Annotated in this window: 58 protein-coding genes and 1 tRNA gene (1 of these 59 only partly in view); 29 read left to right on the top strand and 30 right to left on the bottom strand. The window is 59.1% G+C overall.

Features of this window, described 5'->3' with window-relative positions; genetic code table 11:
• From O8B93_RS01370 to O8B93_RS01325, 10 genes are all read left to right on the top strand, one after another.
• Window positions 1–1855: the 3' portion of a chemotaxis protein CheA gene (locus O8B93_RS01370; protein WP_269708043.1), read on the top strand. It extends 419 nt beyond the left edge of the window; 1855 of the gene's 2274 nt are visible here — the last part of the coding sequence; its start codon lies off the left edge, out of view; it ends in the stop codon at window positions 1853–1855.
• 13 nt (window positions 1856–1868) lie between these two features.
• A complete protein-coding gene (gene cheR, locus O8B93_RS01365) occupies window positions 1869–2777 on the top strand; it encodes a protein-glutamate O-methyltransferase CheR (RefSeq protein WP_269708042.1) in 909 nt (302 codons plus the stop codon).
• On the top strand, window positions 2774–3829 hold the full coding sequence (gene cheB, locus O8B93_RS01360) for a protein-glutamate O-methylesterase CheB (protein ID WP_269708041.1): 1056 nt from the start codon (window positions 2774–2776) through the stop codon (window positions 3827–3829). The genes cheR and cheB overlap by 4 nt, the downstream gene beginning before the upstream one ends.
• Window positions 3829–4218, top strand: coding sequence for a chemotaxis response regulator CheY2 (gene cheY2, locus O8B93_RS01355; protein ID WP_006312924.1), 390 nt, complete (start codon window positions 3829–3831; stop codon window positions 4216–4218). Before cheB ends, cheY2 begins: the two co-directional genes overlap by 1 nt.
• Entirely contained in the window at window positions 4215–4760 is a 546-nt protein-coding gene (gene cheD, locus O8B93_RS01350) for a chemoreceptor glutamine deamidase CheD (protein WP_006312925.1), read from the top strand. Before cheY2 ends, cheD begins: the two co-directional genes overlap by 4 nt.
• Before the next feature lie 14 nt (window positions 4761–4774).
• Window positions 4775–5158, top strand: a complete 384-nt coding sequence (gene cheT, locus O8B93_RS01345) for a chemotaxis protein CheT (RefSeq protein ID WP_080826300.1) — start codon at window positions 4775–4777, stop codon at window positions 5156–5158.
• Between the two features lie 126 nt (window positions 5159–5284).
• Entirely contained in the window at window positions 5285–6967 is a 1683-nt protein-coding gene (gene fliF, locus O8B93_RS01340) for a flagellar basal-body MS-ring/collar protein FliF (RefSeq protein WP_269708040.1), read from the top strand.
• Between the two features lie 370 nt (window positions 6968–7337).
• Window positions 7338–8069: a transcriptional regulator VisN gene (gene visN, locus O8B93_RS01335; RefSeq protein ID WP_269708039.1), complete on the top strand. Its 732-nt coding sequence runs from the start codon at window positions 7338–7340 to the stop codon at window positions 8067–8069.
• Between the two features lie 53 nt (window positions 8070–8122).
• Complete coding sequence (visR, locus tag O8B93_RS01330; RefSeq protein WP_046033492.1) at window positions 8123–8824, top strand: transcriptional regulator VisR; 702 nt, start codon at window positions 8123–8125, stop codon at window positions 8822–8824.
• 146 nt (window positions 8825–8970) lie between these two features.
• Entirely contained in the window at window positions 8971–10818 is a 1848-nt protein-coding gene (locus tag O8B93_RS01325) for a methyl-accepting chemotaxis protein (RefSeq protein WP_269708038.1), read from the top strand.
• Between the two features lie 54 nt (window positions 10819–10872).
• Here O8B93_RS01325 and O8B93_RS01320 read toward each other — a convergent pair whose 3' ends face one another.
• Window positions 10873–14382: a PAS domain-containing hybrid sensor histidine kinase/response regulator gene (locus O8B93_RS01320; RefSeq protein WP_269708037.1), complete on the bottom strand. Its 3510-nt coding sequence runs from the start codon at window positions 14380–14382 to the stop codon at window positions 10873–10875.
• Between the two features lie 594 nt (window positions 14383–14976).
• Between O8B93_RS01320 and mscL the strand changes: the two genes are divergently transcribed.
• From mscL to galE, 3 genes are all read left to right on the top strand, one after another.
• Window positions 14977–15405 (top strand): large conductance mechanosensitive channel protein MscL, encoded by a 429-nt coding sequence (mscL, locus tag O8B93_RS01315; protein ID WP_269708036.1) that lies wholly within the window; start codon window positions 14977–14979, stop codon window positions 15403–15405.
• A 132-nt stretch (window positions 15406–15537) separates the two neighbouring features.
• Window positions 15538–16704, top strand: coding sequence for a pyridoxal phosphate-dependent aminotransferase (locus O8B93_RS01310; RefSeq protein ID WP_269708035.1), 1167 nt, complete (start codon window positions 15538–15540; stop codon window positions 16702–16704).
• A 330-nt stretch (window positions 16705–17034) separates the two neighbouring features.
• Window positions 17035–18066: a UDP-glucose 4-epimerase GalE gene (gene galE / locus O8B93_RS01305; RefSeq protein ID WP_269708034.1), complete on the top strand. Its 1032-nt coding sequence runs from the start codon at window positions 17035–17037 to the stop codon at window positions 18064–18066.
• 12 nt (window positions 18067–18078) lie between these two features.
• Here the strand turns inward: galE and O8B93_RS01300 are convergent, their stop codons facing one another.
• The 12 genes from O8B93_RS01300 to O8B93_RS01245 form a co-directional block, all read right to left on the bottom strand.
• A complete protein-coding gene (locus O8B93_RS01300; RefSeq protein ID WP_269708033.1) occupies window positions 18079–18915 on the bottom strand; it encodes a DUF6030 family protein in 837 nt (278 codons plus the stop codon).
• A gap of 147 nt (window positions 18916–19062) precedes the next feature.
• Window positions 19063–19287, bottom strand: a complete 225-nt coding sequence (yacG, locus tag O8B93_RS01295) for a DNA gyrase inhibitor YacG (RefSeq protein ID WP_269708032.1) — start codon at window positions 19285–19287, stop codon at window positions 19063–19065.
• Between the two features lie 5 nt (window positions 19288–19292).
• Window positions 19293–19916 carry a Maf-like protein gene (locus tag O8B93_RS01290; RefSeq protein WP_269708031.1) on the bottom strand — a complete coding sequence of 208 codons (624 nt, stop codon included), beginning with the start codon at window positions 19914–19916 and terminating at the stop codon, window positions 19293–19295.
• Between the two features lie 33 nt (window positions 19917–19949).
• Window positions 19950–20168 carry a translation initiation factor IF-1 gene (gene infA / locus O8B93_RS01285; RefSeq protein WP_004432473.1) on the bottom strand — a complete coding sequence of 73 codons (219 nt, stop codon included), beginning with the start codon at window positions 20166–20168 and terminating at the stop codon, window positions 19950–19952.
• 144 nt (window positions 20169–20312) lie between these two features.
• Entirely contained in the window at window positions 20313–20801 is a 489-nt protein-coding gene (locus tag O8B93_RS01280; RefSeq protein WP_269708030.1) for an arsenate-mycothiol transferase ArsC, read from the bottom strand.
• 2 nt (window positions 20802–20803) lie between these two features.
• A complete protein-coding gene (locus O8B93_RS01275; RefSeq protein WP_149744032.1) occupies window positions 20804–21277 on the bottom strand; it encodes a UPF0262 family protein in 474 nt (157 codons plus the stop codon).
• A gap of 3 nt (window positions 21278–21280) precedes the next feature.
• Window positions 21281–22579: a histidinol dehydrogenase gene (gene hisD, locus O8B93_RS01270; protein WP_269708029.1), complete on the bottom strand. Its 1299-nt coding sequence runs from the start codon at window positions 22577–22579 to the stop codon at window positions 21281–21283.
• Window positions 22580–22712: 133 nt separating this feature from the next.
• Window positions 22713–23153, bottom strand: a complete 441-nt coding sequence (locus O8B93_RS01265) for a DUF2948 family protein (protein ID WP_269708028.1) — start codon at window positions 23151–23153, stop codon at window positions 22713–22715.
• Between the two features lie 172 nt (window positions 23154–23325).
• Entirely contained in the window at window positions 23326–23880 is a 555-nt protein-coding gene (locus O8B93_RS01260) for a YbhB/YbcL family Raf kinase inhibitor-like protein (RefSeq protein WP_269708026.1), read from the bottom strand.
• A gap of 94 nt (window positions 23881–23974) precedes the next feature.
• Window positions 23975–24787 (bottom strand): helix-turn-helix transcriptional regulator, encoded by an 813-nt coding sequence (locus tag O8B93_RS01255; protein WP_269708025.1) that lies wholly within the window; start codon window positions 24785–24787, stop codon window positions 23975–23977.
• A gap of 103 nt (window positions 24788–24890) precedes the next feature.
• Window positions 24891–26183 (bottom strand): UDP-N-acetylglucosamine 1-carboxyvinyltransferase, encoded by a 1293-nt coding sequence (murA, locus tag O8B93_RS01250; protein ID WP_269708024.1) that lies wholly within the window; start codon window positions 26181–26183, stop codon window positions 24891–24893.
• Window positions 26184–26284: 101 nt separating this feature from the next.
• On the bottom strand, window positions 26285–26551 hold the full coding sequence (locus O8B93_RS01245) for a hypothetical protein (RefSeq protein ID WP_269708022.1): 267 nt from the start codon (window positions 26549–26551) through the stop codon (window positions 26285–26287).
• Window positions 26552–26706: 155 nt separating this feature from the next.
• Here O8B93_RS01245 and O8B93_RS01240 point away from each other — a divergent pair.
• A tRNA-Thr gene (locus O8B93_RS01240) sits at window positions 26707–26781 on the top strand.
• Window positions 26782–26968: 187 nt separating this feature from the next.
• Here the strand turns inward: O8B93_RS01240 and O8B93_RS01235 are convergent.
• From O8B93_RS01235 to flgB, 13 genes are all read right to left on the bottom strand, one after another.
• Window positions 26969–27910 (bottom strand): flagellin N-terminal helical domain-containing protein, encoded by a 942-nt coding sequence (locus O8B93_RS01235; protein ID WP_269708021.1) that lies wholly within the window; start codon window positions 27908–27910, stop codon window positions 26969–26971.
• Window positions 27911–28151: 241 nt separating this feature from the next.
• On the bottom strand, window positions 28152–29117 hold the full coding sequence (locus O8B93_RS01230; protein WP_269708020.1) for a flagellin N-terminal helical domain-containing protein: 966 nt from the start codon (window positions 29115–29117) through the stop codon (window positions 28152–28154).
• Window positions 29118–29523: 406 nt separating this feature from the next.
• Complete coding sequence (locus O8B93_RS01225) at window positions 29524–30444, bottom strand: flagellin N-terminal helical domain-containing protein (RefSeq protein ID WP_269708019.1); 921 nt, start codon at window positions 30442–30444, stop codon at window positions 29524–29526.
• 372 nt (window positions 30445–30816) lie between these two features.
• On the bottom strand, window positions 30817–31554 hold the full coding sequence (gene fliP, locus O8B93_RS01220) for a flagellar type III secretion system pore protein FliP (RefSeq protein ID WP_004439940.1): 738 nt from the start codon (window positions 31552–31554) through the stop codon (window positions 30817–30819).
• The gene (locus tag O8B93_RS01215) at window positions 31551–32051 is read right to left on the bottom strand and encodes a flagellar basal body-associated FliL family protein (protein ID WP_269708018.1); all 501 of its coding nucleotides are present in this window, start codon (window positions 32049–32051) and stop codon (window positions 31551–31553) included. The genes fliP and O8B93_RS01215 overlap by 4 nt, the downstream gene beginning before the upstream one ends.
• Before the next feature lie 23 nt (window positions 32052–32074).
• A complete protein-coding gene (gene flgH / locus O8B93_RS01210) occupies window positions 32075–32794 on the bottom strand; it encodes a flagellar basal body L-ring protein FlgH (RefSeq protein WP_080826151.1) in 720 nt (239 codons plus the stop codon).
• The gene (locus O8B93_RS01205; RefSeq protein WP_269708017.1) at window positions 32791–33327 is read right to left on the bottom strand and encodes a MotE family protein; all 537 of its coding nucleotides are present in this window, start codon (window positions 33325–33327) and stop codon (window positions 32791–32793) included. The genes flgH and O8B93_RS01205 overlap by 4 nt, the downstream gene beginning before the upstream one ends.
• Entirely contained in the window at window positions 33324–34445 is a 1122-nt protein-coding gene (locus tag O8B93_RS01200) for a flagellar basal body P-ring protein FlgI (protein ID WP_269708015.1), read from the bottom strand. Before O8B93_RS01200 ends, O8B93_RS01205 begins: the two co-directional genes overlap by 4 nt.
• Window positions 34442–34930, bottom strand: a complete 489-nt coding sequence (flgA, locus tag O8B93_RS01195) for a flagellar basal body P-ring formation chaperone FlgA (protein ID WP_269708014.1) — start codon at window positions 34928–34930, stop codon at window positions 34442–34444. The genes O8B93_RS01200 and flgA overlap by 4 nt, the downstream gene beginning before the upstream one ends.
• A gap of 20 nt (window positions 34931–34950) precedes the next feature.
• Window positions 34951–35739, bottom strand: coding sequence for a flagellar basal-body rod protein FlgG (gene flgG / locus O8B93_RS01190; protein ID WP_269708013.1), 789 nt, complete (start codon window positions 35737–35739; stop codon window positions 34951–34953).
• Window positions 35740–35757: 18 nt separating this feature from the next.
• Window positions 35758–36096 carry a flagellar hook-basal body complex protein FliE gene (fliE, locus tag O8B93_RS01185; protein WP_269708012.1) on the bottom strand — a complete coding sequence of 113 codons (339 nt, stop codon included), beginning with the start codon at window positions 36094–36096 and terminating at the stop codon, window positions 35758–35760.
• Window positions 36093–36512: a flagellar basal body rod protein FlgC gene (flgC, locus tag O8B93_RS01180; RefSeq protein ID WP_269708011.1), complete on the bottom strand. Its 420-nt coding sequence runs from the start codon at window positions 36510–36512 to the stop codon at window positions 36093–36095. Before flgC ends, fliE begins: the two co-directional genes overlap by 4 nt.
• A gap of 3 nt (window positions 36513–36515) precedes the next feature.
• On the bottom strand, window positions 36516–36908 hold the full coding sequence (flgB, locus tag O8B93_RS01175; RefSeq protein WP_269708010.1) for a flagellar basal body rod protein FlgB: 393 nt from the start codon (window positions 36906–36908) through the stop codon (window positions 36516–36518).
• Between the two features lie 306 nt (window positions 36909–37214).
• On the opposite strand from flgB, the gene O8B93_RS01170 reads away from it, so the two are divergent.
• On the top strand, window positions 37215–37865 hold the full coding sequence (locus tag O8B93_RS01170; protein ID WP_269708009.1) for a LysE family translocator: 651 nt from the start codon (window positions 37215–37217) through the stop codon (window positions 37863–37865).
• A 176-nt stretch (window positions 37866–38041) separates the two neighbouring features.
• Here the strand turns inward: O8B93_RS01170 and O8B93_RS01165 are convergent, their stop codons facing one another.
• The 4 genes from O8B93_RS01165 to O8B93_RS01150 are packed head-to-tail and all read right to left on the bottom strand — an operon-like array spanning window position 38042 to window position 41543.
• Window positions 38042–38566, bottom strand: a complete 525-nt coding sequence (locus O8B93_RS01165; protein WP_269708621.1) for a hypothetical protein — start codon at window positions 38564–38566, stop codon at window positions 38042–38044.
• 43 nt (window positions 38567–38609) lie between these two features.
• A complete protein-coding gene (gene fliI / locus O8B93_RS01160) occupies window positions 38610–40016 on the bottom strand; it encodes a flagellar protein export ATPase FliI (protein ID WP_269708008.1) in 1407 nt (468 codons plus the stop codon).
• An 11-nt stretch (window positions 40017–40027) separates the two neighbouring features.
• Window positions 40028–40762, bottom strand: a complete 735-nt coding sequence (flgF, locus tag O8B93_RS01155) for a flagellar basal-body rod protein FlgF (RefSeq protein WP_269708006.1) — start codon at window positions 40760–40762, stop codon at window positions 40028–40030.
• A gap of 1 nt (window position 40763) precedes the next feature.
• Window positions 40764–41543, bottom strand: coding sequence for a DUF1217 domain-containing protein (locus tag O8B93_RS01150; protein ID WP_269708005.1), 780 nt, complete (start codon window positions 41541–41543; stop codon window positions 40764–40766).
• A 186-nt stretch (window positions 41544–41729) separates the two neighbouring features.
• Here O8B93_RS01150 and motA point away from each other — a divergent pair, with 186 nt between their 5' ends.
• From motA to O8B93_RS01080, 14 genes are all read left to right on the top strand, one after another.
• The gene (motA, locus tag O8B93_RS01145; RefSeq protein ID WP_006313025.1) at window positions 41730–42602 is read left to right on the top strand and encodes a flagellar motor stator protein MotA; all 873 of its coding nucleotides are present in this window, start codon (window positions 41730–41732) and stop codon (window positions 42600–42602) included.
• Window positions 42599–43564, top strand: coding sequence for a FliM/FliN family flagellar motor switch protein (locus O8B93_RS01140; RefSeq protein ID WP_269708004.1), 966 nt, complete (start codon window positions 42599–42601; stop codon window positions 43562–43564). The genes motA and O8B93_RS01140 overlap by 4 nt, the downstream gene beginning before the upstream one ends.
• 63 nt (window positions 43565–43627) lie before the next feature.
• Window positions 43628–44167: a flagellar motor switch protein FliN gene (gene fliN, locus O8B93_RS01135; RefSeq protein WP_269708003.1), complete on the top strand. Its 540-nt coding sequence runs from the start codon at window positions 43628–43630 to the stop codon at window positions 44165–44167.
• A gap of 27 nt (window positions 44168–44194) precedes the next feature.
• A complete protein-coding gene (fliG, locus tag O8B93_RS01130; protein ID WP_269708002.1) occupies window positions 44195–45238 on the top strand; it encodes a flagellar motor switch protein FliG in 1044 nt (347 codons plus the stop codon).
• A 127-nt stretch (window positions 45239–45365) separates the two neighbouring features.
• Window positions 45366–46448, top strand: coding sequence for a flagellar biosynthesis protein FlhB (flhB, locus tag O8B93_RS01125; RefSeq protein WP_269708001.1), 1083 nt, complete (start codon window positions 45366–45368; stop codon window positions 46446–46448).
• Window positions 46449–46453: 5 nt separating this feature from the next.
• A complete protein-coding gene (locus O8B93_RS01120) occupies window positions 46454–46891 on the top strand; it encodes a hypothetical protein (protein ID WP_269708000.1) in 438 nt (145 codons plus the stop codon).
• 308 nt (window positions 46892–47199) lie between these two features.
• A complete protein-coding gene (locus O8B93_RS01115) occupies window positions 47200–48492 on the top strand; it encodes a flagellin N-terminal helical domain-containing protein (protein WP_269707999.1) in 1293 nt (430 codons plus the stop codon).
• A gap of 278 nt (window positions 48493–48770) precedes the next feature.
• Window positions 48771–49427 (top strand): hypothetical protein, encoded by a 657-nt coding sequence (locus O8B93_RS01110; RefSeq protein WP_269707998.1) that lies wholly within the window; start codon window positions 48771–48773, stop codon window positions 49425–49427.
• Entirely contained in the window at window positions 49424–50725 is a 1302-nt protein-coding gene (locus O8B93_RS01105; RefSeq protein ID WP_269707997.1) for a MotB family protein, read from the top strand. Before O8B93_RS01110 ends, O8B93_RS01105 begins: the two co-directional genes overlap by 4 nt.
• The gene (gene motC, locus O8B93_RS01100) at window positions 50722–52002 is read left to right on the top strand and encodes a chemotaxis protein MotC (RefSeq protein WP_269707996.1); all 1281 of its coding nucleotides are present in this window, start codon (window positions 50722–50724) and stop codon (window positions 52000–52002) included. Before O8B93_RS01105 ends, motC begins: the two co-directional genes overlap by 4 nt.
• Window positions 51999–53354 (top strand): flagellar hook-length control protein FliK, encoded by a 1356-nt coding sequence (gene fliK, locus O8B93_RS01095; protein WP_269707995.1) that lies wholly within the window; start codon window positions 51999–52001, stop codon window positions 53352–53354. The genes motC and fliK overlap by 4 nt, the downstream gene beginning before the upstream one ends.
• Window positions 53302–53868 carry a lytic transglycosylase domain-containing protein gene (locus O8B93_RS01090; RefSeq protein ID WP_269708620.1) on the top strand — a complete coding sequence of 189 codons (567 nt, stop codon included), beginning with the start codon at window positions 53302–53304 and terminating at the stop codon, window positions 53866–53868. Before fliK ends, O8B93_RS01090 begins: the two co-directional genes overlap by 53 nt.
• A gap of 282 nt (window positions 53869–54150) precedes the next feature.
• On the top strand, window positions 54151–54822 hold the full coding sequence (gene rem / locus O8B93_RS01085) for a transcriptional activator Rem (protein WP_080826101.1): 672 nt from the start codon (window positions 54151–54153) through the stop codon (window positions 54820–54822).
• A 105-nt stretch (window positions 54823–54927) separates the two neighbouring features.
• Window positions 54928–56223 (top strand): flagellar hook protein FlgE, encoded by a 1296-nt coding sequence (locus tag O8B93_RS01080; protein WP_269707994.1) that lies wholly within the window; start codon window positions 54928–54930, stop codon window positions 56221–56223.
• Window positions 56224–56233: the final 10 nt, after the last annotated feature.

Genomic DNA, 56233 nt, shown 5'->3' with positions numbered 1-56233 from the left:
TAAGGCGCCGGAACCCGTCAAGGCGCCCGCAGCACCAAAGCCGACGGATGAAAGCGGCTTCGAGCCGATTCCGTTCTCCTTCTCCGATTTTGCCGACGAGACGACGCCGCTGATGGAGGCGCCGACCTTCCAGATCACGTTCAAGCCGCACGCCTCGCTCTATTCCAAGGGCAACGAAGCAGCGCTTCTGCTGCGCGATCTCTCGCGCATTGGTGAGATGAGCACCAATTGCGACCTGTCGGAGCTGCCCTCGCTCGACAAGCTCGATCCTGAAGCATCTTACCTCTCCTGGACGGTTTCCATAGCCACCGAAAAGGGTGAGGAAGGAATCCGCAGCGTCTTCGAATTCGCCGAATGGGATTGCGATCTCGAAATCACCGCAGTTGTTTCGGATGCGGTAGCGGACGAAGAAGAACTGCCGATGATCCCGGTTCCGTTCGATCTGTCTGCTCTCGACGGTGATGCGCAGGACGAACCCGCCGTCGCGGCCCCGGCGGTGGAAGAGACTTACGTTGCCGCAACCGTCGAGGCAGCCGTCGCGACGACGCAGATCGCCCAGAGCGTCAATGCCGCCATCGAAAAACGCGAAGCGGCGGCAGCGCCTGCAGCAGCGCAGGCGAATGCCAATGCCGCCGCTAATGCCAGCGCCGGCCAGACCATCCGTGTCGACCTCGATCGCGTTGACCGCCTGATCAACCTCGTCGGCGAACTCGTCATCAATCAGGCCATGCTGTCGCAGAGCGTCATCGAAAACGATGCGAGCGGCACGTCTGCCGTTAATATGGGCCTCGACGAGCTGCAGCAGCTGACGCGCGAAATCCAGGACAGCGTCATGGCGATCCGCGCGCAGCCGGTGAAGCCGGTCTTCCAGCGTATGTCGCGTATCGTCCGCGAAGTCGCCGACATGATCGGCAAGCAGATCCGCCTCGTCACCGAAGGTGAGAACACCGAAGTCGACAAGACGGTCATCGACAAGCTGGCCGAACCCCTGACGCACATGATCCGCAATGCCGTCGACCACGGCATCGAGACGCCGGAAAAGCGCGAAGCCGCGGGCAAGAACCCGGAAGGCACCATCAAGCTTTCGGCCAAGCACCGCTCGGGTCGCATCCTGATCGAGCTGCAGGACGATGGCGCCGGCATCAACCGCGAGCGCGTTCGCCAGAAGGCGATCGACAACGATCTGATCGCCGCCGATGCGAACCTGACCGACGAGGAGATCGATAATCTGATCTTCGCGCCGGGCTTCTCGACGGCAGACAAGATTTCCGACATTTCCGGTCGCGGTGTTGGCATGGATGTGGTCAAGCGTTCCATTCAGGCGCTCGGCGGTCGCATCAGCATCTCGTCGCGTCCCGGTCTCGGTTCGACCTTCACCATGAGCCTGCCGCTGACGCTTGCCGTTCTCGACGGCATGGTAGTGACCGTTGCTGGCCAGACGCTCGTCGTTCCTTTGACCGCGATTGTGGAGACCCTGCAACCGGAAGCGAAGAATATTCACTCCTTCGGCTCCAATCAGCGGCTGATCTCCATCCGCAACTCTTTCTGCCCGCTCGTCGATGTCGGTCGCGTCCTGAACTTCCGCCCGACCCAGGCCGATCCGGTCGAGGGCGTCGCTCTTCTGGTGGAATCGGAAGGCGGCGGCCAGCGTGCGCTGATGGTCGATGCGATCCAGGGCCAGCGCCAGGTCGTCATCAAATCGTTGGAGGCCAACTATACCCATGTTCCAGGCATTGCCGCCGCCACTATCCTCGGCGACGGGCGCGTCGCTCTCATTCTGGATGTCGATGCCATCGTCAGCGCCTCGCGCGGACAGCCACTGAAGCAGGAAATGTCGCTCGCGGCGACAGGTTGAAAGCGGATCATCCATGGCAGCACTTAATTTCAGCGACCAGCGCCAGTCTCCCGACGAGGTTCTTGCCAGCGGCGAATACCCGCTGACGAGACGAGACCTCTCGGAAATCGCGGCGATGATCTATGCCGATGCGGGCATCTATCTCAACGACACCAAGGCGTCGCTGGTCTATTCCCGCCTGTCGAAGCATATCCGCAATCTTGGCCTGTCGGGTTTCCGTGAATATTGCGCACTGGTGTCCTCGCCCGAGGGCGCGCAGCCACGCCGGGAAATGCTGTCGCACCTGACGACAAATTTCACCCGCTTCTTCCGCGAGAACCATCATTTCGAACATCTGCGTGACGAGGTCCTGCCGGGCCTCATCGCTCGTGCCAAGAGCGGCGGGCGTGTCCGCATCTGGTCGGCCGCCTGCTCCGACGGGCAGGAACCCTATTCGATAGCGCTCACCGTGCTCGCCATGTTCCCGAATGCGGCCGATTACGATTTCAAGATTCTGGCCACCGATATCGATCCGAAGATTTTGGCGCAGGCCCGTGCCGGCGTTTACGACGACAACGCGCTCGAAACCGTGTCTCCCGCCATGCGCAAGCAATGGTTCACGGAGGTCGATGCCGGCGGTCGCCGCAAGTTCCGCATCGACGACAAGGTCAAGCGCCTTATCACCTTCAACGAGCTGAACCTGATGACGCAATGGCCCTTCAAGGGCAATTTCGACGTCATCTTCTGCCGCAACGTCGTCATCTATTTCGACGAGCCGACGCAGACGCGCATCTGGTCGCGTTTCGCAGGCCTGCTGCCGGAAGGCGGCCACCTCTATATCGGCCATTCCGAACGTGTGTCCGGTGACGCCAAGAACCTGTTCGACAATACCGGCATCACCACCTATCGCTTTATCGGTCACGCACCCGGGAGGAAGGCATGAGCGCACTCGCACGGGTCCTCGTCGTTGACGACTCTCCCACCATGCGCGGCCTGATTTCGGCTGTCCTCAAGGCTGATCCGGAAGTCGAGGTGGTCGGCCAGGCCGGCAACGCCATGGAAGCACGCGCCGCCATCAAGCAGCTCAATCCCGATGTCGTGACGCTCGACATCGAGATGCCGGAAATGAATGGCCTCGAATTTCTCGAAAAAATCATGCGTCTGCGTCCCATGCCGGTCATCATGGTCTCATCGCTGACCCATCGCGGTGCGGATGCTTCGCTTGCTGCGCTTGAAATCGGTGCTTTCGACTGTGTCGGCAAGCCGGCTCCCGGTGATGCGCGCCCCTTCGGCGATCTGGCCGACAAGGTGAAGGCCGCTGCCCGCTCGCAACATGCCGCCTACCGCGCAGCCCGGCCGGAAACCGCTGCGCCGCCGCAGCCGGTTCCGATGAGCGAATATCGGGCGGGTCGCAAGGTCGTGGCCATCGGCTCTTCCACCGGCGGCGTCGAAGCGCTGATCGCGGTGCTGCAGAAGTTCCCGGCCAATTGCCCGCCGACCGTGATTACCCAGCACATGCCGCCGACCTTCACCAAGAGTTTCGCGGAGAGGCTGAACCGCATCTGCGCGCCCGTGGTGGAAGAGGCGACGGACGGCGCGCGCCTGCAGACCGGCAAGATCTACCTCGCGCCGGGCGGTGAGCGTCATTTGCAGATCGCCAACCGGTCCGCACCCTGCTGCCGGCTTCTGGACCGCGATCCCGTCAACGGCCATCGCCCCTCCGTCGATGTGCTGTTCGATTCGGTGGCCGAGCTTGCCGGACGCAATGCCGTCGGTGTCATCTTGACCGGCATGGGCCGCGATGGCGCGGCCGGGCTTTTGAAAATGCGCCATGCCGGTGCGCGCACCGTCGGCCAGAACGAAAAAACATGTGTCGTGTATGGCATGCCCCGCGTGGCCTATGAGCTTGGCGCGGTGGAACAACAATTGCCGCTGGCCTCCATCGGCGAAGAAATCCTGAAACTAACCACTGCCCGCAAAGAAGGTGCTGACTAATGTCTCTCGCAGAAAAGATCAAAGTTCTGATCGTTGACGATCAGGTGACCAGCCGGCTGCTCCTCAGCGATGCGCTGACACAGCTCGGCTTCAAGCAGATCACCTCCGCTGGCGACGGCGAGCAGGGATTGAAGATCATGGAGCAGCAGCCCCATCATCTCGTCATCTCCGACTTCAACATGCCCAAGATGGACGGCCTCGGTTTCCTGCACGCGGTGCGGGCCAACCCGACCACCAAGAAGGCCGCCTTCATCATTCTCACCGCGCAGGGTGACCGCGCGCTGGTGCAGAAGGCAGCCCAGCTCGGTGCCAACAACGTGCTGGCCAAGCCCTTCACCATCGACAAGATGCGCGCGGCCATCGAAGCGGTTTTCGGATCGCTGAAATGATGGAAGCTGCGGCCAAGCGCGTACATATCATTCAGGGCGAGTATAAGGTTGTCAGCGATCCCGACGTGGTCATGACGACGATACTTGGTTCGTGCGTGGCCGCCTGTTTGAGAGACCCCGTTGCCGGGCTGGGAGGAATGAACCACTTCCTGCTGCCCGGAACGGGCAATGTGACCGGCGGAGATGCGACGCGTTATGGCGTGCATCTCATGGAGCTGCTGATCAACGGCCTCTTGAAGCAGGGCGCCCGGCGCGACCGGCTGGAAGCAAAGGTTTTCGGCGGCGCCAAGACGATCGCCAGCTTCTCGAATGTCGGCGAGCAGAACGCCATCTTCGCCATGCAGTTTCTGAAGGACGAAGGCATTCCGGTCATCAGCTCCTCCACGGGCGGGGATCATGGCCGCAAGATCGAGTTCTGGCCGGTCTCCGGGCGTGCGCGTCAACATCCGCTCAGCGGTGCGGAAACCCAGAAGACGGTTGCCATGGAAACGCGTCCGGTGCCGGCACCCAAACCCGTCGCCAACGACATCGAATTTTTCTAGTCACGGAGTTTCCAATGCAGCTTGCAGAGCACACCGCCACCACTCCGTTCGAAGAAGCCCTGCCGGATGTTCTGATGCGGGTGGTATCGGAACTGCACGACGTCGCCTATCTCATCGAGCGCATCGAGCCGCAATTGCTTGAAGTGACCAGCGGTCAATTGTCCGCCGAAGGCGTCAAGCTTTTGCAGGGCATCGACCTTGCCGTCCAGAAAACCCGCGGCCTTGCCGAATTCATCGATACCATCACCGGCTCCATCCCCGCCGACTGGTTCGTGGACGTCTCCACCGCGCTCAGCCTCGTCAAGCTTGCCGAAATGCAAAAGGCGCTCGGCGCGGCCTTGCGCCACGGCCATTCCCAGCCGCTCGATAAGGCTTCCGGCGACTTCGACCTGTTCTAGAACATATTCCGGCCGTTCCTTCCTTCGCTGAATGCGGAGAAAGGCAACGCTCGCGCAAGCTTCGCACCCTATTGTCACGACGGGGCCAAAAGGTCTCGGACTCTATGAATGACGGTGCGGAACAGAATGAATCTGTTAAATCAAATCCCTCAGGTCTTGAAGAATGTCGCGGCGCTGGGCCAGACGCGGCTGCTGATGCTGGGCGGCGTGGGCGTATTGTCCATGGCCATCATCCTCGCTGCTGCGCTTTATGTGAACCGTCCTGCTTACGAGACCCTCTATGTGGGTCTTGAAAAAAGTGACCTCAACAAGATCAGCATTGCACTCGCCGAATCGGGTCTGGACTTTCAGGTCGGGACCGACGGTTCCAGCCTTCAGGTTCCGGTCGGGCTCACCAGCAAGGCACGGCTGCTTCTGGCTGAACGCGGCCTGCCCGATAGTGCCAATGCCGGTTATGAGCTTTTTGACAATGTCGGCTCCCTCGGCCTGACGTCCTTCATGCAGGAAGTGACGCGCGTTCGTGCCCTTGAGGGCGAGATCGGCCGCTCCATCCAGCAGATCGATGGCGTTTCCGCTGCCCGCGTTCATATCGTCCTGCCTGACGTCGGCAATTTCCGCCGTGGCGAACAGAAACCCACGGCATCGGTCATGATCCGCGCGAGCGCATCCGCAGGCCGCAAGGCCTCCGCCTCCATTCGCCACCTCGTCGCCTCGGCCGTTCCCGGCCTCGAAGTCGATGACGTGACACTGCTCGATTCGACCGGCCAGCTTCTGGCCTCCGGCGACGATGTCACCAACGCCGCGATGAACCGGTCTCTGACGCTGGCCCAGAATGTTCAGCAGGAAATCTCGACCAATATCGACAAGGCGCTGGCGCCTTTCCTCGGCATGGACAATTTCCGCTCAAGCGTGACGGCCCAGATCAATACCGACAGCCGGCAGGTCCAGGAGACCGTTTACGATCCGGAATCGCGCGTGGAACGCTCTGTTCGCACGGTGAAGGAAGACCAGAAATCCCAGGAAACGCAGCCCGACACGGCCGCGACCGTGGAGCAGAACGTGCCGCAGGCCGCGCCCCAGGGCGGCGGCGGCGGCCCGCAGTCTTCCGATCAGTCGGCCAAGAAGGAAGAACAGACCAACTACGAGATCAATTCCAAGACGGTTGCCACGGTCAAGAACGGCTATACCCTCGAGAAGATTTCGGTTGCCGTGGTCGTCAACAAGGGCCGTATCGCCAAGATGGTCGGCGAACCGGCCGATCAGGCGAAGATCGACGCCTATCTTGCGGAAATGCAGAAGATCGTCACCTCGGCCGCGGGCATTTCTTCCGATCGTGGCGACATGGTTACCCTGACGGCGATGGACTTCCTCGAAACGCAGTTGCTTGACGAGGCTGCAAGTGGCCCGGGTGTCATGGAAGTGCTGAGCCGCAATTCCGCCGGCATCATCAACTCGCTCGCCTTTGTCGCCGTCGCCTTCCTCGTCGTCTGGCTGGGTGTACGCCCTCTGGTCCGCACGGTCACTGCCAACGGTTCGGCTGCTGCTCAACTCAGCCAGGAGTCAGCCGGTCTCGAATTGCCGGACTTCTCTCCGGGCATGGAGGCGGGTGCGGGCGGTCTCATGGAAGGTTTCGGGGCGGATTTCGGCTTCGACAGCACCGACGATCTTCTGGCGGGCGGCGATGGCGAAGGTACATTCAACCGCCGGGTTCGCGAAGGGCCCGAACGCAGGCTCTCCCGCATGGTGGAAATCAGTGAGGAGAGAGCCGCCAAGATCCTGCGCAAATGGGCGATCGAAAAAGCAGCATAATGACAAAAAGGCCGGTTTTACCCGGCCTTTTTTCCGTTTCTGGGGTTTTTGCTATGCTTGGCGGGCACATCGTGGCAATCTCGTTTCGGGACAGTGTTTACAAAAAATTCAGCAACGATACAGTTTGCTGGGAATTGGCTGAGAATGCCGTTTATGGATTGAACAGCTTTTCAGTATGTTTTTTTAGCAATAGACGAACTGGGAAATACGTGGAAAGGCTGTTGCCAGGTAATGGCAAACTCCGGTCGGTTCCATAAAATGAAGTGATTCGGTCTCCGGGGGCGCGCCATTCCGTTTTGGTAAGCTTCTCGAATGGAATGATTCCATCCCGAGGTATAATCTCCCGCTGGGAGCAAGAGGGCGTAGGCGATTGAAAGTCGATGTTGATACCCGCAGGCTGTCTGCCAAGCCTCTGGAGGGCATGGGTAAGCCCTTGCCGCGCGATCAGCTTGCTAAAAACGTCGCAGCCACGGCTGCTGCCGGTAACGTTGCAGGCGCATTGGATCTGCTCGTAACCTATGCTGGCGCCTCGCATTATCTGCTGGCGCGAGATGATCTTCTCGAAGAAACCGGGCTGAAATTCATCGTCACATCCGACTGGCCTTTCGATCTGGTCCGCAGGCTTGGCATTGAACTGGCCAACAGCCAGAACCGGTCAAGCGAAATGGAGAAATGCCTTTCGCTTCTGCAGCCGCGACTGCTTCTCCTTCCCGACGATGTTTCCGTGCCCTATGGCATCGACAGGCAATATTCGGCACTCTCCTTCTGCGTGGGCCGCATCCGCCTTTCGCTTCTGCTGCTGTTTCCGGAAGAAGCGGTTCCCTCACCGGAACGTCTGCGCGAAATCGCCCTGTTGACGGGCTATTGCGTCAGCTTCGGCATCGCCAGCGAAGCAAAGACAGTGCGCGATATCGATCTCACCGAGCGTGAGCTCGAGTGCCTGTTCTGGATCGCGGAAGGCAAGACAAGCGATGAAATTGCGATGATCCTTGGCATTTCACGCAATACGATCAATAATTACATCACAAGCGTGATGCGTAAAACCGCGACAAAAACCCGCTCGGAGGCAATTGCCTACGCCGTGCGCAACAACCTCGTATAATGGTCGGACGGATGGTACAGACGAAAGACAATGAGGGTACAGGTCGAATGGGCATGTTTTACCGCAGCCCTGTCGTGACGAGCCGGTCGGATCTGTTTCCGAAGCTTGTTGCCATGCAGAAGCTGGTCGGCGCGCGCAACTTTGTGGTCACGAAGGCCGCCGCGTCCGGCTTCCCCAACAAGAAGAAGATGACCTGCGAGCTGGAAAACTGGGGCATGAATGCCGCAGAACAGAGCGCGCAGTTCATCCGCGCCGTCGGCGATATTCTTCTCGACCATATCGAGACGTCGCTTTTGCCGGTCATCTGGCGCAATAAGAATGCCGGCGGCTTTGCCGATCTTCCCGATGTTCCGGCGCTTCTGCGCCGCATCGAGAACGATACATTGCCCTATGCCGGACTGGCTCTGCCGGTGCGGCTCGGCACCATCGGCAATGGCTACATCGTGTTCTGCGGCACCAATCTCATTCTCGACAATGAGGTCGTGATCGAACAGCATATCAAGTGCTGCGAAATCATGGTGGACATGCTGGCGCTCGACGAGCGCAAGGTCGCCCCCTCGGAAGCCCTGAGCGAGAGGGAAATTGCCTGCCTGCAGCTGGCGGGGGATGGTCGTATCAGCGAAGAGATCGCGGTCAAGCTCGGCCTTTCCGTGCACACCGTTAATGCCTATCTCGGTTCGGCAACGATCAAGCTCGATTCCGTCAACCGTATCCAGGCGATCGCCAAGGCCATCAGGCTCGGTTACATCCATTGATGGTGGACGGGGTTCTTCCGTCCCCATAAGCCGGCAGAATACCGGCTGGGCTGTTACGCTCCCCTAAAAGGCGCCATCGGCACTTCGCGTTTTTTTAACAGTTGGCAACTAGAACTTTTATAAGTTTGGCTTTGGGGAACTGTTTCATGCACAACCGGCTCTTTAAGTCCGTTGCGGGTAAGGTCGTCGTGCTGACGATCGGCCTCATCACGCTCAGCGTGGCGGCAGTTGGTTTTTCCACCTACATTCGCTTGAAGGATAACATCATCACCACTGCGCTGCGTGATACGCACAGCGCGATGCGGGGCATGGCTATCCTTTACGAGATGAAAGTCGGCGGGGTTGCCCTCGAAATGGTGGATGGTGACCTGAAAAGTGTGGGCCGCGCCAGCATCGGAACGATGCGCGACAACGATCTCGTGGACCGTACGGCAGCTGGCAACGGTGGTATCTCCACGGTTTTTGAAGCCAAGGCTGGCGAGTTTATTCGACTGACCACCAACCTGAAGAACGAGAAGGGTGAGAGAGCGGCAGGCACCAAGCTTGCCACCGATCATCCGGCTTTCGAAAAAGTTTCCAAGGGTGAGGCTTATTTCGGCACTGCCACGCTGTTCGGCACCAGCTACATGACCGGTTACATGCCGGTCACGAACAAGACCGGCGCACCCGTCGGCATCCTGTTCGTGGGTATTCCCATGGATGTCTATGATGCACAGATTTACAGCCTGCGCGATATGATGCTGCTATGCGGTTCGCTTGCGATGCTTGGCGTCGGACTGCTGGCCTATTTCGTCATCAAGCGCACGCTTCAACCGCTCAGCAAGCTGACCGATGCCGTGAAATCTCTTTCGGACGGTAATCTCGAAACGCCGATCCCTTATGCGACCAACGCCAATGAATTCGGCAATATCGCCCGCGCTTTGGTGATTTTCCGCGAGAATGCGGTTGAGAAGCTGGTGATCGAGGGCAAAAGTGCGGAGGAACGCTCCGCGGCCGAGTCCGAGCGTCACCGCAACGATACCGAGAAGCAGGAACTGGACAGCCAGATCGAGTTTGCGGTGGGCGAGATTGCCTCCGGCCTCGGCAGGCTTTCGCGCGGCGATCTGACCCGTACGATCGAGACGCCCTTCGCAGGCCGCCTCGACCGGCTGCGCACGGATTTCAACGAATCTCTCCTCAACCTGCGTGATGCGCTGGGGCAGATTCGCGAGCGCACGCTCGTCATCCAGCATAGCGGCTTCGAAATCGAACAATCGTCGGTCGATCTGTCGAAGCGTACGGAAAATCAGGCCGCCTCGCTGGAAGAGACCGCCGCCGCCGTCGAGGAAATCACCGCAACCGTCAGATCGTCGGCTGAGCGGGCGCGGGAGGCCAATGAGGCCGTGCGCGTCACCAAGCAGAGCGCCGACAGTTCCGGCTCGGTCGTCAGCAATGCCGTCGACGCCATGAGCCGCATCGAAGGCGCCTCGCGCAAGATCGAGCAGATCATCGAGGTCATCGACGACATCGCCTTCCAGACCAATCTTCTGGCGCTCAATGCCGGCATCGAGGCAGCGCGCGCGGGTGAAGCAGGCAAGGGTTTTGCCGTCGTGGCGCAGGAAGTGCGCGAACTTGCCCAGCGCTCCGCCGATGCGGCCCGCGAAATCAAGCAGCTCATCAACCAGTCGACGCAAGAGGTCAGCTCCGGTTCGAAGCTGGTGCAGGAGGCGGGCACCGTTCTCTCCGCCATCAGCCAGCAGATCGTCACCGTCAGCCAGCATGTCGAAACCATCGCGACGGCAACGCAGGACCAGTCCTCCGCGCTTCACAACGTCAACAGCTCCGTCAACCAGATGGACCAGATGACGCAGCAAAACGCAGCGCTTGCCGAACAGTCGAGCGCGGCCAGCATGATCCTGTCAGGCGAGGTCAAGGCACTTCTCGAACTTGTACAGCGGTTCCAGATGGAGCAGGGTTCGGCGACCGGCAGGGATCGCTACAACCAGGCGGCCTGACATCTCTATTTTTGAAGCTCAATCCGGCTCCCGGATCGTAAGGTCCGGGAGTTTTTATTCGGCCGCTGCCCGGACCGTGCTGGATATCTGGTTGATATAGGCGCGCAGCGCCGCCGGCTTGACCGGTTTGTGTTGCACGGAAATCCCGTATTTTTCGGCATCGCTGCGCACTTCCGGGCTGCGATCTGCCGTCACCAAGAGGGCAGGGATCGTCTTGCCGTAGAACGTCCGGATGAGGCGGATGGCGCTGATGCCGTCGCCATCATCAAGATGATAGTCGGCGATGATGACATCCGGGGCCGCAGCCAGAGTAAGGAAGGGTTCTTCCAGCGCCGCTACGGAACCTGCCGGCAAGACCTCACAACCCCATCCCGTCAAAAGCAGCGTCATGCCCTCGAGGATTTTCGGCTCGTTGTCGATGCACAGCACCCGGATGCCCTGAAGGCGGTCGCTTGCTGCGGGACTGGTTATCCCGCCCTCCATCTTGACAGGAGCAAGACGGTCCGCCTCGCGCGGCAGATGGATGCGGAAGGTCGTGCCTTTGCCGGGAGTGGAAATGAGCTGAACCGGATGGTGCAGCATGCGCGACAGCCGGTCGACGATGGAAAGGCCGAGCCCGAGGCCGGACGCCGTTTTTGCCCCTTCGTCCAGCCGGGCGAATTCCTTGAAGACCGTGCGGAATTTGGAGGCGGGTATGCCGATGCCGGAATCCGTTACCTGAATGACGACTTCGCCGCCCCGGCGGCGCGCGCCGACGACCACCTTGCCCTCAAGCGTATATTTGATGGCGTTGGAGACGAGGTTCTGTATCAGCCGCCGCAGCAGATTGGGGTCGGAGCGCACCGTGAGCGACGTGGGCATGACGACAAGATCGAGGTTTTTCTCCTGTGCCATCGGCGCGAAATCGGTCTCGATGCGTTTCAATAGCTCGTTGAGCGGCACGGATGTCATGCGCGCCTTCATCGAGCCGGTGTCCAGGCGGGAAATATCGAGAACCGCGCCGAGAATGGTTTCCACCGATTCCAGCGCAGAATCGATATTGTGAACGAGATCGCTTTCGCCAGAAGCACCAAGCCGTTCGACCAGCGAGGAGGAATAGAGGCGGGCGGCATTCAACGGCTGAAGAATATCGTGACCGGCGGCAGCAAAAAAGCGCGTCTTGCCGATGTTGGCCTCGTCGGCCGACGCTCTCGCCTCTGCCAGCGCGCGGTTGACGCGGGTCAGCTCCACGGTGCGTTCCTCCACGCGCTGCTCCAGCGTTTCATTCGCCTGTTTCAGCGCCTGGTCGCTCGCCACACGCTGGGTGATATCGGTGAAGGTGGCGACGATGCCCTTGTCCGGCATGGTGTTGGAGCGCACCTCGATGATGCGCTCGCCGCCCGCCAGCACCAGTGAGAAGGGCAGGTCCATGGTCAGGAAGCTGGTGATCAGCTCATCCGTATCGCCGGGCGGCATGTCGCCGCGCTCCTGCAGCATGGTCACGATTTCGGTCAACGGCACGCCCACCTGGCCGAATTGTTCCGGTAGGTCCAGCAGGGTGCGGAACCGCCGGTTCCAGATGGTAAGCTGCTGCGAACTGTCGAAAACGGCAATGCCCTGATCCATCTGCGCCAGTGCCGTCTGCAGCATGTCCTGATTATACTGTAGCGCCTCGCTCGCCTGATCGAGCAGCCAGGCCGTATCGGCGCTGGTATCTTCCGCCTTCTGCAGAATGATCGAGAGCACGAGGCGGGCGGAGGAAGAGCCGATGGCGCTGCCCAGCAATTGTTCGGAGAAATGGATCAGCGCCATATCCGCCGGCTGGTCGTCATTCAGTTTCCTGCCCGCCGTCTTCTCATAGGTCGCAAGCGAGCGCAGCATGCGCTCTTCGCCGAGATAACGCGCAATCGCGCTTTTGAGATCGCCGACGCTGACACGGGTTTTCCAGCCGCGGGTGGCGAATTGCGATTTCGAATGGCGCTTGACGAAGATACCGGACTGGATGCGCTCCACCGGCCGCGGATTGCGCGAGAGCGAACCCAGCACAAAGGCGAGGCTGTTGACGAGCAGGCTGAGGATGACCGCATTCACGAAAGGATCGGCTTCGGGACCGTTAAATACCGTGCTGCCGGAAAACAGGAAGCCGAGAATAGTCGCCGCGACTTCGGAATTGTCCGGCCCGCCGAAACTCGGCAGGAACAGCAGATAGGCCCAGACGAAGAAGCCCGAACTGAGACCCGCGATTGCACCGCGCGCATTGGCACGACGCCAGAACAGGCCGCCGAACAGGGCAGGGGCCATCTGGGCGATGGCGGCGAAAGCCAGAAGGCCGATGGAGGCGAGGCCCGTGGCGCTGTCGGCGGCGCGGTAATAGCCGTAACCCAAAAGCATCACAGCAAAGATCGCTGTCCTGCGGATATTGAGCAGCGTCTTGGCGAAGTCGTCCCGGTGCGGCGAGCGGTTGAGTAGCTTCTGCCGCAGGAAGATCGGCATGACGATGTCGTTGGAAATCATGATCGACAGCGCCACCGAAGCGACGATCACCATTGCCGTCGCCGCTGAAAAACCGCCGATGAAGGTGATCAGTGAGACAACAGGCATTTGATGATTGAGCGGCAGTTGCAGCACGTAGAGATCGGCATCGCCATTGGCACCCAGCGTCAGAATGCCCGCGAGCGCGATTGGTAGCACGAAGATGTTGATGGCGATGAGATAGAGCGGCAGCAGGAACCCCGCCATGCGCAGCTCTTCCGGCGTGCGGTTTTCCACCACGGTGACGTGGAACTGGCGCGGCAGCAGGATGATGGCGAAACCGGAGAGCAGCGTCATCACGATCCAGCGGCTGATGGGCGTGTGATAGGAGATGGCCCGCATGGCTTGCTCATTATCAGTCGCCAGCTGCCAAAGATGCGCGGGGCCATCGAAAAGCACAAAGAGCACGTAAAAACCGACCGTGCACATGGCGACCAGCTTGACCAGCGATTCCATCGAAATCGCCAGAATGAGCCCGTCCTGATGTTCGGTGGCATCCGTGTGGCGGGTACCGAACATGACGGCGAAGCCGGCCATGACGAGGGTGACGACAAGCGGCAGATCCAGGAAATAGAGATTTCCGCTGCCGATACCGTAATCGCCGGGATCGACCATCGTCGCCACGGAGCTGGAAACCGCTTTCAGCTGCAGCGCGATATAGGGGATGGCGCCGACCAGCGCGATGATGGCGACGATCATCGCCACGGTGGAGTTCTTGCCGTAACGGGCGGCGATGAAATCCGCAACCGAGGTCAGTTTTTCAGTCTTGGCGAGATCAACGATGCGGCGGATGATCGGCATGCCAAGGGTGAAGGCAAGGATAGGGCCGGTATAGATGCCGAGGAACTCAAGACCTTTGTCGGCCGCAAGCCCCACACCGCCGAAATAGGTCCAGGAGGTGCAATATATCGCCAGGCTGAGCGCATAGACGAACGGCCGCCCCTTTTTCGGCGCGTGTCTGTCACGGCTTTTCCTGTCCCCGTAGCTCGCGACGGCGAACAACAGCAGGATATAAGCGAAGGCCGAGCCGAATATGATCCACCCAGGAAGCACGCATCCTCCCCATGCAGGAATTCCCTTAAATGAGCATAGGCGAATTCCGCACCGTTGAGAATGAGCGCGGTCTGATCATAAAGTTCAAGATGACAGCATTTCCGTCAAAAGTACGTAGCGGTTCTACGCCCGGAAAATGCGTAGAAAGGGAGTGCCGGAGCACGTCCGCCGTTTCCGCTTTCATTGGACATGCTCTGGGTGTGAGCTTTCAGGAAGTTGTCCATTGGCAATGGGTCGAGGGTGCGTGGGGCTTACCCCCCTCTGCCCTGCCGGGCATCTCCCCCTCAAGGGGGGAGATCGGCAAGCGGCGCTTCCACCACTTCATTCGCCGAAGTTGAGATGGGTGAGACCTTGCCGCAGTTCGATCTCCCCCCTTGAGGGGGAGATGCCCGGCAGGGCAGAGGGGGGGTAAGCCCCACGCACCCTCGATCTGTTGCCTATTAACAGCCTCCTGAAAGCTCACATCTAGCGTGCAAAAAAGCCAATAAATGCAATCTTGACGAATTCCAAAAGTGTAAGGAAATCTGTATGGTTGAATGCGTAGGGACAGTCACAAAGCTTCAGCTCGCGAAGCAGGAGAGAGGGACAATCTGAATGCTTAACGAATTTAAAACCTTCATTGCCCGCGGCAATGTCATGGATTTGGCCGTGGGTGTGATTATCGGCGCGGCTTTCAGCAAGATCGTCGATTCCGTCGTCAACGATCTCATCATGCCGATCGTCGGCGCAATCTTCGGCGGGTTCGACTTCTCGAATTACTTCCTGCCGCTGAGCGCAAACGTCAACGCCACCTCGCTCGCTGCCGCCCGCGAACAGGGCGCCGTCTTCGCCTACGGCAACTTTTTGACGGTTCTCATCAACTTCCTCATCCTGGCCTGGATCATTTTCCTGATGGTCAAGGGCGTCAACAAGCTTCGTGATTCTGTTGACCGCAAAAAGGTCGAAGAAAAGCCGGCAGCCGCCCCGCCGCCGGAAGACGTCAGGCTCCTCACCGAAATCCGCGATCTGCTCAAGACGCGTTGAAACTCGGACCAATCCCCGGCCGGCTCGTTCCTGCCGGGGATGATCCATAAAGAAAATCCATGATCGTCTCACGGAATATCATGCACATGGCTGATCCGATGCGATAAGAAGGCACCAAACGGAGTGTCTTTAATGTCCATTTTAAACAGTCTGAGTGCGCGCTCTCTGGCAGCTCCCGAGAGCGGCATTGTCGAAGTCGTGAATTATGCCCGGGGGCGGGACAATCTCCTGCCGCTCTGGGTTGGTGAAGGCGATCTGCCGAGCCCCGACTTCATCAATCAGGCCGCCATCGATGGACTGAACAATGGCGAAACCTTCTATACCTGGCAGCGCGGCATACCAGAACTGCGGCAGGCGCTGAGCCGTTATTACGAGCGGCATTTCGCGGCATCATTGCCGCCGGAGCATTTTTACGCCACCGGTTCCGGCATGCAGGCGATCGTGCTTGCCGTACAGGCGCTGACCTCACCGGGCGACGAGATGGTGTATCTCTCGCCCACCTGGCCCAATATCGTCGCTGCTATCGGCGTTGCTGGCGCAAAGGCGGTTCCGGTCGGCATCGATTTCCGCGATGGCCGCTGGGATCTCGATATCAACAGGCTGGAAAGTGCAATCACCGGCAAGACGAAGGCGCTTTTCATCAACACGCCTTCCAACCCTACCGGATGGACGGCAACACGCGACAATCTCCGTGACGTTCTGGCGCTCGCCCGCAAACACGATCTGTGGATCGTCGCCGACGAAATCTATGCGCTTTATCACTATGCAGGCAGTCGCGCGCCGTCCTTCCTCGACGTGATGGAGCCGGACGACAAGATCGTCTTTGCCAACTCCTTCTCGAAGAACTGGTCGATGACCGGCTGGCGCGTCGGCTGGCTCGTTGCTCCGCCGGCCATCGGTCAGGTGATCGAAAACCTCATTCAATATTCCACATCAGGCGTGGCGCAGTTCATGCAGCGCGGTGCCGTTGCCGCCCTTGATCACGGTGATGGTTTCGTCCGCGAGAATTACGAACGCGCTTTGACCTCCCGCGACATTCTCTGCGACGCGCTGATCGCCACTAACCGTGTGGAAACCCTGAAACCGGACGGCGCGCTTTATGCTTTCCTCAAGATTGACGGCGTCACGGACAGTCGCGCCACGGCGCTCGATATCGTGGACAAGACCGGCGTCGGCCTTGCGCCCGGCACGGCCTTCGGCCCGGGCGGAGAGCTGTTCCTGCGCGCCTGCTTCCTGCGCAACCCCAGGCAGATAGAAGATGCGGCCGATCGGCTGGCATCTTACATTCTCGGCAGGTAAGCCTCGATCTTCCCTTCAACGGTCTTCCCCTACTGGACAGGGCATCGCGCTGCGGTAGGAAGATCGGCAACAAAATCACAGTAGAGACCGGAAACTGCAACCCCACGGCGTAACCATCGACGTGGGGGATTTTCTGTGATATGCGCTTCTTGTTCCATACATGAGAACATTTTCATCTAATCACTAAAAAGAAACTCATTGCGCTAACCAATCGTAAGCCACCTTTTTAATGGGGTGGGCGCTCGGTTGTGTATTCGCTGTGCAAGTAATCAATGATGAAGAATTATTGGCTTTGATAGGCTCAAGAAAAGCAAACAGGGAAGTATTGTCATGGCTGTTCTGGTCACGGGTGGGGCCGGTTATATAGGAAGCCACATGGTGTGGGCTTTGCTCGATGCCGGGGAAGAGGTCGTTGTCGTCGACCGGCTTTCCACGGGGTCGCGCTGGGCCGTCGCGCCGGCGGCGCGTTTTTATCTGGGCGATGTGGCGGACCGTGCCTTGCTCGATCAGGTTTTCGAAGAAAACCACATCGAGACCATCTTCCACTTCGCCGGGTCCGTCAGCGTTCCCGAGTCGATCAGCCAGCCGCTCGAATATTACGAAAACAATACCGGCACGACCCGCGCCCTTGTTGCAGCGGCGGTTCGCAACGGCATCCGTAATTTCATCTTCTCCTCGACAGCCGCCGTCTATGGAAACCAGCCCTTTGACGGTCCCGTTCCTGAAACGGCGGTCCTGAGCCCGGAAAACCCCTACGGCCTGTCGAAACTCGCTTCCGAGATCATGCTACGTGATGTCGTGCAGGCGCATGATTTCAACTATGTAGCGCTGCGTTATTTCAACGTTGCCGGAGCCGACCCGCAGGGCCGTGCCGGGCCTTCGCCGACCGGCGTTGCAAACCTCATCAAGGTCGCATGCGAAGCCGCGACCGGCCGCCGCGACCGGGTGGAGGTTTATGGCACGGATTACCCGACCGCCGATGGAACCGGCGTTCGTGATTATATTCACGTCAGCGATCTGATCGATGCGCATATGCTGGCCATGGCGCATCTACGTGCCGGCGGCGGTACACGGACCCTGAACTGCGGTTATGGTGTCGGTTATTCGGTTCTGGACGTCCTGCAGGCCGTACAGCGGGAATCCGCATGTGAATTCCCGATCATTCATTGCCCGCGCCGTCCGGGCGACATTGCGGCCATGGTGGCGGATTCGTCGCGCATCCAGTCGGAACTGGGCTGGCGCCCTCGCTTCAACGATCTGACGACCATCGTTCGCACCGCGCTTCAATGGGAAGCCAAGCGTCAGGCCCAGCAAAGCGGCAGAATACCGCCGATGCGGCGCAAGCTGGCAGCGATAGGCTGAGCCACCTTTACCTCACGGGGCGTGGCTTTTCATGACGGAAAGATGGGGTATCGGCCGATCCGAAAGGACGGCCGGGCGAAGCCAACGGTCCGTGTCAAAAAACGCGCGTGTCAGCTTGACCCCCGGCGGTTCCTCGCTCGCCAGCAAAATCACGTTCAGGCGATGCGGTGCGGTTGGTTCCGGTTTTATGGAAACTGAAATACCGAAGTGCTGCGCCTGATAAGGCTGCATCCTGCGGGCCGGTTCAAGCATGCCGGCTAGGTCGGCCCAGTGTGTTTGCGCGATGACCAAGGTGAGCATTTCCTCAAGCTTCGTCAAAATGGCGGTGCCGTCAGGTGTCTCTGGCGCAACAGCCTTCATCCTGATGGAGCGGATGTCGCCGGAAGCCCCGCCCCTGATTTCAAGGAAGAGCGATGCGGGCTGCGCCGGGTCTTCGGCTTTTCCTGCCGTAAAGTCTGCCATGCATTCGAAGTTGCGGATGTTGACCGGGCTGACGTGCCAGCCCTGCGGAGTGGAAAAACCGGCGGTGGTGAAGCGCTCGCAAAGGTCCCTGCCGGAAAGAACGAAGTCCCGTGCGAAGGATGCCCTATCGCCCGACGATTCGAATTTCAGCAGGTGCGGTGGCAGGTAAACCGTTCTGGCGGCAAGCTTCTGTCGCTTGACGGGCTTCATCTTCGGCGGCGGTTCGGCAAAGCGTGTGGCGGGCGCCAGATTGAGATAGGTCAGCAAGCTCTTGAGATGCTTCTTATCATTGGCAAGCAGCACCGTCGCCCCTATGGCAAAACAGACGGCCAGCACCGCAAACAGCAGCGCGCCAGAACTCACTCTCTTCTGCGAGCCTGCGTCCATCGCAAGACCTTAAGGGGCTGGGAGAAAGACCTCAGCCGGTTCTGATATGGCTTTTCGGGCTGTGGGCAGCCGGTGAATATAAGGTGTGAGCGAAGGCTCTGAAAATTTTTTGCAATTCACCGCCGAGATTTCCGGCAGTGCAGGTCTTTATTCGGAGTTGTTTTTACCGCCGTCCTGTCCACCGGCGCTACTTTCGTCGTCCGCAACGGGAATGGCGTAGGAGCCGTTCAGCCAACGGGCGAGATCGAGCGAGCGGCAGCGATCCGAACAGAAAGGATAGTTTTCCCGCGTCGACGGCCGGCGGCATTCCGGGCAGGGCTGGGTTTTGCGAAGCGGCGTGACCTTTCCGGCGCCTTCGGGAGAATTTGTCATGGGGTCTATCCTTCGAGCCAGCCCGAGGTCACCTCGAACCCTTCACCGGACAAGAGCGACATGGTCTCATAAAGCGGCAATCCCACGACATTGGTGTAGGAACCGGTCAGCTTCTGCACGAATGCACCGGCAATACCCTGAATGCCATAGGCTCCCGCCTTGCCGCGCCATTGGCCCGACGCGATGTAGGCGTCGATCTCGCGCGTGGAGAGGCGCTTGAAACGCACCTTGGTCTCAGCCACCTTCTGGCGGGTTTTTCCGTCGGGCGTCACGAGGCAGATGCCGGTATAGACCCAATGGCTGCGCCCCGAGAGAAGGTGCAGCGCCGCAGAGGCCTCTTCCGTATATTCTGCCTTGCCGACGATGCGGCGACCAACGGCGACCACCGTATCGGAGCCCAGAACATAGGCGTCTTTCCACGCCTGCTCGTTTTTCAGCGTCGCCTGCGCGGCTTCTGCCTTCTGCTGCGACAGGCGACGGCAGAGCGTACGCGGATGCTCAAGCTTTGCGGGTGTCTCGTCAATATCCATCGGCATCAGACGTGCCGGTTCGATACCGATCTGATGCAGCAACTCCAGACGCCGCGGCGAACCGGATGCCAGAACGAGCTTTTGTTTTGAATTGGTCATTGCGCGGCCCGGGCGTCCGATGCGAAAGGTGGATTACTTGAAGCGGTAGGTGATGCGGCCCTTGGTCAGGTCGTAAGGCGTCATTTCGACCAGCACCTTGTCGCCCGCCAGAACGCGGATACGGTTCTTGCGCATGCGGCCCGCCGTGTGGGCGATGATCTCGTGTTCGTTCTCAAGCTTCACGCGGAACGTTGCGTTCGGCAGCAATTCGGTTACGATGCCCGGGAATTCAAGGACTTCTTCTTTTGTCATGTAAGGGTTTTCTTCCTGTTGATAGTGCCGGACGTGTCCTGTCCGGGAAAATTGCGCGGAAACTACACAATCCCGGCACATTTGTGAACCTCTAAAGCATCAGCTTGAAAATCAGTACCGATTTTCGCGAGGCGGGGGCTATTTTCACTCTTTTGAAAGCGTATCCGCCACCGGTTGCTGCCGTCCCGGCAGGCGTTCCGAGATCAGCTTCGCCAGATGGTCTCGCACGTCGCGATAGGCGTCGAGGATTTGCTCGCGCGTGCCCGTTATCACCGTCGGATCCATGGTCGGCCAATAGACCACGTGGAGTGAATTCGAGCGCGTCAATTCCAGTGCGGCGTGATGGGCTTCGGGTGTTAATGTAATGATCAGATCGAAAAAATCATCCTCGATCTCGTCAAGAGTGCGCGGTTTATGCTTGCCGAGCGAAAATCCCTGCTCTTCCAGTACCGCATCCACGAAGGGATCGCGTTCGCCCGCACGCACGCCGGCCGACTGGATATAGATGCCGGGCGCCACCAGCCGTTTGGCGATGACCTCCGCCATCGGGGAGCGGATGGAATTCATGCCGCACATGAAGAGGACCGATTTGGGCGCTCGTCCCTCGTTTGGCACTGCGGCAGGATCGCTCATCTCTAACCCCGCCAATATAATACGCAGACAAGGGTGAAGAGGCGGCGCGCCGTATCGAAATCCACTTTTATCTTGCCGGACAGCCGATCCATCAGGGTCTGTGAACCGTCATTGTGGATACCCCGCCGGCCCATGTCGATCGCTTCGATCTGGCTTGGCGTCGAGGAGCGGATCGCCTCGTAATAGCTTTCGCAGATCAGGAAATAGTCCTTGATGATGCGGCGGAACGGCGTCAGCGACAGGATATGCGTCGAAACATCCTTGTCGTCCTCGGTCTTGATCGCGAAGACCAGCTTGGCATCGACGAGCGATATATGCAGCCGGTACGGCCCGCCCTCATGCCCGGCAGGCTCAAAGGTGTTTTCTTCGATCAGGTCGAAAATGGCGACGGCGCGTTCATGCTCCACATCAGGCGTGGACCGGCCGATGCTGTCGTCCAGTACCACGTCGCAGAGCCGGAAATCGCCTGAAGCCATCGCTTAACTTTCCGGGTTGAGACGAATGGAGACCGAGCGCGCATGCGCGTCCAGCCCTTCAGAATGGGCAAGGGTGATCGCCGCCGGCGCAAGCTGGCGCAACTGCTCGGGCCCAAGCCGCAGGATCGAGGTGCGCTTGACGAAATCCAGCACGGAAAGGCCGGAGGAGAAGCGCGCCGAGCGCGCCGTCGGCAGAACGTGGTTGGAACCGCCGACATAATCACCGATCACTTCCGGGGTGTGGCGCCCGACGAAAATCGCCCCGGCATTGCGGATGTGGGCCATCAGCGCATCCGGGTCGTCGACGGCAAGCTCCAGATGCTCGGCCGCAATGCGGTTGGCAAGCGGAATGGCATCGTCGAGTTTTTCGACCAGAATGATCGCGCCGAAATCCGCCCAGCTCGCCGTCGCCGTCTCGGCGCGCGACAGGCGCTTCAGCTGCCGCTCGACGGCGGCTTCCACCGCCTTGCCGAGGTCGGCATTGTCGGTGATGAGAATGGATTGGGCACCGCGATCATGCTCCGCCTGCGCCAGAAGATCGGCAGCCAGCCAGTCAGGGTCGTTATCCTTGTCGGCGATGACAAGCACCTCGGAAGGCCCGGCGATCATGTCGATGCCGACGGTGCCGAAGACCTGCCGCTTGGCGGCCGCCACATAGGCATTGCCGGGGCCAACGATCTTGGCGACCGGCGCGATTGTTTCCGTCCCGTAGGCAAGCGCGGCGACGGCCTGCGCGCCGCCGATGCGATAGATTTCCTCCACACCGGCAATACGCGCGGCGGCAAGAACGGCGGGATTTATCACGCCTCCATTGGCGGGTACGACCATGACGATGCGCTCCACGCCGGCAACCTTGGCCGGCACGGCGTTCATCAGCACGGAGCTCGGATAGCTCGCGGTGCCGCCTGGCACATAAAGGCCGACAGCCTCGATGGCCGTCCAGCGCGAGCCGAGCCCCACGCCGATATCGTCCTCATAGATGTCATCCTTCGGCATCTGCCGCGCATGGTGTTTTTCGATACGCCGGGCCGCGAGTTCGAGCGCTTCAATGACGTTTCTGTCGACCGCAGAGAATGCGGCGTCGATTTCATCCGCCGTCACCCGCATCGAAACCTTGGTAAAATCGATGCCGTCGAATTTCTGGGAATAATGGGCAAGGGCCGCATCGCCGCGATGGCGGACATCGTTGATGATGTCGCGAACGGTCGCGTTGACGTCTTCGGAAACTTCTCTCTTGGTTGTCAGGAAGGCAGCGAATTTCTGTTCGAAATCAGCCGATGCCCGCTCCAGCCAGATTGCCACGCCATTACCCTTTCATTGTCCCCGCGGGCGATCCCGCGAGGTGCACGAACTTGCCGTGCAATAATCACGGCTCTGGTAAGTGGCATAAATCGAAACGGCAAGGAAAGGCAACCGTTGCGAAGGCTCGCGACGTTTATTCGCTGTCGGGATGATGCGGTTTGGCGGCGGTTTCCCAGGCGCCGCTCACATCGGTCAGCTGCGCCTCGATGCATTCGACATCAAGCGCGATGGTGCCGCCACCCGAAAGCGCCAGTTCCACAAGGCCATCAGGGCCTTCGCCGTTCGGGGTGAAGCGTATCGCCAGAAGTGAAAGCACCTGCTCCCTGTCGGCCAAGTTGATGGATTGAGAGCGCACGCCGGACACGCGCTTCAGGAAAACAACTGTGCGGCAGCGCTCTGGCGGCAGGTTCTTTTTGGTGGTGCTTTCCCAAACGAAACGGTTGGCGGACAGCGTGAACTGCCCGTGCTTCGGCTCGAAGGCAACATCCTTCAGCTTGAAGACGCTGTCCTGCATATGTGTTGAAATGATCGAGAGATCTTCAGTATCCAGCGCCAGCAATTTCAGGCCGCTCATCGGTTTTTCCTTTTCTTTGGGCCACGGGCCGCAATGTCTATTTCTTGTACTGGAAATAGGCAGTCGCGGCCCGCTCTGCAACAGGTGGAAAATCGATGAGCGGCGGTTAAGGCGCGCAGGCGACGCAGCGAACGGGAGTTTCGCCCTCAGGGCTTACAATTTCATCCCGATATTACCTGTTATAGACGGCGGTAAGGCGCGCCTGGCTGATCGTATTGGCGCGGACCATGAAGCCGGCGAGGGCGTTGCTTGCGCCTTCGGGTAATTCAAGCTTTTCGACGCCAAGCGCATAGACGGTAAAGATGTATCGATGCACTTCGCCGGGGGGCGGGCAGGCGCCGCCAAATCCTGCGACGCCATAGTCGTTCTTCAGTTCCAGCGACCCTTTCGGCATGGCGTTGTTTCCGCTCGCGCTAGCGTCAAGCTGCGTGACGTCGGCCGGAATATTCACGACATTCCAATGCCACCAGCCTGAACCGGTCGGTGCATCGGGATCATAGGCGGTGATGGCGAAGCTCTTGGCTTCCTTCGGTGCGCCGGACCACGCCAATTGTGGGGAGAGATTACCGCCGTCACAACCAAAGCCTTTGAAGACCTGAGCGGCCGCAAGTTGATGTCCCTCCGAAACGGAGGAGCTGGACAAGCGGAAATCGTCCGCAAGCGCGGGTGCCGATATTGCGGCCGCAATGGTCAAACCGGTGAGAAATAGCTTTTGAAGCCTGGACATATTGTTTCCTTCAGGGAGGTTGAGAACACCTGAAGAATATTGCCTGCAAACGGCACGCGCTTCCGGCAGAGATGCAACGACTATCGAAAAACGATCAATCGCCGGCCGATCTTATCGCCTTCGGTTTGATCCCGAATCGTTTTTTGAAAGAATCAGAAAAATGCGATGGCGTTTTGAAGCCACATTCCAGCGCGATCTGCGAGATGGGAGTGTCAGTGCTCTGCAGCAAGGCAAGACCTTTCTCCAGCCGGGTATTTTGTAAGATCCGCGAGAAACCCAGACCTGATCTGGCAAGAGAGCGGCGAAACGTTGCCTCGCTCATCGCAAAGCTCCTGGCGACATCCGACACGCGCCAGTCACGGCCCGGGTCGCTTTCGATCAAGCGCCGTAATTTGCTCGAAGGTTGTTCATCCGGCCTCGCCGAGAGATGGATTCCCTGATGTTGCAGCCAGATCAGGGGCTCCCGCAGCCGGTGCCTGCGTATGGGCGGGGGAAGGCTGCTGTCATGGAGGGTATCGTGAATACGTTCCAGAATATCCGCTGTATTCGCGAGTGTCCGGATGATCTGTATGCCCGGCTGATGCCGTTGATCCGTGAAGACCGAATTGATCAGGTCATGGCTGAAATACACACCATCTGCCCGGTAATGTGCATGCAGCAATGGCCGGTTCTCCAGAGTTACCAGAGACCCCGGAGGAAAAACCAGCAAATCCCCTTCTTTGGCCACCAGCTCGCCATTGACGGGGCAAATGACTCTTTTTGAGCCTGTGTGGACAAAGCAGAGAAAGGTCAGGCTGATGAAAAGATCGGAGAATGTCGCGGCCGTCGCCTGTGTAATTGACAGGATGGAGACATCGTGCGCGTCTGGCGGCGCGTTTTCGATTTGCAGGGCGGCAAATGGTTTCACGAAGAATTCTCCCTTCGCCGCCTCGCGTCGATTATCATGAACCCCATCCGACTATGCTGACAACCGGGTGGCGTTTTTCAACCATTAGTCCACAGGCTTACTATCAATCGCTGACGCGTTCGACCAGAGCACCACAGCGGGTGAGCTTTTCTTCGAGGCGCTCGAAACCGCGGTCGAGGTGATAGACGCGCGAAACCATGGTCTCGCCTTCTGCCACGAGGCCCGCAATGACCAGCGACACGGAAGCGCGCAGATCGGTCGCCATGACCGGTGCACCCTTCAGGCGGGAAACGCCTTCGATGCGGGCCATCTGGCCGGAGAGCGAAATCTTGGCGCCCAAACGGGCCAGTTCCTGCACATGCATGAAGCGGTTTTCGAAGATGGTCTCGGTGATATGCGAGACGCCCTGCGAACGGGTCATCAGCGCCATGAACTGCGCCTGCAGATCGGTCGGGAAGCCGGGGAAGGGCTCGGTGACTATATCGACCGGCTGAATGCCGTTGCCGTTGCGCACGACGCGCAGGCCGGTCTCGGTGTCACTGATCGTGACCCCTGCCAGCCGCAGCGTGTCGAGCGCATTATCGAGCAGCGATGCGCGCGTGCCTTCCAGCACCACGTCACCGCCTGCCATGGCGACTGCCATGGCATAGGTGCCGGTTTCGATACGATCGGGAAGAACCCGGTGGCGCGCGCCGGAAAGCGAAGTCACGCCCTCAATGGTGATGGTGGAGGTGCCGGCGCCTTCGATCTTCGCGCCCATGGCGATCAGGCAATGCGCGAGATCGACCACTTCCGGCTCGCGGGCAGCGTTGTGGATGACGGTGGTGCCGCGGGCAAGGCTGGCGGCCATCAGCATCACATGCGTCGCGCCAACGGACACTTTCGGGAAGGTGTAGACAGCGCCGATCAGGCCACCCTTGGGGGCGGTGGCATTGATGTAACCGCCATCGATCTCCATCGTCGCACCCAGCGCCTGCAGGCCCTCGATGAACAGGTCGACCGGGCGCGTACCGATGGCGCAGCCGCCGGGCAGGGAAACGCGGGCGCGGCCCTCACGCGCCAGAAGCGGGCCGATGACCCAGAAGCTGGCGCGCATCTTCGAAACCAGCTCATAGGGAGCCGTCGTATCGACGATGGTGCGGCAGGTGAAATGCACGGTGCGGGAATAGGCCTCGCCCTGGCTTTCGCGGCGGCCATTGACGGAAATATCGACGCCATGATTGCCGAGAATGCGGATGAGCTGCTCTACGTCAGCCAGATGCGGCACGTTTTCGAGCGTCAGCGTGTCGCTGGTCAGAAGTGATGCGATCATCAACGGCAGGGCGGCGTTTTTTGCGCCGGAGATGGGAATGATGCCGTTGAGCTTGTTGCCACCCGTAATTCTGATGCGATCCATGCGTCCCTACGGGCCTGTGCCCGCCTTTCTTATCATGCCTTCGGAAAGGCGTGTCCTTAGACGAATTTCCGCGGCGTTTCAATTTTATGCTGGTGAATTGTCTATGAGGATGATTCGTCCGTTTTTGCGGCAGGCAGGCCAATCGTCTCGTCTTCTTCGCCTGCGCGGCGCGCACGAACCTGCTGTTTGCGCTTCAGAAGATTTTCGCGAAGCTTCTTCGCCGCCCGCGCCTTGCGCTCCGCCTCGCGCTGGCGCGCCTTTTCACCGGGGCCGGCCTGCGTGTTTCCGTTTGCCGCTACGGCCGACGGTTCCGTCGAAACGTTGGCGGAAACCGCCGCCTTCGCCTGTTTGTCATGATGTTCGTTCATAGATTCAGCAATATCTGAAAAATGCGTTTTTCAACAGGGGGCACGCTTTTTTGCGCCACTGGATGAAGAATATCGTTTTGCGACTTGCGCTCGTCAAAAACCTATGGCAATAGGCCGCCACGCTTGATGCTGAAGCAGACGCTTCGGCACCGGATGCTGCTATAGCTCAGGGGTAGAGCACTCCCTTGGTAAGGGAGAGGCCGAGAGTTCAAATCTCTCTAGCAGCACCATTTTATCCCATAAAACAGATGCTTAGGTAATCGCGCACGCCGCAGCGTCGCCATCACTTCAGTCCGCACGCGTTGCGCGAGCCTCGCTAAATGGAAAACCGCGCCTCTTGCGAAGCGCGGTCTCCATATCCGAATATTCTGTTGCTGCCAGAGCGGGACGAAACCGCCCGTAGCCAACGGGCGCCGCTTACTGGCGGAATAGCGACAGGATATTTTCGGAACTGGTATTGGCGATGGAGAGCGACTGGATGCCCAGCTGCTGCTGTGTCTGAAGAGCCTTGAGCTTGGTGGATTCTTCGTTCATGTCCGCATCGACGAGACGGCCGATGCCCTTGTCGATGGAGTCGGTGAGTTTCGAGACGAAGTCTTCCTGCAGGCCGATGCGCATCTTGATCGAACCGAGAGCTGCGGATGCGCTGCTGATCGACTGAAATGCCGTTTCGACATCTGTGAGCAGGTTACCGATGGTGTAGGCCGGCGGCGTTGCAGAATTGAACAGCTTGAGATCGATATCCCATACGGAAATGCCGGAAGCCGTGCCGGGCTGGCCGATGATGCCCTTTGTTGTGTCAAGCGTTGCGGGCGAGCCTGTCAGGCCGAAAAGCACATTGGCGGTTGTTGTGCCGGCGGTGGTGTCGACAAGCGTATAGTCCGTTTTCGTAACGCTGACGGTGCCGCCGCCATCGCGGACAAAACCGGAAACGACGGTCTTTGCGCCGGTGCCCAGCAGCCAGTTTTCGCCACTGAAAGATGCACCCTGTGCAATCGATTCGAGCTGTTTTTTCAGCTGGTCGATTTCTTCCTGGATTTTCGTCTTGTCGACACCCTCTTCGGTTGCCGCGACGATTTTCGACTTGATTTCCTTGACGACTTCGACGGTGCTTTCCATCGCGGAATAAGCGACGTCAACCTTGGCCGCGCCAAGCCCCAGCGCATCCTGAACGGCGGAGAGAGCCATGTTGTCGGAACGCATGGTCGTCGCGATCGACCAGTAGGCGGCGTTATCGGATGCGGACTTGACCCGCAGACCCGAAGACACTCTGGATTGGGTTTCTTCAAGCTGTCCGCTGATGGCGCGCAACGTCTGAAGCGCCGACATGGCGGCGACATTTGTGATAATACTTGTCATAATTGCCCCTCTGAGCTGGCTAAATGGGAAGGGACATTCCGGGATCGCCGGAAACGACTGAGCGGCGTGATGCCTGTTAACCTCTTTTTCGTCTTGGTTAACGAGTCGTTTCGATGCGCTGATTTAGCCGTGATTTGGTTAATGAACTCTTAATCAAAAAATCGCGTGAATTTCGCAGGCGAGTGCACAAACAAAAACCGCGCCTTTCGGCGCGGTTGATGTTTTCGGCTGAAGCTTCCGATTAACGGAAGAGCGACAGGATGCTTTCGGAGTTGCTGTTGGCAATCGAGAGAGCCTGAACGCCGAGCTGCTGCTGGGTCTGCAGAGCCTTGAGGCGGGTGGACTCTTCGTTCATGTCAGCGTCCACGAGGCGGCCGATACCCTTTTCGACGGAGTCGGACAGCTTGGAAGCGAAGTCTTCCTGCAGGCCGATACGCATGGAGAGCGAGCCGAGCTTTGCAGCCGCGCTGGTCATTGCCTTGAGCGAGTTTTCAACCAGCGTCAGGGCTTCTGCCATGTTGGTGGCGCGGTCCGCAGCTGCATACTGGGTGATGTCAAGCGTGTAGACGGACTGGGCGGTAACGGTTGTGAACGTTCCAACCGTGCCGAGAATGCCGGTCGTGTCGGGAACGCCTGTCGCCGGGTCGACCGAGCCGAACAGTGTGTTGCCGGTTGCGGTGTTGTCGAGAGCGTATTTCGTGGTCGTGACGCTAACGGCGCCACCGGTGGAGCGAACGAAGCCGGCAACGACAGACTTGTCCGGGTCCGTGCCAGGCGTCGTTGCGCCGAGCGTCGAAGCGCCAACGAGCCAGTTTTCGCCGTAGAAGGAAGCGCCCTGGGCGATCGATGCGAGCTGCTTCTGCAGCTGGCCGATTTCTTCCTGAACCTTGGTGCGGTCGACGCCTTCTTCAGTTGCCGTGACCAGCTTTGCCTTGATTTCCTTGACGACGTCAATTGCCGAGCTCATACCGGCGGAAGCAGTGTCCACCTTTGCGGCGCCGAGGCCGAGAGCGTCGGAAACGGAGGAAAGTGCCATGTTGTCGGAGCGCATGGTGGTTGCGATCGACCAGTAAGCAGCGTTGTCAGAGGCATCGCCGACGCGAAGGCCGGAGGAAACGCGTGCCTGAGTGGATTCCATGTTCTGGCCGATAGAGCGCAGGGTCTGGAGCGCAGACATTGCTGCGACATTCGTGATAATGCTCGTCATAGTAGTGTGCCCCTTGAATGGCTGATTAAAGAAGGGACATTCCGGTTTCACCGGGAACGGCGCACAGCATCATGCCTGCTAACTGGCTGATTTTTAACGTTAGCTCGCCGTTTCGATGAGCATTAGGTAACGCGGGTTTGGTTAATGAATTGATAAGCGCAGAAAGAAATTCAGCGTGGTCAAAATTAAATATGCAACCTTCGCGCGCACGCGCGCGTATCTCCAAAAGTTTAAAAAAAAGATAAGGCCGCACCCGTTTCCGGATGCGGCCTCATTGATGCATTCAGTCCGATTCAGCCTTTCGAACCTTTATGCCTTCTATCCCGGTCTGCGTTCGGTCAGCCCCCGATTGCTTGTGGGAAGAAATGGGTCCCCCAGCCCCGAAGGGCTATGAGAAGCTCAGCTCTTAGCGGAAGAGCGACAGGATGTTCTGCGAGTCGCTGTTGGCGATCGACAGAGCCTGGATTGCCAGCTGCTGCTGCGTCTGCAGAGCCTTCAGCTTGGTGGACTCTTCGTTCATGTCGGCATCGACGAGACGGCCAACGCCCTTTTCGATGGTGTCGGACAGCTTGTCGGCGAAGTTGCTCTGCAGGTCGATACGTGCAGACAGCGAACCGAGCTTGGCGCCGGCGCTGGTCATCTTCGTCAGAGCGGTTTCAACAGAGTAGAGAGCATTGTCGAGATCGTCGGAGCTGACGTTCAGGTCGAGCACGGAGATCTGGGTGTAGGTCTTGGCGCCGACAGTGGTCGTTGCACCGGTAGCGTTCAGGATACCGGAGTTTGCGTCGATCGTGCCCGGGGTGCCTTCCGTGTAGAGCATGGAGTTGGCATCGAGTGCGTAGTCCGTGGTCTTGACGCTGACAGTGCCGCCGGAGTCACGAACAAAGCCGGAAACGACCGTCTTGGTAGCGTTGGCGCTGGAAACGAGCCAGTTTTCGCCGTTGAAGGATGCGCTCGTGCCGATCGACTTCAATTGGTCGAGAAGCTGGGAAACTTCTTCCTGAACCTTGGCCTTGTCTACGCCCTGTTCCTTGGCGGCTACGACCTTTGCCTTGATGTCGGTAACGACCTTGATGGCGGCGTCCATACCGGCAGAGGCGGTATCCACCTTGGCAGCGCCCATGCCCAGCGCGTCGGATACTGCGCCGAGAGCCTTGTTGTCGGAGCGCATGGTGGTCGCGATCGACCAGTAAGCAGCGTTGTCCGAAGCCGAGCCAACCTTCAGACCGGAAGAAATACGGTCCTGCGTGGTCGACAGATCGGAAGCGATGGAACGCAGGGTCGAGAGAGCGGCCATTGCGTTGTTGTTGGTCAGAATGCTTGCCATAATAAATGTGTCCCTTGTTTTTACGAGATACTGGAGTGGGGACATACCGGGTTGGATATTACCGGTCGCAACGTTTCGGCTTCATGCCACTCGGTTCAGAAACGCTTAGTTCCAGAAACCAAACCCGCTGCGTGTGGGAAGAATTTCGCAGCGAATAATTGCACAATTATTAATTCGAGCATCAAGAAATACTGGAAAATACTTATGGTTACTTTTTGATTTATTTAAATGGTGACTTTTTTATTGATGAATATAGTTACCGGTTTGCTAGTGAAAATGGTAAACAAAGCACCAAAAAGCGAAAACCCCGCGGCTTTCGGCGCGCGAGGTTAAAAAACAAAGTTAATCTGTATCAGCGGGAATGAATGGCCGTCAGTTGAACGATCTGACGAGGCTGCCCACAAGCAGGTTCCATCCGTCGATCAGCACGAAAAACAGGATCTTGAACGGTAGCGAAATCGAGGTGGGCGGCAGCATCATCATGCCCATCGCCATGGTGATGGTGGCGACGATCAGATCGATGACCAGGAACGGCAGGATGATGAGGAAACCGATCTCGAAACCGCGCCGGATTTCCGACAGCATGAAGGCCGGAACGAGCACACGATAGTCGACGACATTGTCGGTCATCACTTCCTGTCCGCGCTCGCGGGCGATATCGACGAACAGCTTCAGGTCCTTGTCACGCGTATTGGCGTTCATGAAGGTGCGGAAGGGCTCGGCAATGCGCTGTACGGCCTGCTGTTCGTTGATCTGGTTCTGCAGCAACGGCTGCACGCCATCGGTCCAGGCTTTGTCGAAGGTGGGCGACATGACGTAGAAGGTCATGAACATCGCCATCGACAGCAGGATCATGTTCGACGGCGTCGAGGCCAGTCCCATGCCGGATCTGAGGATCGAAAAGGCGATCACGAAGCGCGGAAAGCTCGTGACCATGATCAGGATGCCGGGCGCGACGGAAAGAACCGTCAACAGGCCAAAGGTGCGGATGATCCATGCCGCGACGGAGCCGTCTATCTGCGTGTTGAACAGATCGGACGGAAATTGCTGGGCATTGGCAAGGCCCGGCAAAGCGAGGAGGACGGCGATGGTTACAAGAAATCGAATCATTCGATGACAAAGGTCCGGAACATGACCTTGGATACGCGCCCTTGAGAGCGCAGGTCAACTCGTTCCTGAATGTCATCCTTAAGATATTGAAAGCCGCGTGGGCCTTCCAGCTGCTGAAGGGAAACGGTCCGGACATAGGCCATGATATCCTGGTGGATATCCTCCGCCAGCCCGACTTCCACCGGCCCCTTGAACATCAGCGCCACTTCCAGGCGCACCCAATTGGTCGAAGGGTAGGCGAGATTGGTGGTGATGGGATCAAGCTGGACGATGCCGTTCGCTTCGGCCGAGATTTTCTCGAGGCCTTCGCCCTTCTTCTCGCCATGGCCGCCGGCCGCAGCGGTGGCATGGGCCTCCGTTGCAGCAACCTTCGGGGCGATCATGCCACCCACGAGCCAGCCGCCGCCCGCACCGAGCAGGGTGAGGATCACAACGCCTGCGATGGTCATGACCAGAGGGGAGGATTTTTTCTTGCCCTCTGCCTGTTCGTTTTCCATGGGTCAGTCCGTTCCCGTGTGCGTCAGAGCGGCGAGAACAGGTCGACGACCTGCTGCCCGACCGGGGGCTGTTGCACTTCCGTGAGGCGGCCACGACCGCCATAGGAGATGCGTGCTTCGGCGATGCGCTCGTATGAGATCATGTTCTGGGCATCGACATCCTGCGGCCGGACGATACCGCCGACGTTGAGGATGCGGATCTCGTGGTTCACACGCACTTCCTGCGAGCCGCTGATGATGAGGTTGCCGTTTTCCAGAATGCCGGTCACGACGGCGGCCACGAGCAGCGTCAGCTTTTCGGAGCGCTTGGTCTTGCCCTTGGCCTGGGTGTCGGTGTCGGAGCCGTATTTGATGCTGGAATCCGCATCCGGCGTCCAGCCCAGGATCTGGGCTTTGGCCTTCCAGTTCAGGCCGCTGGCATTGGTGCGGTTGCGCTCGGTTTCGTTGTCGAAATCGGCCTTGTCGTTGATCTGGATGTTGACGGTCAGGATGTCGCCGATGTTCAGCGCGCGCAGGTCCTTGAACAGCGCCCCCTGGCTGTCGCTCCACAGCGAATAGCCGCTGGCCATATGCTTCGGCTGCTTGGGATACATGCCCATCTGCGGTGTCTGGCTGAATTGCAGGCCGCTGCCGATCGGGCTCATCGCGGGGGCGTTGCCGATTTCCTTCAGGGTCTGGTTGTTCTGGCAGCCGGCCAGCAGAGCGAGCGGCAGGAGGAGGGCCGGAAGACGACGCGTGCTCATGAAGGATCCTTCGAAGTGTTTTTGTTCGTTGCCTGCGACATGATGCCGGCGACGAGAGCGGCTTTCTGGGCATCCATCTCGCTGAGAATGAGCCCCGACTGGCGCGGCGGCAGCTGCATGATGATGGCTGCCGCAATTTCCACATGCATCTTTTCGAGCTGGGGAGCTGCGGCATCCGCCTTCATCGTCTTGTAGATGTCGACGAGGTTGCTTTTGGCCTGATTGAGGAAATGCTCGCGGCGTGCCAGCCAGTCCTCATATTCCGCCTTGCGGTTTTCCAGCACGGAAATACGCTCATTGACGTCGGCCTGAAGCTTTTCAAGCTCCTGCTTCTGCATGAGGTAACGCTGGTCGCGGGCGGCATCGGCAATATTGGTGCAGAATTTCTGGATTTCGTCCTGCGTGCTGAGTTCCGATACCACGTTCTGCTGGCTCTCGGCGCCGGCAACAGGCAGCAGGAACAGCAGCGACGCGACGGCCGCGAAGCGGACGAGGCCATTCGAGATCGGATTTTTGGTCTGAGGTTCCATCATTGCAGCACGAGCTCCGCCTGAAGGGCGCCGGCAGATTTGATGCCTTGCAGGATGGCGATGATACCATCAGCCTTGAGCCCGATGCTGTTGAGACCGGCAACCAGCGTGCGAAGGTCCGGGCCTTCGACGATGGCGACCTTGCTGCCTTCCCGCATGGCCATGATGTCCGTCTGCGGCTGCACCGCCGTCTGGCCGCGCGAGAAGGGTTCGGGCTGGATGACCTGCGGCGATTCCGTTACCTGCACGGTCAGCGTTCCATAGCTGACGGCGACACGGGAAATGCGCACATCCGCACCGATGACAATCGTGCCGGTACGCTCGTTGATCACGACCTTGGCGGGCGTATCCGTCTCGACCGTCAGGTTTTCGATTTCCGCCATCAGCCGGGTGAGGTCTGCGACGCGGGGTTTCTGCACCGCAATTTCCTGCGAATCGCGCGGCTCGGCGATCGGGTCGCCATAACGGGCGCGGGCAAAAGCGTTGACGACATCAGCCACACGCACGGCCGTTGAAAAATCCGGGTTACGCAGCTGAAGCACCAGATTGACTGAATCCTTGAACTTCGATGGCAGTTCCCGCTCGATGATCGCGCCGTTCGGCACGCGCGCCGACGTGGTGACGCCCTGCGTCAGTGTCGCGGCATCGCCCTGGGCCGAGAAACCGTTGACGATCAGTGCCCCCTGCGCGACGGCGTAAATCTGCCCGTCCGCACCGGAAAGCGAAGTCATGATGAGGTTGCCGCCACGAAGCGAGGTGGCGTCGCCAAGCGAGCTGACGGTGACGTCGACGCGGCTGCCGGGGCTGGCGAAGGGCGGCAGATTGGCCGTCACCATCACGGCGGCGATGTTCTTGGCGTTGGACTGGCCGCCCTGCGTGGTGATGCCGAGGTTCTGCAGCATCGCGCGCATGGACTGTTCGGTGAAAGGCGAGGAGCGCAGGCTGTCGCCCGTGCCCTGCAGTCCCACGACGAGACCGTAGCCGATCAGCTGGTTGTCGCGTCCTGCCTGCAGGGACGCGATATCCTTGATACGGGACGTGTCGGCCTGGGCGGGCGGCGTCGAGAGGAAGGGCAGGGCCGAACAGACCAAAGCCGCGGCTATGATACGAAGCACTCTCATTTCGCCATCACCTGAATGGTTCCGTCCTTCATGACCGTGCCGCTGACCATCACGCCGGAATCGATATTGCGTACCCTGACGACCTCGCCGAGCGAGCCGTCGCTCATTGGCGTTCCGGAAGCCATTAGCGTCATGTTGCCGATGTGGAAAACGAGTTTGACGCTTGTACCGCGCACCACCAGAGACGGTTCGCGCAGCGCCGCAATGGGGATCGTGCGGCCGGGAAGCAGCGTCTGCTTGGAGATCATGCCTTCCACTTCGCTGATATCGCTTGCATAACCAGCGGAAATATTGGGGTTGGTCACTTCCACCGGCTTCACCTGCTCGGGTGAAATCGTCTCCCCCGGATAGATCGTGCGCACGGGAACCAGCGCCATCGGTGCCTGCGCAAGAGCGGGCGCCAGGGCGCCCAGTGAAAAGGCAGACGCGAGACACATACGGACGAACGCCGTTCTGCAGCTGCTATTGTTCCGGCCAAACCTCATGTTCGCCTGCCTTTCCGTTCTTACTTCAGGTTCTTGCTGACAATCGAAGCCATTTCGTCAGCGGTGGTGATGACTTTGGAATTCATCTCATAGGCGCGCTGCGCCGTGATGAGGTCGGTGATTTCCTTGACGGCATCGACGTTCGAGCCTTCGAGGTAGGATTGTTTGACGTAGCCATAGCTCGGATCATCAGGCACGCCGACAACGGCGGCGCCGGAGGCGGGCGTCTGTGCAAAGAGATTGTCGCCGAGCGGCTTCAGACCCGCTTCGTTGGCGAAGTTGGCGATGGTCAACTGGCCGAGCTGCGTGAAATCCGCAGCGTTGCCGATACGCGCAGTCACCTGACCCGTGCGGGTAATGGTGATGTCCTGCGCGTCGGTCGGGATATTGATGTTCGGAATGACATTGTAGCCATCGACGGTCACCAGATTGCCGTCGGCATTCTTGTTGAACGCGCCGGCGCGGCTGTAGAGCGTCGAACCGTCGGCGGCCTCGATCTGGAACCAGCCCTGACCGATGATCGCGACATCGAGCTTGTTGCCGGTTTCGATCAGGTTGCCCTGGGTGTGGATGTTGCGCACGGCGGATGTCTGCACACCGAGACCGATATTGGCGCCCTCAGGCACGATGGCCTGGTTGGCGCGGTTCGGCACGCCCTGCATGCGCTCGGTCTGGTAGAGAAGATCGGTGAACTCCGCACGCGCGCGCTTGTAGCCGGTGGTGTTGATGTTGGCGATGTTGTTGGCGATGACTTCCAGATTGGTCTGCTGGGCGTCCATACCGGTGGCAGCGATGGCAAGAGCTCTCATGTCAATATTCCTGCTGGGCTAGATCTGCATCTTGGTAATGTCGAGATAGGCCGACACGATCTTGTCGCGCAGCGCGATGGCGGTTTGCAGCGACTGTTCGGCCGAAAGCACGGCATCGACCACTTCGCGGGTATTCGCCTTGCCCTGAATGCCTTCGAAGGAGGCAACTTCCGCCTTCTTAAGATTGTTCATCGCATCCATCGATACGTTGCCGAGAACGCTGGCGAAGCTTTGACCCGTCTGCTGGGCGGGCGTCGTCTGCTGCTCGCCGCCGAAGAGGCTTTCCGTCAGCGAGGAGACGCCGCTTGCGCCGCGGGTGAGCGAGAGGGAACTGACTTGCTTGATACCGTCGATCATTGCGATGCCTTCAGAAGGTCGATTGTGGAGGCGACGAGGTCGCGTGTCTGGCGGATGACCTGAAGATTGGCGTCATAGCTGCGGTTTGCTTCGCGCATGTCGGCCATTTCGATCAGGACGTTGACGTTCGGCATCTTGACCATGCCATTGGTATCGGCGGCCGGATTGCCGGGGTCGTATTCGTGGACGAAATCGCCGCGGTCGACACCGAGCTTCTTCACCTTCACACGCTCGACGCCGCTGACGCGGTCCAGCTCGGAGCCAAAGGTGACGGTCTTGCGACGATAGGGATCGGCGCCGGGCGTATCGCCGGTCGATCGGGCGTTGGCGATGTTTTCGGAGACGATGCGCAATCGTGTGGACTGCACCTCCAGGCCGCTGCCGGCTATCTTGCTTGCCGCACTCAAGGGATCCATGGCTTACCTCTTAACCGTCATCAGCATCATGCGATGGAAGGATTTGACGAGACTGGCGTTCAGGTCGTACTGCCGCTTGATCTCGCCGGTCTTGGTCATTTCTTCCGCAAGCCCGACCGAATTGCCCGATTCCTGCATGCCGATCTCGTTGTTGACCGGGTTATCGCGCACCGCGATATGGTCGCTGAGGGTGCTTTCACCGAAGTGGGCAGGATTGGTCCTAGCCATGCCGACCTGCTGGCTGGTGGCCTGCATGACCGCTTCGAAGGGGCTGACGTCCTTGGCATGGAACTTGGGTGTGTTGGCGTTGGCGATGTTGGTCGCCACGACTTCCTGCCGCACGCTCAGCCATTCCGCTTGGCGGGATGCCAGATCGAACAGTTGAATCGGTTGCATAGACTTCTCCATCTCGTATGGCCCGAACCTACGGGGCTAATCTTGCGTCAGACTTGCGGAAAGGGCGGAAGGCGCTGGCCAATGACGGGAAGCGTCGTGGAAGAGGGCCTTGCGGAGAATAAAAGGGCAGGCATCCGCTGCGACGCGCCTTCGCCCTGAATGATCGCGTGCGAAAATTTGCTGTCACGCCGGACCGGATGTGATCCTGCAACTGCCCGGCCGGGGGGGCTTTCGGACGCGGGTTCCAGTCGCTTGAACCTAACCCAATCTTATCGCTATAGTAGTTGGAAACGGAGGAAGACAATCATGGATCTGGTAATTCCCAGTGCAGCCAATCTCAGCCTGTTTGTCAGTGCCACGCTGGTGCTGCTTCTCGTACCCGGCCCCGCGGTTCTTTACATTTTCGCGCGCTCGGTAGAGCAGGGCCGTTCCGCCGGTCTCGTATCGATCCTTGGCATCCATTCGGCGACGCTTGTTCACGTTGTCGCTGCCGCCGTGGGATTGTCGGCGCTCCTCGCCTCATCTGCGCTTGCCTTCAGCGTGGTGAAATATGCCGGCGCGGCCTATCTGATCTGGCTTGGCCTCAAGAAGCTCTTCGGCTCGTCGGACATTCCCGGCATCGAGGGCGGCCTCCCGACGCGCAGCCGCATGCGTATCTTCCGCGAGGGTTTCATCGTCAACCTCCTCAATCCGAAGACAGCCCTGTTCTTTCTGGCGTTCCTGCCGCAGTTCGTCGAGGTTGGCCGGGGCAATGTGGCGATGCAGATCGCTTTCCTTGGCATTCTCTACACTGTTATCGGTGTCTTGACGGATGGGACCTATGCGCTTGTGGCCGGCACGGCCGGCAGCTGGCTGAAGCGCAGCCCCGTTTATCTGAAAGCCGAACGCTGGGTCAGCGGTTTCGTTTATATCGGCCTCGGTGTGACAGCAGCTCTTGCCGGCAACCAGAGGAAATAAACCGAACGACTTACCCAAGAGCCGTCCCTGACGGCTGCGTTGGGCACGGCTCGGAGCGGCGTTGCCGCTAAAATGCCGCCGCGAAGAGGTCTTTGCGACGGTCACCGAGAGGTTTGCTGTGGGTTCTTGTTGTCACCGGGATGCGCAGCGCGGCCTTCCGCTCAAGGGCGGCCGGACTATTTTTCCGGATGATAGGTTTTTCCGGATGACGTCTCGATCAGCCATTCGCCGTTGCGTTGCTCGATCTTCGTCAGCAATGCATTGTCCGGCAGGGTCGAGCCGACACGCACCATATACATGCCCGAACCGTCCTCGATCAGGGCGCGGCCATTGGAGACATGCAGCAGACGGAAGGACGTCTGGCCGGGGAAGGGCTGGTCTTCGACCCCGGCGGCCAGATTGTTCTGTTTTTCCTTGCCGCCAGCGTTCACGGTCGCCGTCGTCAGCATGTCGGGCAGCTCCGCCGGTGGCGGGGTATCTTCTTTGTTGCGGTTGGTCATGGCCATGGGTGAGACGCTGAAGACTTCCCGCGGGCCGGTATGGGGCAGATCGCGGGTGCGATCGCCGCCCGCCACCTTCATGCCGAATTTCTCCTCGTTGAAGAAGACATACCAGGGGAAAAAGGCTGCTGCCGCGGCAAGCCCGATGCCCGTCCATGCGAGAATACGGTCGGGCGTAAAGAAAATCGGCTTCGGCAGCACGTCTTCGTCTTGGCTATTGTCGTTCCGCTTGTTGTTCACGGGGTCAGCCTCTCATTCTCGGATTGACCTGGGGCTGGCCATTCTGCGCTCCACCGCGCAAGGCGGTTGCCAGATCGGCATAGGCATCCTGTGCCGCCGGTTCGTCCGGCAGCTGTTTCAGCGTTTCATAGATGATCGGAACCTGCTTCACCGCCATGTCGAGATCGGGGTCGGTTCCGGGGCGGTAACCGCCGATGAGGCGAAGATCTCGCGTCTCCTCGAAGCGATGCACCAACGCCTTCAGGCGCGAGACCAGCTTTTCCTGATCCGGCGTCCACGCCTTCTTGGCAAGACGCGAGATCGAGGCGAGCGGATTGATCGGCGGATAACGACCCTCTTCGGCAAGGCTGCGGTCCAGCACGATATGGCCGTCGAGAATACCACGGGTCGAATCGGCAATCGGATCGTTGTGATTGTCGCCATCCACGAGGATTGAGACGATGGCGGTGATGGTGCCGGTGCCTTCCGCGCCCGGCCCTGCTCGTTCCAGCAACCGCGGCAGTTCGGTGAAGACCGAGGCGGGATAACCACGTGCGACGGGCGGTTCGCCCGAAGCGACCGCCACTTCGCGGATCGCATGGGCAAATCGCGTCACGCTGTCGATGATGAGAAGAACATTGTCGCCCTGATCGCGAAAATGTTCGGCGATCGTTACGGCGGAAAGCGGCGCCATCTTGCGCAGCATCGGGCTCTCGTCGCTCGTCGCGACGACGGCGACGGACTTGCTCATATTATCGCCCATCGTGTCTTCGATGAATTCACGCACTTCGCGGCCGCGTTCGCCGACAAGTGCGATCACCACCTTGTCGAAGGCATCGGCCTTGGCGAGCATCGACAGCAGCGTGGATTTGCCCACCCCCGAACCGGCGAAAATACCGAGACGCTGCCCGAGGCAAAGCGGCGAGAAGATATCGATAGCCCGGACGCCCGTCTTGAACGGCGTCTCCACCCTTTTACGGGTCATCGAGGGCGGCGCATTGTTGGAAATCGAACGGCGCACGATGCCGGAAGCAAGCGGCCCCTGGCCGTCAATCGGCTCGCCAAGCGCATTGATGGTGCGCCCGCACCAGCTATCGTCGGGCGAGACGCGGAAGGCGCCCTTGCGGATGACGGTGTCGTGGATGCCGATCGGCTCGCCTGGCTCGATGGGGCAGACATAGCAGATATCCGGCTCCACGCGCACGACTTCGCCGAGATGAATGCCGGTCGCGCTGCGATGGGCAACGAATTCGCCGAGCCTGACGTGCCGCGACAGGCCGGACACCGTGTAGTGCCCGGCGGCGATGGTGCGGACATGGCCGCCATGCGCCACCGAAAATTCCGGATCGGCATAGTGCCCGGCAAGGCTGGCAAGCTGGGCGAGCTTCGGTGAAATGGCCCAGCCTGAGAGCATGGATTCCGGCATTGTCATCCGTCAGTTCCTCAACGTGCGCCGCCGAGTGTCTTGATGCCCTCGCCGAAGGTCGATTCGGTATCGCGCATCATCGACGAAATGCTCTCAAAGGCGCGGTTGACCTGGATGAGCTGCGTCATCTGGGAAATGCCGTTGACGTTCGACTGTTCGAGATAACCCTGAACGACGCCGACCTCATGATTGTTGACGACCGGAACGGGCTGGGCCACGGGCTTCACGCCGCTATTGGGGTGACGCAGGAACCCTTGAGAAAAATCCGCCTGGAAGATGCCGAGCGAGGCGGCGATATTGTCGTTCTGCCTGATGGCGCCGTCGAGGCCGACGGTGATCGGGCCGCCATTCGGATTGAGCCTGATCGGGCCGCCGCCGGCGTCGAGGACAGGATAACCGCTGGACGAGATCAATGCGCCGTCCGGGCGCATGGTGAAACGGCCGTCGCGCGTCAGGATCTGGCCATCCGGCGTATCCAGCGCGAACCAGGCGTCGCCCTTGATGGCGAAATCGAAGGAATTGCCGGTCTGCTCGAAAGCGCCCTGGCGGGTGGAGAGATAGTCGTTGCCCTGCGACACGAAGGCCACCTTGGCGTTCATGCTGTTATGGTTCTTGGCGACCATTTCGTCGAATTTTACCTCGGAGCCGCGGAAGCCGACCGTGTTCACATTCGCCATATTGTCGGAAATGGTGGTGAGACGGCGCTCCAGCGCGATCTGCGAGGACAGGGCGACGTATAGTCCGGATTGCATATCATTTGCCTCCGAGTTTCAGGGAGTTGATGGAAATCAGCAGGTCGGGGGAAATGCCGTAGCCGCTGGAGGAGCCGAAAACGGCCAGTGGATCGTAGGTCGTCGAAGGATTTTGCATTTCCCACATGATGGTGAAACGCTCGAGCAACTTACCGACCTTTTCAGGATCCTGCAGATCCTTGATATTGATGCTCTTTTCGATGAGGGCGGCCTGCTTGTCGACATCAGCGGCAGCAAATGCGTCAGGCAGGTTGAAGGTTGTGCGGAACACCTCCGAAAGCGCGTCGTCGGCCAGAAAATCGAGGCCGGATTTGATTGTCGGCGCCTTGCGCTCGAAATAGAGGGCGAGCCGGACGCCGTTATTGTCATCGCCCGCTTCCTGTTCCAGCGTCTGGCGCGTGTATTTGTCGATGACACCGGATTTGGCCGCGTCGGTGGCGGTTGCCGCCGCACCCAGGCCCGCGAAATCCAGCGACTTTGCAAGCTCGGCATAACGATTGTCGGAGAGCTTGTTGGCGAAGGCGTTCTTGTCGCTCGCCCCTTCCGTCAGCACCTTGCGGATGAAGGCTTTTGCATAGGCCATGTCTTCCAGGCCGTGGGCTTTCAGCGCGTAATTGTAAAGACGTGTATCGGCCATGAAATCGTCGATGGATTTCACGTTGCCGATCTTTTCACGGTAATATTCGGTCTCGCGCGCCACGTCTGGCTGCTTCGAGACCCGCTCGAGCGACTTGCCGATATCCTGACTGATCAGTCTGTAGCTGGTATAGGTGGAAGTCACTGAACCGCCGCTCTCGTTTGATCCCGATTTTTGGGCGCACGTCCGCCCTTGTCGGCATAATGTCGCGGCTTGCTTGTGCGAAACTGGCTGAGGCGAGGTCGGTGCAGGAGGCATTGCGGACAGGTTCACGCAAGCCACATTTTCTAGACATGGCGCCATGGAACACTGTTCGGGCGTGGTCGATCAATGAATATTGTAATTGGACTTATAATCACCTTCGGCTGCATCATCGGCGGCTATATGGCGATGGGCGGTCATCTCAACGTGCTGGTTCAGCCGTTCGAATTGATGATCATCGGTGGCGCCGGCCTCGGCGGCTTCATCATGGCGAACCCGATGAAGGTCGTGAAGGATTCGGGCAAGGCGCTCGGCGAGGCCTTCAAGCATTCGGTTCCGAAGGAGCGCAACTATCTCGACGTGCTCGGCGTGCTGTATTCGCTGATGCGCGACCTGCGCACGAAATCGCGCAACGAGATCGAAGCCCATATCGACAATCCCGAGGAATCCTCGATCTTCCAGAGCGCGCCGTCGGTTCTGAAGAACAAGGAACTGACCTCGTTCATCTGTGATTATGTCCGCCTCATCATCATCGGCAATGCCCGCAGCCACGAAATCGAGGCGCTGATGGATGAGGAAATCGAGACCATCCTGCATGACAAGCTGAAGCCCTACCACGCGATCACCACCATGGGCGATTCCTTCCCCGCCATCGGTATCGTCGCGGCCGTTCTCGGCGTCATCAAGGCCATGGGCAAGATCAACGAATCGCCTGAGGTGCTCGGCGGCCTGATCGGCGCCGCACTCGTCGGCACCATGCTCGGCATCATCCTGTCCTATTCGATCTGCAACCCGCTCGCTTCGCAGGTCAAGATCGTCCGCACCAAGCAGCACCGCCTCTACATCATCGTCAAGCAGACGCTGATCGCCTACATGAACGGCTCGGTGCCGCAGGTCGCGCTCGAATATGGCCGCAAGACCATCTCCAACTATGAACGGCCGTCCATTGATGCCGTCGAGCAGGAGATGATGAATCCCGGCGGCGAAAACAAGGCGGCATGATCATGGCAAAAGCTGCAGCGCAAAAAGCCTCCGCCCCTACCATCGACACGGCCCTGCTCGCGAAACTCACGGGAGGGCTCACCGACCGCAAGACGATCGCCAGGATCGGTTCCGATATCGGCCATCTCTACAGCGAATTCCTGCCTGATATCTTTCACAGCGAGACCGGCATTGGGATCGACGTTGAATATATCGGGTCCGAAGCGGGGCTGATGACCGATCTCATCGCCAATGTCGGGCAGAATGTCTCGGTTGCCGATTGTTCGCTGCGCAACTGGTGCCCCAATTTCATGATGACGGTCGGCAATGGCTTCGTCATCGCTTTGATGGAGCGTATGCTCGGTGCGGCACCCGAGAGCATTGGCGACCCGGACGAACGCGGCCTGTCCCATATTGAGCTCGATCTCGCGGCGATGGTTCTCGGCCGTATCGCCGGTGTCCTGCGCTCCGGTGTCAATGCGCCGGGCGGCTTCGAGGCGACGATCGATCCGCCGTTCAATGCCAATGGAAAAAGCGCCTTCGACGAGATGATCGCCGGTCTTTACGGCGTGACCATCCGCATGAAGATCGATATCGGCAAGGTATCCTCGGAATTTTCTCTCATCGTGCCGCAGCGGCCGCTGCTCAAGACCTCCATCGTCGCCCCCAAGGCTTCAGCCCAGGCGCTGAAGAAGCAGGAGGAATGGATGGAGATGATCTCGCAGCAGGTGAAGAGATCGCAGGTCACGCTTGAGGCGCGCATCAAGCTCGAAACGCTGACGCTGCGGACGATTTCCAGGCTGGTGGCTGGCGATGTCATTCCGTTTCAGGATCTGAAGCAGGACGATATCGGCGTCGAGGTCAGCGCCAACGGTTCCAAGCTCTATAATTGCGAATTCGGCAAGTCAGGCGACCGCTACATGGTTCGGGTGAAGAACAATGTCAGCACGGACGACGAGATCTTACGACATTTGATGGGTTAAATCCTGCCCGGCCTTTGCGGCTCTGGGCAGGCTGACGCAAGTTTCAAAGGGAATAATCAGCGCATGGCTACGAAGAAAACACCTGTGACCGATGATGCGGCGTTGCCGTCGTTTGAAGACGGCGCCGACCTCGACCAGGCTATCGGCGATCTGCGTGGCGTCCTCAAGACGGATGCGGAAGGTTCGCTGTCCGATTTTGGCGACTTCGGCGATTTCGGAAGCACGGACGAGGCTTCGACAGACAACGACCTTTCCGCCTTCGGTGGCGGAGCGGCCGATTTTGCGATGGACGATTTCACTGCGGCCCCGCAGGTCGCGGGTGTGAAGGCACCGCTTGGCAGCGGCTTGTCCGAAAACATGGAAATGATCATGGACATCCCGATTGATGTCCAGATCGTTCTCGGCACCAGCAGAATGCTCGTTTCGGGGCTGATGAGCCTCGAAGAGGGTGCGACGATCGCGCTTGATCGCAAGATTGGCGAGCCGGTCGAAATCATGGTGAATGGCCGCCGTATTGCGCGCGGTGAAATAACGGTTCTGGAAGACGACGATACGCGCTTCGGCGTAAAATTGATTGAAGTACTGAGTACGAAGAAAGCCTGATCCCTGTGGGGACGGAGAGGAAAGACCATGATGGACTTCGAGGATTTCGGTAACCCCCTTGCGGGCAAGCCGTTGTCTCAGGCCGACAAGGCGGCCGCGGTGCTTCTTGCCATGGGCAAGGGCGTCGCCGGCAAGCTGCTGAAGTTTTTCACGCAGCACGAATTGCAGATGATCATTTCCTCGGCTCAGACGCTGCGTGTCATTCCTCCGGATGAACTTGCGCAGATCGTGGCGGAATTCGAAGACCTGTTCACCGAAGGAACGGGTCTGATGGACAATGCCAAGGCAATCGAAAGCATTCTCGAAGAAGGGTTGACGCCTGAAGAGGTCGACAGCCTTCTCGGTCGCCGCGCGGCCTTCCAGGCCTATGAAGCGTCGATCTGGGACCGTCTGCAGGAAGCCGAGCCGGAATTCGTCGGCAAGTTCCTGCTGCGCGAGCATCCGCAGACCATCGCTTATATTCTCTCCATGCTGCCTTCCTCCTTCGGCGCCAAGGTTCTCCTGACCATTCCGGAGGAACAGCGCGCGGATATCATGAACCGCACGGTGAACATGAAGGAAGTCAGCCCGACTGCCGCGCAGATCATCGAGAAGCGCGTGGTCAACCTCATCAACGAGATCGAGGCCGAGCGCAATGCCGGCGGTTCCACAAAGGTTGCCGATCTGATGAACGAACTGGACAAGCCGCAGGTCGACACGTTGCTGAGCTCGCTCGAAACGCTCAGCAAGGAAGCCGCCAACAAGGTCAAGCCGAAGATCTTCCTCTTCGACGACCTCATGTTCATGCCGCAGCGCAGTCGCGTCCTGCTGCTCAACGATGTTTCGGCGGATGTTCTGACCATGGCGCTGCGTGGCGCCACGGTGGAAATCAAGGAATGTGTGCTCTCCAGCATCAGCCCGCGCCAGCGTCGCATGATCGAATCGGACCTTGCGGTGCCGCAGGCCTCGCTCAACACCCGCGAAGTGGCAATCGCCCGCCGCGCGGTGGCGCAGGAAGCGATCCGCCTCGCCAATTCCGGCCAGATCCAGCTGAAGGAAGCTGCTTCGGACGAACAGTCGGCCGCCGCTTAAGCGGAAGCCGGTTGATAACCCGCCCCCAGGGCGGAGCCGGCCATTGCGATGGCCGGCCACGGACGCTAGTTTCGAAATGACGGCCTGCCGGGATCGGCGGGCCTTTTTTTGATTCCGGGGACGTGCCTTGGCAGACGATCAGGACAAGGACAGTAAAACAGAAGACCCCACGGAGAAAAAACTCCGTGATGCGGCCGAAAAGGGCAATCTTCCCTTTTCTCGCGAAGTGCCGATCTTTGCGTCGTCGCTCGCCTTTTATTGTTACCTGGTTTTTTTCCTGCCTGATGGTGCCGGCCGTCTCGGTGTCACCTTGAAGGACCTGTTTGGCCAGCCCGAACAGTGGAACCTCAGCACCCGGCCGGATGCCCTGGCGCTGCTCTATTTTCTCGGCACATCCGTCGCTTACCTGCTCATGCCGGCCATGATCATGTTCATCGTCTTCGGCCTTGCCTCATCTTTCTTGCAGAACCTGCCGTCGCCGGTGCTTGAACGGGTACGTCCGCAATGGTCGCGCATTTCACCGGCAAAGGGCTTCACCCGTATCTATAGCAAGCAGGGCTTTGTGGAATTCGCCAAATCGGTGTTCAAGATCATGATCGTTTCGATCATCATGTTCTTCGCGCTTCGCGGTGATTTCTACAGCCTCATCGATCTGATGTTTTCCGATCCGCAGGTGATTTTCGTGCGCGTGGTCGAAATCGTCAAAAAGATGATGGTCGTCATCCTGCTCTCGACCGCGCTGCTCGCCGCCGTGGACGTCTTGTGGACACGCCATCACTGGTTCAGCCAGCTGAAAATGACGAAGCATGAGGTGAAGGAAGAATACAAACAATCGCAGGGTGACCCGGTGGTCAAGTCCCGCCAGCGCTCGATTGCCCGTGACCGTGCCCGCCGCCGCATGATCAACAACGTGCCGCGCGCCACACTCGTCATCGCCAACCCGACACACTTTGCGGTAGCGCTGCGTTATGTGCGCGAAGAGGGAGACGCACCTGTCGTCGTCGCCAAGGGCCAGGACCTTATCGCATTGAAAATCCGCGAGATTGCGGAAGAAAACAATATCCCCGTTTTTGAGGACCCTCCGCTTGCACGCTCCATGTTTGCGCAAGTCTCGGTAGATAGTGTGATTCCACCAGTCTTTTACAAGGCTGTGGCGGAGCTCGTTCATCGGGTTTACGCCAGGACGTCATCGAAAATACGGGTTCAATAAAACCAATGAAAAAATCCGCCTATTCCGAACAGCGGGAAATGATCGTCGCAGAGGCGATCAACCCGATCGCCACCGAACTACGCTTGTTAGACCCGGCCGACCTGATTTCACTGCTCCGATTCGAGTGCTATGGCAGTATCGCCGATCTCGTTTCATCGGCGGCGGAGCTTTATTATCATCCCGGCACGATCAATTTCGGCGCCGGCGGCGAATACAAGCTCGAATGGGAAGGCGTGCCGGAGGTCGTCCTCGATCTGGAGTTGAAGCCGAAGGGCGCCACGGTCTATGCACGATTGATTCTCGCAGACAAGCATGCGGCGATCGAGATCAATCACGTCTCGTTTCAAAACCCTTCCGAAAACCCGGACGAAAATACCGAGTTTCTCCGCCACAGCCTGGCCGCCGCTCGATTCATAGCCACCCGTCAGGGCGAAGCGGCTTAACCGGATCAGCCGCCACCTATTTCCATCATGTCCGTTGCGCCCGTCGAAATCACCGGCGCAACGGCCTTTTTCCGGTGCTTTTTGATCTGGGCTTGCCTGAAGCCTGCCTGTTTATGCGAAACCCGGTCGCGAAAGTCAGGAACGCCTTGCAAATCAGTCGCGTTGTTTGTTACCTATCGCATTAACGATTTGTTAACGAACGGCAGGTCGCGGTGGCTGCTTCAAGCCATTGCCGATACGCATGATGCTCCTGCTCGTTATCGGCACCGCGCCGGATTTTTTCTGAAATTTTGAGTTGGGTGGACCCCATGACAAGCATTTTGACCAATGCGGCAGCGATGGCCGCGCTGCAAACCCTGCGTATGATCGACAAGAACCTCGAGACGACGCAGGCGCGCGTGTCATCAGGTTTTCGTGTCGAAACCGCCGCGGATAATGCGGCCTACTGGTCCATCGCAACAACGATGCGCTCCGATAACAATGCGCTTTCTGCCGTGCAGGATGCATTGGGCCTGGGCGCCGCCAAGGTGGACACCGCCTATGACGCCCTTGCAAGCACGATCGACGTCGTCAAGCAGATCAAGGCCAAGCTTGTCGCTGCCTATGGCGTGGGTGCTGATCGCGGTAAGATCCAGGATGAAATCAAGCAACTTCAGGAGCAGCTGAAAAGCATCTCCGAATCGGCTTCATTCTCCGGTGAGAACTGGCTGCAGGCCAGCATCAGCAACAATGGCACGCCGCCGGTCGCAGAATCGATCACGAAAAAGGTGGTCGCATCCTTCACCCGTACAGGCGCCGGTAATGTGGGCGTCACCACCGTCGACTATACGCTCGACGGCAGCACCGTGCTTTTTGACCTGAGTGGCGGAAAGCTTGGGATTCTCGATAAAGATGCTGTTTTCGTCAGCAAGACGGAGACGGAGGTCAAGCAGACCTCGACGACGGCCGGTAAAGAGTCGCAAACGGGTTATGTCGTTGAGAAGCTGAGCGACGCACAGATCGGCGCGCTGAATGCCACAACGCCGGATACGAATACGGATCCTAATCTCTACAGCAATGGTACGGATAATTATCTTCGCCTTGCGGAAAACGTCTGGGTCAAAGCCACGACGACAAACCCGTCGAGCGGCGGCACGACCGTTTCCCCTGCCTATCGCGACACCGGCAGCACCGACTGGTTTTATGATGTGAGCGCCGGTACGGCTTCTGCTGATCGTTCGCTCGGTTTTTCCGTATCCACCCTCAATCTCGGCAATCTCGATGTCGTCGCGGCAGCCATGGGCGGTTTTGCCGGCGGCGGCACGACCTATACCGACGCCGATGCCATCGACATGATGATGTCCTTCGTCGACAAGCAGCTTGAGGCGATGACCAGCACGGCCTCCAGCCTCGGTTCGCTGCAGAGCCGCATCAGCATGCAGGAAAACTTCGTTTCGAGCTTGATGGATGTGATCGACAAGGGTGTCGGCCGTCTCGTTGATGCTGACATGAACGAAGAATCGACCAGGCTGAAAGCACTGCAGACGCAGCAGCAGCTCGGCATCCAGGCGCTCTCCATCGCCAATGCCAACGCGCAAAATATCCTCCAGCTCTTCAAATAATGGGTTTCGCCCGGCGCGGGCGCGCGGATGAATGGCGCAGGCTGTCTGATCAGGCCCGCCTTCATCCTCGCACAAGTTTGAACACCTAACGTCGGGGCAGGATCGGGTGGATCGCATGGCGCGATCCGGCCGGGAATCATGGAAGAGACGGGCAGGGTAGCAAGGATGACGGTGGTGCCGCCAAACGGCTTAGAGCATTTCGAGGAAGAGTGGACCCCGATTTTCCGTCTGGAAATGCGGCTTTCTCGCCCTGTTGGCCAGTTTTGCCGGGGGCAGGCATGAGCGCGTCGATTGCACGATTTCTCAAGGATTTCGGTGAGCCTCAACCGGCGTCGCCGGCCTTCGGCGACCCGTTGGCGGATGCCGATACCGATTTCGCCTCCGGATTTGCCGATATCACGTCCGGTTTCGACGATTTGACACCCGTCGATGCGGAAGGCGAAAAACAGGCGGCCTATGCCCGTGGCCACGAGGATGCGACCAGAGAGATCACCGAAAAGATGCAGGCCGAGCGGGAAGAGCTGATCGCCGCCCACGCCGCCGAACTGGAAGAACTGCGCACTGTCTATCTTGAGGAGACAGCCGGTTTTCTGTCGCGCCGTCTGCGTGAAGGTATCGATGCAATTGCTACCAATCTCAGCGAACAGACCGCGAATATTCTTGCGCCGGTTCTGACGGAAAAGCTGTCGCTCAAGGCGGTCTCGGCGCTTGCCGATGTGGTGCGCGCATCCATGCCGGATGGCGAGGAAGTCACGCTTGTCGTGAAGGGCCCGAAAAATCTGTTCGAGCAGTTGAAGACCCAGCCGGGCTTTGAAGAAGAGAAAATGAAATTTACTGAGACCACCGATATCGATCTTTCGATCGAGTTGGGTGAAAGCGTGTTCGTGACGCGCATGTCCGCCTGGGCATCCAGTCTTCGCAAGGTGATGAAATGAGTGAAGGCGAAAATCACCACCACGGCAAGAACGAGATCATCATCGTCAAACGCCACAAGGGCGGGCACGATGGCGCCCATGGCGGCGCGTGGAAGATCGCTTATGCGGACTTCATGACGGCGATGATGGCGTTCTTCCTCGTCATGTGGCTGGTCAATGCCGCCAATGAGGAGACCAAGGCCTCGGTCGCCAGCTATTTCAACCCGATAAAACTGTCCGACGAGAAACCCTCGTCCAAGGGGCTGGAAAAGCCCGTCGATAAGGAAGAGGGGGTCCAGAAGAAGGACCAGTCCAACATCCAGGCCGAAAAGGTGACCAAGGGATCTGCCGCGGCGACGGGCGAGGACCTGACATCGCAGACCGGGGAACAGTCGAATTTCTCCGAGGCCGACTTTTTCGAAAATCCTTACTCCGTGCTGGCGGAAATCGCCCAGCAGGTCGGGCAGCAGGCCAATGTCAGCGCCAAGGGTGAGGGCGGTGCGGCCGATTCCGGCCCGGCGACCGGCGCAAGCGGCGGCGAAGCCTATCGTGATCCCTTCGATCCGGATTTCTGGACGCAGCAGGTGAAAATCACCCGTGCCGACCAGAAGCAGGTTCCGATGGAGTCCGCGCAAGCTGCCGATGGCAAACAGCAGGATGTGGCGGCCAAGGAGGCCGACAAGAGCGCCGAGGCGGTTACCCTCGTGCAGGCCGGTAAGCCCGCAGACAAGGCGGAAGATGGCAAGCCGATGGAAATCGCGGCAGTGGTGCCGCAGCAGCGCCCGGACGCCGCCGAGCAGGCCGCGCTCGCCAAGCCCAATCCGGATGAGGCAAGCAAAGCCAGCGATGCCGAATGGGAAAAGGCCGATAAACTGCGCGAAGAAATCGAGAAGCAGATATCTGGCATCACCGGCAAGCTTTCCGAGGGACTGGTGGTGACGCCGGCCGAAGGTGGATTGCTGCTGACCATTTCCGACCAGGCTGAAACGCCGATGTTCAATATCGGATCGGCCGTTCCCCGGGGTGAGCTGGTTCTGGCCATGGAAAAGATCGGCAAACTGCTGCAGGAGCGCGGCGGCAGCGTGGTGATCCGCGGCCATACCGACGGCCGGCAGTTCAAGGGTGAGGCCAATGACAACTGGCGTCTCTCCATGGATCGTGCCCACAGCGCCTATTACATGCTGGTGCGTGGCGGCCTCTCGGAAGAGCGAGTGAAACAGGTGTCGGGGTTCGCGGACCGCAGATTGCAGGTGCCGTCGAACCCTCTCGCAGATGCCAACCGCCGTATCGAAATCCTGCTTGAGGCTGATCGGGGGTGAGTGTGACGAAAACCTCGAAACGCTGGCTTCTTCTTGTGGCGACGCTTTGCGGTCTCGGCTCCGAGCCGAGCAAGGCGTTTTCGCAGTCGCAAGACAATCTCATGCCCTATGCCATGCTGCGCTCCCTGCAATTCGTGCAGGATTCGGTAGCCATGGGAGATCATTCCGCTTCCGAAATGCAGCGCTTTCTGCTGCAGACGATCGATGAGCGGCTGAAGAGCGCGCCTTCGGCTATCTTCAAGGACCCGCGCAATGTCGATGCGGCGCTGATCTATGCGATGAGCGGTGGCAACCCGGCCACTCTGGAATTGCTGGTGGCGCGCGATGTGGACGGCAATTTCGACAGCCGTGTCGCCGATATCTTGCGGAAATACCTGTCCGGCAAGGGAACGCTGGTGGCACAAAGCATCGCTGCCATGGTGCCGGAATATCGCGGCACGCGGATTGGTGCCTATCTGGCGCTGATTGGCGGCAATGTGACGATCCCGCGCGATCCGCTGGCGGCACTCACCTTTTACGACATCGCTCGGCTCGAAGCGCCCGGTACCATCGTGGAGGAGGCGGCGCTGCGCCGCTCGCTCGCCATTGCCGTGGAAGACGGCGATGCGACGCGCGGTGTCGAATATGCGCAGCGTTATGCGCGGCGGTTCCTGCATTCGCCCTATGCCAGCCAGTTCGCGGATCTTCTGGTCTCGCTGGTGGTCAAGCGCGCCGATTCCATCGGTGAAGAGGCGATACAGGAAACCTTCGCCATGATGGATACGGAGAGGCAGAAGGAAGCCTATCTGCGCCTTTCCCGCCTCGCAGCGATCAGCGGCAAGGATTCGCTGGCGCGTATGGCGGCGCTGAAGGCGAAGACGCTTTCTCCGGCTTTGCCGGGCACACCGGAAGTGCAGGCCAATCTTTATGAAAGTCTCTCCAACATCGGCACGCCCGATGTGGTGAGCGCGATAGAGACGATCGGGCAAATTCCCGAAGCGCAGCTGTCGGATCGCGACAGGGCGCTGCGCGATGCGGCAAGGGCGATTGCCGACCAGGTGGTGCGCCCCCCTTCCGCAGAGAGCGGCGTCGAGGCCAAGGCTGCGGCGACGAACCAGTCCGGGGGCACAGGACCTGCAAAAGAGCCGGCGGTCGCTGCCGAGACAAAAAGCATATGGCGGGTTGAAACCCAGAAGGCGGACGATGCGGGCGAGAACGTCCGGCAACTCGTGACGAGTGGCCGCAGCAAGCTCGATGAAATCGACAGCCTGTTGAAGAAAGGCGAGGGGGCACCATGATCGACGCAACCATCAACGCGATAGTGAACGCGCCACCACCCGACGCCCGCGCCGGCAATGCAAATGCAAGGGACGACGCCAAGGGCGGCAGTTTCGGCGATGCGCTTTCCACGATCCGGGACGAACGCACGCCGCAATCACGGCATCAGCAGCAGGACGCGGGTTCGGCCAGGGACGAGCACGCAAAACCCGATGGCGAGGCTGAAAAGATGGATGCTCCGGTCAAACGCCCCCCGACTTTTCTGAGTGCGATCGCCCACGACCATGTCGGCGAAGCTCGTAACCATGAGACGGTGGCCGAGTTTCAGAACGCTTTGAAAACGGTGCGCACTTCGGCTGATAACGGCAAGACCGGCAAGAAGCTCAAGGATGAGACGGATAAGGATGCCGAGACGGCGGCGGATACGATCGATCCGAAGCTTGCGGAACTCAAGACGGTCATGATCGGTGCCGGCGATATTGCGACAGCCAAGTCGCCGCTTGAGGAAATTGCGCAGGCACTTGCCGGCAAGGCGGACCTGGTTAAATCCGACAGGGCCGAGCCCGTGCGCGGCAAGGCGGAGCCTTCGCTGAAGGACATGCCAACGAAGATGGGACTCGCCAAAAACGAGCCGGACGCCGGCTCGGAAGGCGGCAACGATGCCTCGGCCTTCCGTTTCTCCTCCTCACGCTCAGGCACGGCCCGCGCGCTTGATATGGGCACGGTTCAGCGTGAAGGCCGCGTCGAGTTCGATGTCCGGGAAAGCACCGGCAAAGTGGCCGATAACGTCACTGTTGTCGATTCACGACGGTTCATTGGCCTCGCGCCCTCGACCAATGCTTCGGCGCTGACCGGCCTCATCGTCAATGATCCGGAATGGGTGAGCGCCATGCAGCCGGGTTCGTCGTTGTCCAACGCAGCGGCCCAGAGCAGCACGGGCAAGGTCGTGCATACGCTGAAGCTGCATATGACGCCGATCGAGCTCGGATCGGTGACGATGTCGCTGCGCCTTGCGGGTGATGAGCTCGCCGTTCACATGACGGTGGAGAGCGTAGCGGCCTATAAAAAGCTCCAGGACGACAGCAAGAGCATTCTTGAAGGTCTCAAGGCGCAGGGTCTGACGGTCGACAACATCACGATCAGCATCGCTTCTTCCGACAAGAGTGACCAAACGGGCACACAGGGCAACAATCAGCAAAATCAGCAGGCGCAGCATCAGGGCCAGCAGGCCGCCGCCGGGCGCAACCGTGACGAGTCCGGCGCACGAGATGGCCGGCAGGGCAATGGCGATAATTTGGGGGTGCATAATGAAGGCATGGATGGCGCTCTCGGCTCTGGCCGCTCTTCTGCTGACAATGGCGTCTACCTCTGAAATCGCGTCGGCTTCGGCAACATCGGGTGTCTGTGAAAGAGAGATCCAGTCGGCCGCCCGCAAATATGGCGTGCCGGAAGGAATTCTCTATTCCGTTGGCCTGACCGAGACGGGCCGCAAGGGGCGGCTTGACCCCAACGCGATGAATATTGAAGGAAAACCGGTATTTGCGGCCTCCACGGAGGAGGCGATGGTGACTTTCGAGGCGGCGAAACGCAACGGCGCCAAGCTGATCGACCTCGGATGCATGCAGATAAATCATTATTTCCACGGCGAAAACTTCACATCCGCGCGGGAAATGTTCGATCCGCGCCGCAATGTCGAATATGCCGCCATGTTCCTGCGTAATCTCCATAACAGGCATGAAACCTGGACCATGGCGGTCGCACGTTATCACGCCGGCCCGAATAATGACCCGGCGCAGAAGAAATACGTCTGCCGTGTCATCGCCAATCTCGTGGCGACGGGCTACGGCAAATGGACTCCCAACGCGAAAAACTTCTGCGACGGATAGCAACCTTAAATTGTCTTTAGGGATCGCAGGACTCGTAATTTGAAATGTGGCGATAGATTGATCGAAAAAAGGCGCTGCAAGCTGTTTTTTCAGGATTTTAAAATTTTTACACAAAAATTTTGTGCCATATATGGTTAACATCCACTATATATAGATCAAATCGGCACAAAATGGTTAATCAATTATTAATAACTATCGATGATTTCCTACAGTTGTCCGTGAATCCCCCGATTCGTACCAATGCCTCATTGGAAAACACCACACTGATTCGGAGGCGGACGAATGATCGTAGTGGTTGATGAGCGCGAGCTCGTTAAAGACGGCTATACATCTCTATTTGGGCGTGAGGGCATCCCCTCGACCGGGTTCGATCCGGTCGAATTCGGGGAGTGGGTCTCGACGGCAGCGGAAAGCGATCTGGCGGCCGTGGAGGCCTTTTTGATCGGCCAGGGCGACCGGAGTTTCTCTTTGCCGAAGGCGATCAGGGATCGCACGACGGCACCTGTCATCGCGGTCAGCGACCAGCCCTCGCTGGAAGCGACGCTCGCGCTGTTCGACAGCGGCGTCGACGATGTCGTACGCAAGCCGGTTCACCCCCGTGAAATCCTCGCGCGTGCGGCGGCCATCCGCCGCCGGCTGCAGGTCATCTCGAACTTCACCGATGCCGGACCGATCCGGGTTTTCTCCGACGGTCGCGATCCCGAAGTGTGCGGCGAAGTATTTGCCTTGCCACGTCGCGAGCGTCGCATTCTTGAATATCTGATTGCCAATCGCGGACGTCGCGTTTCCAAGTCGCAGATTTTCAATGCCATCTACGGCATCTTCGATGACGACGTCGAAGAAAACGTCGTTGAAAGCCACATCAGCAAGCTGCGCAAGAAGCTGCGCAAAAAGCTTGGCTACGATCCGGTCGATTCCAAGCGGTTCCTCGGCTACAGCATTGATTGGCAATGATTTTCATTGACCCGCGTGGTCTTTTTCAAACGCGGTATTTCAGACAGCTTCACGCAAGCCAAACGCTTTACCTTCTCCTTGAAAGATGACCACGAGGGTTTTTGAATGAGTATTTTCGGCACTATGCGAACCGGTGTGTCCGGCATGAATGCGCAGGCGAACAAGCTGGGCACCGTGGGCGACAACATCGCCAACGCAAGCACCACCGGCTACAAGCGCGCTTCGACGTCGTTCTCCTCGCTCGTTCTGCCCTCCTCGTCGGGCAGTTACGCTTCCGGCGGCGTGCAGTCCAACGTTCGCTACAGCATTTCGGAGCAGGGCAACCTCTCCTACACCACCTCGAGCACGGACCTTGCCATTCAGGGCAACGGTTTCTTCGTGGTTCAGGATGGTGCGGGCACGCCTTACCTTACCCGCGCCGGCTCCTTCCAGAAGAATTCGGAAGGTTTTCTGGAGAACGCGGCCGGCTTCAAGCTGATGGGTTATCCCTACGGTGCTAACCCGCCGGCAGCCGTTGTCAACGGTTTCACCGGCCTCGAAGCTATCAACATCAATGATTTCGGCTTGACGGCATCGCCTTCGACACAGGGTAGCTTCCCGGCGAACCTCAATCGCGATGAGGCTATCGTTGCTGCCGGATCGCGTCCGAGCGACAACGTTGCGACCTCGACGGTTGGGGCGAAGACATCGTTGACCGCCTTCGACAGCGGCGGCGCCAAGGTTCTTTACGACTTCTATTACACGCGCATCGACAATGACGCAGCCGGCAATCCGCAGTGGGAAGTGTCGGTCTATCGTCAGGATCAGTCCACGAATGGCGGTTTCCCCTATACGGCGACGGCGCCAGCCACGCTTGTCAAGGAAACGGTCACGCTGACTTTCGATCCGGCCACAAACAAGCTCACGACTGCTTCGCCAAAATCGCTCACGATCAATGACGATAATAGCGGCGTCGCGCAGGCGATCGATATCGATCTCTCGCAGATGACGCAGTTTTCGTCCAAGTTCACCCCCGGCACGGCTGTTCTGAACGGCAACGGCCCGAGCCAGATCAAGGATGTCGAGATCGGCAAGGACGGTCTGGTGACGGCGGTCTATCAGGATGGCGGTCGCCGCAACATCTACCAGCTGGCGCTGGCAACGGTACCGAGCGTCGACAATCTGAGCCCGCAGAACGGCAACGTCTATCTGCCGAGCAACGAGTCCGGTGTCGTCACAATCGGTTTCGCCCAGTCGGGCAGCTTCGGTTACATCCAGAAGGGTGCGCTGGAAGGCTCGAACGTCGATATCGCCAGCGAACTCACCGACATGATTGAATCACAGCGTATCTACACAGCGAATTCGAAGGTCTTCCAGACTGGATCGGATTTGATGGACGTTCTGATCAATCTGAAGAGATAGTAATTCCTAC

The organism is Martinezella rhizogenes, assembly GCF_027460065.1.
Classification (GTDB): Bacteria; Pseudomonadota; Alphaproteobacteria; order Rhizobiales; family Rhizobiaceae; genus Agrobacterium; species Agrobacterium rhizogenes_C.
The sequence above is the reverse complement of the archived record's forward strand: the minus strand, read 5'-3'. Positions and strand labels throughout refer to the sequence as shown.

What these genes read in the sequence shown, in the direction of transcription:
- fliK (WP_269707995.1), top strand. Translation starts at nt 51,999, where the DNA reads ATGATCGACGCAACCATCAACGCGATAGTGAACGCGCCACCACCCGAC.
- fliG (WP_269708002.1), top strand. Translation starts at nt 44,195, where the DNA reads ATGATGGACTTCGAGGATTTCGGTAACCCCCTTGCGGGCAAGCCGTTG.
- visR (WP_046033492.1), top strand. Translation starts at nt 8,123, where the DNA reads ATGTTTTACCGCAGCCCTGTCGTGACGAGCCGGTCGGATCTGTTTCCG.
- O8B93_RS01140 (WP_269708004.1), top strand. Translation starts at nt 42,599, where the DNA reads ATGATCATGGCAAAAGCTGCAGCGCAAAAAGCCTCCGCCCCTACCATC.
- cheD (WP_006312925.1), top strand. Translation starts at nt 4,215, where the DNA reads ATGATGGAAGCTGCGGCCAAGCGCGTACATATCATTCAGGGCGAGTAT.
- flgA (WP_269708014.1), bottom strand. Translation starts at nt 34,930, where the DNA reads ATGAGGTTTGGCCGGAACAATAGCAGCTGCAGAACGGCGTTCGTCCGT.
- O8B93_RS01120 (WP_269708000.1), top strand. Translation starts at nt 46,454, where the DNA reads ATGAAAAAATCCGCCTATTCCGAACAGCGGGAAATGATCGTCGCAGAG.
- cheY2 (WP_006312924.1), top strand. Translation starts at nt 3,829, where the DNA reads ATGTCTCTCGCAGAAAAGATCAAAGTTCTGATCGTTGACGATCAGGTG.
- O8B93_RS01090 (WP_269708620.1), top strand. Translation starts at nt 53,302, where the DNA reads ATGGCGCTCTCGGCTCTGGCCGCTCTTCTGCTGACAATGGCGTCTACC.
- O8B93_RS01245 (WP_269708022.1), bottom strand. Translation starts at nt 26,551, where the DNA reads ATGAACGAACATCATGACAAACAGGCGAAGGCGGCGGTTTCCGCCAAC.
- O8B93_RS01310 (WP_269708035.1), top strand. Translation starts at nt 15,538, where the DNA reads ATGTCCATTTTAAACAGTCTGAGTGCGCGCTCTCTGGCAGCTCCCGAG.
- murA (WP_269708024.1), bottom strand. Translation starts at nt 26,183, where the DNA reads ATGGATCGCATCAGAATTACGGGTGGCAACAAGCTCAACGGCATCATT.
- O8B93_RS01110 (WP_269707998.1), top strand. Translation starts at nt 48,771, where the DNA reads ATGAGCGCGTCGATTGCACGATTTCTCAAGGATTTCGGTGAGCCTCAA.
- cheR (WP_269708042.1), top strand. Translation starts at nt 1,869, where the DNA reads ATGGCAGCACTTAATTTCAGCGACCAGCGCCAGTCTCCCGACGAGGTT.
- fliF (WP_269708040.1), top strand. Translation starts at nt 5,285, where the DNA reads ATGAATCTGTTAAATCAAATCCCTCAGGTCTTGAAGAATGTCGCGGCG.
- O8B93_RS01290 (WP_269708031.1), bottom strand. Translation starts at nt 19,916, where the DNA reads ATGACCAATTCAAAACAAAAGCTCGTTCTGGCATCCGGTTCGCCGCGG.
- O8B93_RS01300 (WP_269708033.1), bottom strand. Translation starts at nt 18,915, where the DNA reads ATGGACGCAGGCTCGCAGAAGAGAGTGAGTTCTGGCGCGCTGCTGTTT.
- O8B93_RS01260 (WP_269708026.1), bottom strand. Translation starts at nt 23,880, where the DNA reads ATGTCCAGGCTTCAAAAGCTATTTCTCACCGGTTTGACCATTGCGGCC.
- O8B93_RS01265 (WP_269708028.1), bottom strand. Translation starts at nt 23,153, where the DNA reads ATGAGCGGCCTGAAATTGCTGGCGCTGGATACTGAAGATCTCTCGATC.
- O8B93_RS01105 (WP_269707997.1), top strand. Translation starts at nt 49,424, where the DNA reads ATGAGTGAAGGCGAAAATCACCACCACGGCAAGAACGAGATCATCATC.
- flgC (WP_269708011.1), bottom strand. Translation starts at nt 36,512, where the DNA reads ATGGATCCCTTGAGTGCGGCAAGCAAGATAGCCGGCAGCGGCCTGGAG.
- flgB (WP_269708010.1), bottom strand. Translation starts at nt 36,908, where the DNA reads ATGCAACCGATTCAACTGTTCGATCTGGCATCCCGCCAAGCGGAATGG.
- O8B93_RS01230 (WP_269708020.1), bottom strand. Translation starts at nt 29,117, where the DNA reads ATGACGAGCATTATCACGAATGTCGCAGCAATGTCTGCGCTCCAGACC.
- motA (WP_006313025.1), top strand. Translation starts at nt 41,730, where the DNA reads ATGAATATTGTAATTGGACTTATAATCACCTTCGGCTGCATCATCGGC.
- flgF (WP_269708006.1), bottom strand. Translation starts at nt 40,762, where the DNA reads ATGCAATCCGGACTATACGTCGCCCTGTCCTCGCAGATCGCGCTGGAG.
- O8B93_RS01215 (WP_269708018.1), bottom strand. Translation starts at nt 32,051, where the DNA reads ATGGAAAACGAACAGGCAGAGGGCAAGAAAAAATCCTCCCCTCTGGTC.
- O8B93_RS01280 (WP_269708030.1), bottom strand. Translation starts at nt 20,801, where the DNA reads ATGAGCGATCCTGCCGCAGTGCCAAACGAGGGACGAGCGCCCAAATCG.
- O8B93_RS01235 (WP_269708021.1), bottom strand. Translation starts at nt 27,910, where the DNA reads ATGACAAGTATTATCACAAATGTCGCCGCCATGTCGGCGCTTCAGACG.
- O8B93_RS01275 (WP_149744032.1), bottom strand. Translation starts at nt 21,277, where the DNA reads ATGGCTTCAGGCGATTTCCGGCTCTGCGACGTGGTACTGGACGACAGC.
- O8B93_RS01225 (WP_269708019.1), bottom strand. Translation starts at nt 30,444, where the DNA reads ATGGCAAGCATTCTGACCAACAACAACGCAATGGCCGCTCTCTCGACC.
- galE (WP_269708034.1), top strand. Translation starts at nt 17,035, where the DNA reads ATGGCTGTTCTGGTCACGGGTGGGGCCGGTTATATAGGAAGCCACATG.
- O8B93_RS01080 (WP_269707994.1), top strand. Translation starts at nt 54,928, where the DNA reads ATGAGTATTTTCGGCACTATGCGAACCGGTGTGTCCGGCATGAATGCG.
- O8B93_RS01325 (WP_269708038.1), top strand. Translation starts at nt 8,971, where the DNA reads ATGCACAACCGGCTCTTTAAGTCCGTTGCGGGTAAGGTCGTCGTGCTG.
- infA (WP_004432473.1), bottom strand. Translation starts at nt 20,168, where the DNA reads ATGACAAAAGAAGAAGTCCTTGAATTCCCGGGCATCGTAACCGAATTG.
- cheB (WP_269708041.1), top strand. Translation starts at nt 2,774, where the DNA reads ATGAGCGCACTCGCACGGGTCCTCGTCGTTGACGACTCTCCCACCATG.
- mscL (WP_269708036.1), top strand. Translation starts at nt 14,977, where the DNA reads ATGCTTAACGAATTTAAAACCTTCATTGCCCGCGGCAATGTCATGGAT.
- fliE (WP_269708012.1), bottom strand. Translation starts at nt 36,096, where the DNA reads ATGATCGACGGTATCAAGCAAGTCAGTTCCCTCTCGCTCACCCGCGGC.
- O8B93_RS01200 (WP_269708015.1), bottom strand. Translation starts at nt 34,445, where the DNA reads ATGAGAGTGCTTCGTATCATAGCCGCGGCTTTGGTCTGTTCGGCCCTG.
- O8B93_RS01170 (WP_269708009.1), top strand. Translation starts at nt 37,215, where the DNA reads ATGGATCTGGTAATTCCCAGTGCAGCCAATCTCAGCCTGTTTGTCAGT.
- fliP (WP_004439940.1), bottom strand. Translation starts at nt 31,554, where the DNA reads ATGATTCGATTTCTTGTAACCATCGCCGTCCTCCTCGCTTTGCCGGGC.
- fliI (WP_269708008.1), bottom strand. Translation starts at nt 40,016, where the DNA reads ATGACAATGCCGGAATCCATGCTCTCAGGCTGGGCCATTTCACCGAAG.
- O8B93_RS01205 (WP_269708017.1), bottom strand. Translation starts at nt 33,327, where the DNA reads ATGATGGAACCTCAGACCAAAAATCCGATCTCGAATGGCCTCGTCCGC.
- rem (WP_080826101.1), top strand. Translation starts at nt 54,151, where the DNA reads ATGATCGTAGTGGTTGATGAGCGCGAGCTCGTTAAAGACGGCTATACA.
- yacG (WP_269708032.1), bottom strand. Translation starts at nt 19,287, where the DNA reads ATGACAAATTCTCCCGAAGGCGCCGGAAAGGTCACGCCGCTTCGCAAA.
- flgG (WP_269708013.1), bottom strand. Translation starts at nt 35,739, where the DNA reads ATGAGAGCTCTTGCCATCGCTGCCACCGGTATGGACGCCCAGCAGACC.
- O8B93_RS01115 (WP_269707999.1), top strand. Translation starts at nt 47,200, where the DNA reads ATGACAAGCATTTTGACCAATGCGGCAGCGATGGCCGCGCTGCAAACC.
- cheT (WP_080826300.1), top strand. Translation starts at nt 4,775, where the DNA reads ATGCAGCTTGCAGAGCACACCGCCACCACTCCGTTCGAAGAAGCCCTG.
- fliN (WP_269708003.1), top strand. Translation starts at nt 43,628, where the DNA reads ATGGCTACGAAGAAAACACCTGTGACCGATGATGCGGCGTTGCCGTCG.
- flgH (WP_080826151.1), bottom strand. Translation starts at nt 32,794, where the DNA reads ATGAGCACGCGTCGTCTTCCGGCCCTCCTCCTGCCGCTCGCTCTGCTG.